The following is a 57671-nucleotide window of genomic DNA, read 5'->3' on the forward strand; positions in this document are numbered from 1 at the left end:
CTGCGCCGGACATCACCCGTCAGCAGTTCAACGTGTCGATACTCGTTAGACATAAGCATGTCCTCAAGCCTGTGCTTGAGCCTTTCTGCTTATGCCGACTGTCCGGTCAGAACGGGGTGCAGTTCACTGGATCCACGAGAGCGGCGAAGATACTCGATGCACCAATCGAGGAGATCTCCTGTCTCACGGTCGGCTCCTGCGGAATATCCTGCATTCTATCCTGCCAGGATGTTGTCACATTACCAGCGCTAGGTTCTCCATTGGTCTCGAGTACACGATCGGCACCAGAGGTCTTCGACGAACAAGCCGCTGATCTAGTAGTTCATCTGGGCCGTTTCCTATCCCGATCCAGCCTAACCGTTGGCAAAGCCACTTTATTGCTCCCGCTTAGCGAGGATGCCGTCAGCGGGACGGGCGCAATCGAAACCTTTATTGCGCCAGGCTCCGGCTGGTCGCTCCCGTTGAGTGTCATAGCGCGAGAAGTCGCACGTCATACGATGGCGGCTTAGCGCAAAGCCGAGAGTCAAAACTCGGATACTCCGCTGTGGAGCAGTTCCGCCACAGCCGTGAATTTCCGTCTGCGAAGCCACTCTTCAGCGGATCGCTGCGCCGCACGGTTTCCGGCGAAAATGGGAACCGAAAACACGCTATCACAGCATAAAAGAGGAATAAGAAATGACCCTGAAAGATATACTGCCGAGCAAACTAGGTTTTGGTGCGGCTCCTCTCGGAAATATGTTCCGCGACATTCCCGAGGCCGAGGCGTTAGCGACCGTCGAGGCCGCTTGGGACAACGGTATTCGCTACTACGATAATGCTCCATTTTACGGAGCGGGGCTCGCCGAGATCAGGCTTGGGGATGCCCTTCACGCTAAGCCGCGAGACCAGTACGTTATCAGCACCAAGGTCGGCCGACTGATCTTGGACGAAATCGAAGACGTCGGTGCACGGGATCTCGGCGAGAAGGGCGACGTCTTCAAATATGGCCGACCAAACAAGATCGTAAACGACTATTCGGCAGATGCCACGTTTCGTTCGATCGATGACAGCCTGAAACGCATGAAGACTGATCGTATCGAAATTGCCTGGGTTCACGATGTTGCCCAGGACTTCTACGGTGACGAATGGCTCAACATTTTCGAAACGGCAAGAAAAGGGGCTTTCAAGGCTCTCGACCGGCTTCGTGACGAAGGCGTCATCAAGGCATGGGGATTGGGTGTAAACCGCGTTCAACCAATTGAACTCATCATGGAGCTGGAAGAGCCGTGCCCCGATGGGTTCCTTCTCGCAGGCCGATATTCATTGTTGGATCACGATCTAGCCCTTCAACGCCTCATGCAGATGGTGACTGAAAAGGGCCTCGGTATTGTGGCTGGCGGCCCTTACAGTTCGGGCGCGCTCGTTGGCGGCCCCAATTTCGAATATGCGCCCGCTACGCCGCAGATCCTTGAAAAAGTGAAGCGGATCAAATCGATCGCAGACCGCTATAAGATCAGCATGAAGGCGGCTGGCCTGCAGTTTGTGCTTGCAAATCCTGCTGTCGCCGCGGTCATCCCGGGCGCGAGTAAACCTAGCCGCATCGCCGAAGATAGCGCCGCACTCGCCGAGGTCGTCCCCTCGGATTTCTGGCAAGAACTGCGAAAGGAGCATCTAGTCAACGCATCAGCTCCGCTTCCTGCCTAAGCACCCGCGAGCTCCGCTTGTCAGTCGGAGCGCCACAGGAGCAGAGCTACACGCTCGCTAACCGGCGTTCCGGCGGCAGGTCGGCTACTGCGACCAAGCAGACGGCGAGCACGCGACGAAGCACTTTCTGGAGACCTCTCATCCCATCATGGAAGGCTATGATCCGCCGGAAGGTTGGGGGGTCGCTATGCTCATGTGCATGTGGTCGACCTGCCCGATCAGACTAACCAAACGGGCTTATTTCCCGCTACTATTGAAATACCGGTTCAAAATTTGGCGTGATCGATGCTTGACCTTCCGGGTTCAAACGCTCTTGGAGGAAATCCATGAACCGAGATTCATATGCAGCTTACCAACTTGCTACCGACTTGGTACCGTAGCAACCTCCTCGGCGGGCATCCGGACTGTTTGCATCAAGAGACCCGCCGCTAAGAATGAGGCCGCGAGCACTGAAGCAGCAACGACGTACCGGCCGCCGCTCATGTCAAGCAAAGCTCCTCCCAGGCGCGGCCCGAGGAAGCCACCGAGATTGCCCACCGCATTGATTAAGCCACCCGCACCGCCCGCTACCAACAGCGTCACCGACCGAGACACCGTCGCCCAAAATGGCCCCTCGTACGATAGTGCGCCAGCGATTGCTAGGCAGATGAAGAATATCGACAATATCACCGAAGAACCGTCGATCAGGACCGATGCAATCAAGCTGACGGCAGCAATGACGAGGGAAAGCAGTACATGATGCTGGTAACGCCTATTACGATCGGCCAGAAAGCCGTTTACCCACATAAACGGGATTGCCGCGCAATACGGCAAAGCTGCAATCAATCCAACCGCGCCAAAGCCTTTCTCCGTTAACGCTTTTAGCAAAGATGGAAGCCACATGCTTAAGCCGTAGAAACCGATCTGAATGAAAAAGGAAGCCGCGACGAGCTGCCAAACTGCGAGCTCGGTGAAAATGCCTCGCAATGATGAGCCAATTGGCTTGTTGGCATCGTTTTCCGCTAGCGACGTTTCAATGAAATCACGTTCAGCTATCGAACACCATGGTGCGCTGCGCGGGGTGTCGGCTATCAAAAGCCACCAAATCGGCGCGGCGACGAAGAAAGGCAACGCTCCCTCCACCAAGAGCATCACGCGCCAGTTAGTCAGCTCGACGATTAGGCCAGAAAGCGGCTGTGTGATGATCGAAGCGATCGCCAGGTTCATCATCCAAAAACCGTAAGCACGCGCCCGCTCTGAGGCAGGAAACCAATTGTTGATCAGTACGAGGATAGCCGGCCATATCCCCCCTTCCGCGAGGCCCAGAGCGAACCGAGCGATTATCAGTTCATCGAAGCTACGGGAAAGACCGCACCAGATCGCCGCGCCGCCCCATAGCAAAATCATGACGCCAACGGTTTTCTTGACGCTCCAATGGGTGGCAAGCAAACCGCCGGGAATCTGAAACAGTGTGTAACCGATGAAGAAGATGCCACCTGCGAAGCCTTGATCCGCCTTACTGACGTGAAACTCGTTACCGATACCGGCGAAGGCGTAGCTGATATTGGTGCGGTCCATGAACGAGATAATGTAAACCACCATCGCCACCGGGATGACACGCTTCCATCGCATCGCGCCCATTGTTGTCGCCATTTTTGCGTCATGCTCTTCCATTGTGCTTCCCCTATCCTTCCTTAAGCCATGACGAACATATTAAGAGGGCACCCATATGTTTGGCGCACGCACTAAATGTGCGCGGTTTTGGATGCGAACAGTTCACCACGCGGGCACATTAGCCTTCATTTTTCTTTGACCCCCGATTGAGCAAAGGATCGAATGCGCTCGAACTAGCGTTGAAGTGGTGCGGCCCTCCGTGAAGCGACGATAGATCGGATCAAGCAACGCGCGTGCCTCTCTGTGTCGATCTTGCTTTTGCCAAAGTTCCGCCAGGCCAACCGCCGCGCGTAACTCCCAATACAGCGCCAGCTCCTGACGCGAGAGATCGATTGCGCGAAGGAAAAACTCCTCCGCAAATGGATCGTTGGGACGGTGAAGCGCGATTAGTCCGCCAAGTATGCACTGCAACTCCGGCACGTATTCCATGTAGCCCGTTTGCTCTGCCGTCTGCAGCGCCGCCTCTGCTTCAATGATGCCTGCCTCAACGTCACCTGTCGCAGCGAGCGCCTCCGCGAAATAGCCACGAAACGGCGGTATAAATGACTGGTATCCGGTTTCCTGGAATTGCTCTAAGCCGGACTTAAGCTCAATGACGCCCACAGTGGGTTTGCCGCGCATGGCAAGGACTCGTCCTCGTGCGCAATGCGCCACCGCACGGAAGGTCGGAAGTGCGTGGCGGTCGACCTGTTCCTGCATGAGAGCGATATAGCGCTCGGCCTGGTCAAGAGCACCGATCTCAGGCAACAGCAGGCCGGCGGGTCGCGCCAACGCTAAACAGAGAGCCACCGGCTGCCGATGCTCAGACGTCTCCTCAATTGATCGTTCAGCGACCCTTATGGATGCATCAATTTGTCCGCGTGCAAACAGACAGGGCGATAAATGTCCCAAGGCGGCGGCCCGAGCGTTGATCCCGAACGATTCTGATGCTTGGCGATAGCCAACCTCTAAGTACTCCTCGGCGGCCCGCTCCAACAAATGGGACGCGTTAAGGTACTCTGCCTGATAGACCAACGATATACCCGCCATCAGGTTCGCCATCCGAACAGGCGCTCCATTGATGTCGCTCCGCGCCAACTCGGTGTATCGTCGGCTAAGCTGCAATGCTCGCTGCAGGTCCAATGAGCGTAGACTAATCTGCCAAAGGCTGTGCAGCGCACGCCTTTGATGCTCGATATTGCCGAGAGCTTCGGCGAGTGACAGCGCTCGCGTCAAATTCATGTATGTCGCTGGCGTCATGCCCTCAGTGAACATTAACGATTGCCCCAGGCCACTGCGCAAGATCATCTCCTGCTCGGGACTACCCGAAAGCTCCAGATCAGCCAGCGCTTGGCAACTCCATTTTTTACATTCCTCGAGCAGTGACTCCGCCAACCAGAAGGTTACGGCGGCGGCAACCAGGGAAACCCCGATAGTTGCGTCACCGCCTGGCGAGAATGCCCAAGTAAGAGCCGCACGAAGATTGTCGATCTCACGGGCATAATTTAGCGAAAGATCTTCGCCGATCTTCTCATCGCTCTTTGAGCCACTTTTGTAGGCTGCAAAGAACTCCTTGAAATATTGAGCATGCCCGCGCGCCACCGTTGGAAGCTCGCCGCCAATAGCAAGCTTGTCCATCGCGTAGGCACGAACGGTTTCAAGCAAGCGCCAGCGCTCTGCGGACGTTGTACGATCCAGTGTTATGATCGATTTCTCAACAAGACTCGTGATGCTGTCGGCAATCTGGGACGACGAATAATCCGGCATCACGGCGCAAATCGCTTCGAAAGTGAACCCTCCCGAAAACACAGCGAGGCGATGGAGCAATAGCCGATCCACGTCCGGTAGAAGGGCATAACTCCAATCGAAGACAGCGCGAAGCGTCCTATGGCGCGGCAGCGCCGTGCGACGTCCCGTTGTCAAAAGTGCGAAACGGTCCTCTAGACCATCTGCAACTCGTACAAGCCCCAATGAGGCGGAGCGGGCGGCTGCGAACTCGATCGCTAAAGGTAATCCATCAAGCTGGCGGCAGATATTGGCGATTGAGTGCAGATTCCTGCCTTCGCGCCAGTCTGCGACCTGCAACGCCTCAGCCAAGCCCAAAAACATTTGGACGGCACTATTGCTAAGAATCTCGCCTGGCGAATCTGCTTCGTGACGCGGAACGTCAAGGGGCTGAACACGATAGACGTACTCACCGCTAATCTTCAAAGTCTCGCGGCTAGTGGCGAGAATGACCACATTCGGTGCCAAATTGACAAGAGTTTCTGCAAATTTAGCCGCTGAGCCGATGAGATGTTCACAATTGTCGAGGATCAAGAGCAGACTGTCGTCGCCAATCAGTCGGGCCAGGCCCTCGGCCGACGTCGGACGCCTCTCAGCCTGCAGGCCGATTGCATCTCCCGCGACTATCGGCATCAGGCTTGGATCCACAAGCGCGGCCAACTCCACAAGCCAAACGCCAGCATCAAATCGCGACAGGAGGCCGCGCGCCAATTCGATCGCGAGCGTCGTTTTGCCGATGCCACCCGAGCCCGTCAAGGTGACAATACGATAGGCAGAGCATGCTTCCCGGAGGAATTCGAAAGAGCCGGCACGGCCGACAATATCGTTTTTGGGCGCGGGCAAGTTTGTTAAGTTATTGCCGCGAGATAATGAAGAGCTGAGAGGCGCCGGATTAGTTGTCTGTTTGGACCACGCGCCCGCCAGCCGGAAGCCGCGCCCCGAAACTGTTTGCAGCATAGCGCGATGCGAACCGAGTGCCTTTCGGATTGCGGAAATATGCACATCTATAGCCGTTTCTCCGACAACGACACCCGGCCAGACGAGATCCAAGAGATTGCCTCTCGTCACAATTTGGTTTGCCTGTTGGACCATTACTGCCAAGATGTCGAAGGCGCGTCCGCTTATCGGTACGGCATTGGCGTGAATGCGTACCTGCCGCAGTGACAAATCGATTTCACACTCTTCTGATCGGTAGATTGATTGGCGTTGCCCTGAATTGGAACTCGGCGTTGGTAAGGGCTTCGGCGCAGCTGCTGTCGTAGACTTCCAGACGGCCCATTCACCAAGAAGACGATAGCCTCTGCCAGACACAGTTCTCAACAACGTTCGATTGAAGTTTAGCGCAGCGCGTATCGCGGAGATTTGCACCTGGAGAGCTGTGTCGCCGACCGGAGCATTAGGCCACGCTCGTGAAATTAGATCTGACTTCGATACGATCGCTCCGGACGCCTCGATCAGCATTTCCAAAACGGCTAACGCCCGACGCCCCATCGGGACAGTCGACCCATCCACGTATAGCTCACCACGTTGGATGTCTATTCCCCGCCGACCTTGCTGTCTCCCGGATATATCATCATGCATGACGTTCACAGCGAGGAACCCTGAGATGCTGAGTTTGGTAAACGTTATGAAGAACCGAGCATCGGTAGCGCAATCTTGTTATCCGGCGCTGACTCGTCGTCGACTACAAATTTCATTCCACCCGCTCTAATATCCGCCCCATCTAATGCTTGCGCGCCCGAGAGACTTTAAGGACTTTTAAGGACAATTGGAAGACTGCCGGCCTTTGTCAGTGGAAAGAACGTATGCGGAACGCGACGACTACACTGTAAATGCCTTCGTATAGTGACGCGCCATGTAGCGCCAACATCGCGCACAGGTTGTACATCTTGGTTGCCAGCCCCCTCTCTAAAACAAAAGAAATCTTAAAGATTCTTATGGACGGCCGTAAGGACAATACTTAGCGGCAGATTTAGGCTGTGTGAGTTGGAATTCGATTAAAAACTATCGGTAGCCTGCACTAAAACCATCATCCGCTTTCTAGCAGAAATAGGGACGCCTTATGGAGAAAACCGCATTCTCTCGAAGCTCCCTGAAGTCCAGTTGCCGATCAGGGCCTCTATCAGCCGGCATTGCATCTCGAGATTCAACCTCGCTCGATTCTGATCGAGCCAACGGTCGCTCTGGAAACTGTGGGCGAGGTATGGAAAGGCCTTTTGTGTGTTCGCGATCGGACCGCCCCTCAACACACTGCGAATTCGGCAAGGGGCGTCCCAATTGCGCGACGCTCGCGAAAATCTGCCCTTCTCCGAACGACAGCAAATGAAGTTGTCGGAATATCCGAAATTGCAGGGCGATGCGAACGTGACGAGCTACTCGTTTGGGCCTTTCACGCTCGTACCGCGCCGACGACTGCTTCTGCGGGACGGCTTGCCGATAAAGATAGGCACGCGTGCGTTCGACATTCTGACTCTACTCGTCGAGCGGGCTGGTTATGTCGTAAGCAAGAACGAATTGATGACTTTTTGCTGGCCAAGCACCTACGTGGGAGAGAGCAATCTCAAGGTTAACATTGCGGCACTGCGCCGGGTACTGCTTGCCAGTGCACCAGGGAACTACGTCGCGACCGTTTCGGGCCGCGGATATTCGTTCATCGCAGAGGTCCATCAACTCGAGGCACAATCGTTAATTCCAACCAATGGAATTGGCATACCGGCAAAACCGATAAGCCGACCATCCTTGCTTGTAGGCCGAACGAATGAAATCAGTGACTTAATTGCCATTTTGGTGAAGGCGAGGTGCTTGTCCGTCGTAGGTTCTGGGGGTATTGGGAAGACGACTCTCGCGCTTGAGGTAGTGCACAAGACGATGTCCCTCTTTCCGAATAGCGTCTTTTTTATCGATCTCTCTAAGTTGGAAGAGCCGCAATTCGTTCTCGCAGCAATTGCAGCAGCTCTGGGTGTGCAACAAAGTGCGGGAGATGTACTATCAGACATAATTGAACTGTTATATCGTCGAAAGTCTCTGTTGATTTTCGATAATTGCGAGCATGTCTCGACGACCGTCCAACCAATTATTGAGTGCTTGCTCAGAGCTTTGCCGAAGCTAACGATATTGGTAACCAGTCGGGAGCCACTGCGGCTCAGTTGCGAAAGAGTGTACCGGTTGCGAAGCCTTTCGTGCCCCAGCCCGCACCAGAAAATCACAGCATCGATGGCATTGCAATTTACGTCCGTAGAGTTGTTCGTTGCGTGTGCGAATAGCTATTCGAGTTTCACTTTTAGCGATGCGGATGTGCTTTTAGTCTCGACCATATGTCGCCGTCTTGATGGCATTCCGCTCGCAATCAAAGCAGTGGCTAGCAAGATTTTCGCTTATGGCTTGGAGTCTTTATACGCCATGAGCGAGCAGGAGCTCCTGCAAATAAGTAACAGTGAGAGGACCGCGCCGCTACGCCAGCAAAGCATGCTCGCAAATCTGGGCTGGAGCTATAGGTTGTTATCCGACGATGAGGCAGTCATGCTGATTCGTCTGTCAACTCTTGTTGGGCGTTTCCAATTGCGGGATGCTGCGCACGCGTGCGAAGTCATTGGATTCAGTATGACGCGGACAGTCGATAATCTCGGAAGGCTAACTGATAAGTCTCTAATCTGCGTCGACACGGCGCACGGGAAGTCAAGCTATCGGATGCCGGAAACGACACGCGCCTTCGCTAGTGTTCGTGGGCGAGATTCATGGGAGGAGGATCGCCGGTTGGTCAAGCATGCTGCTTTGCACAAACGGGCGTTGATCGACCCGGCGGCAAAGGCGTTTAATCATTGTGACGGGCTTTAGGAACAGACGGAACCGCGCGCGATGCTCAATTCCCGCGACGCCACTCGGATGGATTCCCAACACTTCCTGTAGCGCCAATAGCCTCGACCATCGTATTAGTACCCCAATGGAAATTGCGGCTTCGCCGGCGGATGCCTTCTTGCAATCCAGGCAGGCACATACCGCCAAAAATGATGGGTTGATATCGAGTTCAAATTTGACCACGCGGCAAGCGCATTGCCCGGAATGCATTTTCCGCCATTTTCAAACTCCATTGGCCCGATTTTCGCACCCCCAGACGCCAACACAATGTCCGCCTGTATGATGTTGAACGCGGCAAAGTGCGGTGAAATGGCTATTGTGTTGAGCCGACGGTCAAGCCAGCGGCCGACATCAATAGGCGAATTAATGTGGCGATCACCCCTAGAGCGAGTACCGACATCGTCCAAATGACTATCAGCCAACCAACTCGTTGCAGCACCACGAGGCTCTTCTCCCAGAGCATCATTCATATCCCCCGCCAACCTCAATCTTGCCCCTAAAGACATGATAAGACCAGGACGTGTAGACCATGATGATTGGAATGATGAAAAGCGTGCCGACTAGCGCGAACGCCATGCTTTGCGTTGGGGCTGCCGCGTCCCAGATAGAGATCGATGGCGGAATCACATTTGGCCACAGACTGATACCCAGCCCGGTATACCCTAAGAAAGTCAGTATGAGTGATAGACAGAAGGGCGATGCGTTCCCGATGGATCGTTTGAGAAGATATAACTGCAGCGCGGTGGAAAGGAGGACCAAAATAGGAACAGGGCAAAAGAAGATTATATTCGGCAACGAGAACCACCGCGTCGCTATCTCTGGATGCGCGAGCGGTGTCCAGATGCTCACGATGATTATCGCTAGGAGGAGCGCGATCGATACTCGTTGGGCAAGCTTTCGCATCCGTACCTGAAGGTCTCCTGCTGTCTTCATGACAAGCCAGGTCGCGCCCAGAAGGGTGTATGTAAACATTAGCGCAATGCCGGTGAAAATCGAGAATGGCGTGAAGCAGTCCAACGCGCCACCGACAAAGGTTGAGCCGTCGAGTTGAAAGCCGTTAATAAAAGCGCCTAGTGCCACTCCCTGTGCGAATGTGGCGACGTACGATCCGCTGGCAAACGCGAAATCCCAGAACGCCTTTCTATTCTCGCCCGCCTTGAACCGAAATTCAAAGGACACACCTCGCCAGATCAGACCCGCCAACATCAACATGAGCGGCAAATAAAGCGCACTCAGTATCAAACCGTATGCCAGTGGAAAGGCCGCGAACAATGCCGCTCCACCGAGAACCAACCAGGTCTCGTTGCCATCCCAGACCGGCGCAATCGTGTACACCATCGCATCTCGCTCTGAGCGATCGGGTATGAACGGGAACAGCATCCCGATCCCAAGATCAAACCCGTCCATGAAGACGTACATCATGACGCCGAAGACGATTATAGTGGCCCAGATAAGGGGAAGATCGATACCCATATTACACCTCTTCCGTTTCGCGTTCGGGCGCAGGATCGATATTATCGGGTGTGGCAGAGAGCGGTCGCGCGGGTCTTCGGATCTGATTGGCGTCTTGCGGCGACTTCTCTGTGCCGTATTCATCCGGTCCGCTACCGACCATCTTCAGCATAAAGATGATGCCCGTACCGAAGACAAAGAAGTAGATCACAACGAAGACCACGAGGGTGACGCTAAGCGATAACACCGAGTGATCGGAAACTGCATCCTTTGTTCGCAAAAGGCCGTAAACAACCCAAGGCTGGCGGCCAATTTCGGTTGTCAGCCAACCTGCAAGGAGTGCGATCAGCCCTGACGGCCCCATACAAAGTGCAAAAACCAACAGCGGCTTGGAATCATAAAGACGACCCTTCCAACGAAAGAATGCTCCCGCAACTCCGAGCAACGCCATCGCAAGCCCCAGACCCACCATAAGCCTGAATGTAAAGAAGATTATCGTGGAGTCCGGCCTGTCCTCCTGGGCAAACTCCTTCAGCCCCGGGATCTTGCCGTGTAGCGTGTGGGTGAGAATGAGGCTGCCGAGATACGGAATCTCGATCGCGTACTTTGTTTGCTCCGCCTTCATGTCCGGTATCCCGAACGCGATGAGTGGTAAGCTCGTCTGCGACGGATCGTTCTCCCAATGTCCTTCAATCGCCGCGATCTTCGCAGGCTGGTGCTCCAATGTATTAAGACCATGCGCGTCACCGGCGACGATCTGGATCGGAGCCACGAAGAGCAACAGCCATAGTGCCATGGAGAACATTTTTCTAACGGCAGGCGTGGATTTCCCGCGCAGCAGATGCCAAGCGGCAGCCGAGGCAACAAACAGTGCGGTCGATAAATACGCCGCGAGCGTCATGTGAACTAGACGAAAGGGGAAGGAAGGGTTGAAAATGACCGCTAACCAATCGGTCGGGACAATGCGACCGTTCTCGATCAGATATCCTTGTGGTGTCTGCATCCACGAGTTCGACGACAAAATCCAAGTCGTCGATATCAACGTACCTAAAGCTACCATTGCAGTAGCAAACATGTGAAGGCCTGGTCCGACCTTGTTCCAGCCAAAAAGCATAACCCCAAGGAACCCTGCCTCGAGGAAGAAAGCAGTCAAAACCTCATACGTTAGCAGCGGCCCGGTCACACCGCCGGCGAAGCGCGAGAAGCCGCTCCAGTTCGTCCCAAACTCATAAGCCATCACCAGCCCGGAGACGACACCCATACCGAAATTGACGGCAAATATCTTTGACCAGAAGTGATAGAGTTGCAGATACGCTTGTTCTCTTCGAGCGATCCAGAGCGCTTCTAGAACGGCTAGATAGCTGGCCAGCCCGATTGTTATCGTCGGGAAGAGAATGTGAAAAGAAACAGTAAATGCAAATTGCAGTCGTGCTAGATCGAAGGCGCTAATTGCAGACATCGACATGGTCCTTCTTCGATATTTGGACGCATTCCTCCGCTGAGAGAAACCGGGTAGAAAATCTATTGTTGGAGGACATGTGCCCTCCGCTGGCCTCGTTTAGCTATCTGGCGTTGGCCACGTCGTTCGGTGTCACTCTTCCTTGGCGACCCCCGAAATGTTCGATGACGTAGTTCGACAATGCCGCCAATTCAGTATCGGAATAAGCGTCGGCAAAAGCAGGCATTGCGGTCGTCGCCGATCCATCCGGATCCGAGCTCCCTTGCAGAATTATGCGGAGAAGGTTCGACGAAGTGGGGTCACTAATTGAATGGGATCCTATCAGAGCGGCACGCGAGGAATTTTGCCCACGACCGTCAAAACCGTGACAGCTCGCGCAGGCGCCTTCAAATATCCGCTCACCCAATTTCCCGCTGGTTTGCTGAGGCGACCAAGCCTGTGAGGCTTGCGCCGCCGGCACGACAGATATGATCGGCTCATTTTGGTAGCTGGCGGTATGTGGCGGAATATCTCGAAGATAGGTGACGATGGCATCGACGTCGGACTGAGGAAGTTTACTTAGGCTTAGATTGATAGCTTGGCGCATTGCACCTGCGGCGGGTCCGTGCCCCTGCGCGTGGCCCTTGGAAATGTAGGAGGCTATATCTGCATCAGACCATTTGCCGATGCCCGTTTCCTTGTCCTGTGTGATGTTCCAAGCAATCCACCCATCGACTGCTCCGCCCGACAGCGCCTTCCATTGTTCGCGTTGGAACATCAAGCCACGAGGGGTGTGACATTCGCCGCAGTGCGCGAGGGCTTCGACAAGATACGCCCCTTGATTCCAAGCCGCGCTTTTCGTCGGGTCGTTTTCGAACTGGTGCCACGGAACGAACAGGAGCTTCCAGCTGCGCATTACGTAGCGCTGATTGAACGGGAAGAGCAAATCGTTCACGGGCGGCGTGTATTCGATGGGCTTTAGTGTTTTCAGATATGCTCTGATCGCCAGTATGTCGTCTGTGGAAAGCAGTGCGTACGACGTATAGGGAAACGCGGGATAAAGGTCTTCACCGTGCTTGCCCACGCCCGATCGAACCGCTCTCACGAATTCCGCGTCTGTCCAGTCACCGATACCGGTCTTCTGGTCGGGGGTGATATTCGGCGAATAAATTGTGCCGAAAGGCAGCTTGAATGCCAATCCGCCGACAAACGGCTTGCCGCCCGGCGTTGTGTGGCAGGCCTCGCAGTCTGCGGCAATCGTCAGGTGTTTACCTCTTGCGACTAGATCCGCACCCTGAGGCTGACTGGGGCTGGCGGCGACCTCGGGTAGGCTGTGCGGCCAAAAGAAGAATACAGCCGCGCCCGCTAAAACCACGACCGCGAGCGAAATCGCGATAGTGACCAAGCATCTCCAATTGCTCACGAGGAACTTAGCAACAGAGCGAAGTCGATCAATCATGGAACTATACCCCCCTCGCTAACTTTCGACGGCAGTCCCCAGGCAAGCGTCTCAGGGACGCGGTTTCTATTGCCTTTGATTGCAAGGAGCGATCTGTTGACCGGTGTAGACCGAAGGCGCACGCCCGTCGCCGCAAATATGGCGTTGGTTAGCGCCGGCGTAGACGACGCCGTACCGACCTCACCCATCCCGCCGGGGCTCTCGGAACTTGGCATTACGAAGACCTCGAAAGGAGGCACTTCGTTCATACGGATTTGCCGATAATCGTGGAAATTGCTTTGTTGGGCACGACCGTCCTTGAACGTCATGCCGTTGTAAAGCGCTGCGGACAGGCCGAATAGCACGCCGCCTTGCATCTGCGCGATGATGCTGTCCGGATTAACAGGAACACCGCAATCAACCGCCGCGGTCAACCGCCGCAAGGCTACTTCGCCAAATTCGTCCACTTCGACCTCGACTACGAGTGCCGCGAACGAGCCGAAACATTGATGCAAAGAGACGCCACGTCCGTACCGAACCTTCAACGGCGATCTCCAATCGGAAGCCTCAGCGACTTTATCCAGGACGGCTTTAGCTCGCGGATTGGTTTCCACAAGCGCCCGTCGGTAGGCTATCGGATCCGAACCTCCGGCAAGTGCGAGCTCGTCGATGAAGCTCTCGACAACGAACACGTTGTGTCCTTCGCCGACACCGCGCCACCAATTCAATGCTATCGGACTGTCTTTCCGCAACCACTCCCATTTGCCTGCCGGGATGGCATAAGGATGGTTTATGCTGCCGGAAACGGCATCGGAGTCGACTTTGTCTTCTGGCCACGGCGCTCTCAAGAAGTACGGCAACACGCTGGAGCAAGTCGTATGGTGATAAAAAACCGATGGCAGTCCAGTTTTGGGATCAAGCGTCGCAGCCACTTTGTCGTAGTAAGCTGGCCGAAAGCGGTCATGCATGATGTCTTGCTCACGCGTCCAGATGATCTTCAAAGGATAATTCGCAATTTTCCCGAAGCGGGCTGCTTGTTGGATCGTATCGACCGCAAGCCTGCGCCCAAAACCGCCTCCGATCAGATGCGTATGGATATTTATCTTCTCTGGCGGCAGTCCGACTATTTCTGATGTCACGATCCGCGCGTCTTTTGGAACTTGTGTACTCACCCAAACGTCGCAGCCGTCCGGCCGGACGTGTATGGTTGTGTTGATCGGCTCGAGTGCCGCGTGTGCGAGATACGGCAACTCATATGTTGCTTCGATGCGGACACCGCTGGCTAAGGCCGTGTCCGGATCGCCGGTGACCTTGGCGACGAGCGGTTTTCCGGTTGCCGTTTTCAAGCCATTCCACAGCTCTTCGGACGAAAGATTTTCGTGAGGGCCGTAGTCCCAATCGATAGTAAGTTGCTGCAGGCCTTTTCTGGCCGCCCAGTAGTTTACACCCACAACGGCCACGGCGTCTTCGATCTGCAGTATATCGACGACGCCAGTACAAGCCCTCGCGGCCTTGTCATCAATCGCACGCACTCGCCCGCCCACCGTCGGACAGATGGCGATGGCGGCATATCGCATGCCGGGGACTATCGCATCGATTCCGAATTTCGCGGCCCCCGTTACCTTTTCGGGGGTGTCAATCCGCTTCAACGGCTTGCCAATAAGCTTGAAATCGGCAAGGGGTTTCAGGGGAACCTCAGGCGGGAGCTTCTGATCGCGCGCGGCAATAGCCAGATCCGCGTATTTCAGAGTGCGGCCGCTGGCCGGATGTGACACTACCGCCAGCGAGGCTTGACACTCCGCCGGCTTAACGCCCCACCGCTCCGCTGCAGCGCTGACCAGCATCAGGCGTGCCGCCGCGCCGGCTTGCCGCAGTGGTGTGAAGAACGCACGGACGGAAGTGGAGCCGCCGGTTATCTGGTTGTGCAAGATCGATTGATCATAAGCCTTTGCGTCGGCGGGAGCGAGCGCCACTTCCACCTGCTCCAGCGCGACCTCAAGCTCTTCGGCGAGCAGCATGGCCTCAGTGGTCGCGATCCCCTGCCCCATCTCGGAACCGGGAACCACCAACACAATCCGCCCGTCTGTCGAAATTCTTATGAAGCCGTCGGGAACGAAGCCCTCGAACCCAGAACCTATGGCATCAGCCGCACCAGCGCCTACCGCCGCGTCGGCAGGCACCATTGCCCGCGCCGGCCGATCAAACGCAAAGCCCATCACTAATGCGCTGGCACCCGCGATGAATTTTCTTCTACTCATGCGCGGTAGCGCCGCATCACCCACCAGACCAAAGGATCGCATCTAAGCCTCCTTGATAGCTTCGCGAATGCGAACGTAGGTGCAGCACCTGCAGATGTTCCCGGACATGGCGATGTCGATTGCTCTATCGTCCGGGTTGGGGTTTCTCGCCAACAACGCGCTCGCAGCCATGATCTGCCCACACTGACAGTATCCGCACTGGACGACTTCAAGCGAAAGCCAAGCCTTTTGTATTCGGCGCCCCTCTTCCGTTGCCGATATGCCTTCGATAGTTGTTACCGCGCCGTCAATTTCGCCGATCGGCACCATGCACGAACGAACCGGTCTCCCATCGATTAGGACAGTGCACGCTCCGCATTGCCCGATGCCGCAACCGAATTTCGTCCCTGTCATGCCGAGAAGATCGCGAAGTGCCCATAGCAGAGGCATGTCCGCCGAACCGTCGAATTCTACATCTCTGCCATTTACCACGGCTGGAATCCCCATCGTGTGATCCTCTCGCTTCATCGAGTACTAATTCCGCAACCAAAGCGAACTGCGAAGTAATGACGTTAGGGGAAGCCTACGCTCGAAATGTAGCTATACGATCGTATAGTCAGCCGGAGTTCGGCGGAGGTCCACCTACATTGCAAGATCGAATACGATCCGCCTTAGCTCACTAAAGCTTGCGGCACCCCTCGCTAAAGATGTTCGCTGGTGCGAAGTGGCTTTGGCAATGTGAGTATCGATAAAGGAATGCAGTGAAGCATGCTTCACCAACTCCGCCGCCGTCCGAACCTTCATCTTTCTCATGACATGGCCCCGGTGAACTTTGACGGTAATTTCAGAAATACCCAGTTCCGCAGCAATTTGTTTGTTCAGCAGTCCCTTGCAGATACCGTCCAAGACTTCTCGCTCACGGGTTGTCAACGACGACATCTTGTTCCGTATGCCTTCGGAGACCTGAGCGATTTCCCTTCGATGACGACTCTCGCCTTCCGCTCGCACTACGGCATCGAGAAGATCCTGCTCTCGAAACGGCTTTTGAAGAAAGTCGATCGCACCGCCCCTCATCGCGCGTACGCAGATATTGACGTCTGCATAGCCCGTTATGAAGACAATCGCAGTGGTAGAACCGAGTACGTTAAGACGATCTTGCAGTTCCAGTCCACTCATGCCTTGGAGCCGTACGTCCAGCAAAATGCAGACGAAATCTTCACCGACTCCCGCATCGAGGAACTCGGACGCGCTGGCGAACGTTGTCACGTCAAACCCCATGCTTTCGAGTAAGTCAGCAAGTGAGTTACGGATCGAAGAGGCGTCATCAATCACTGCGATGGCGCTCACCGCCTCGACAGGAACTGCTGGGGCCCCGCCTTTCGGAAAAGAAATCGTCATCGGGCTCTCCTTACGCTTTGTCGATAAGAAATCCGTGAGAATGACCTTACATTTCTCGGGCCGTCCTAGATCGTGAATTGTTGTCAAACGATGGGAAACCGTTGAGCAGCAACTTCGCGCCGAACGAAGAGACGCCGTCCCTGTGACGGCGATAGAAAAGATGAGCTAGCTGAACGCCCGTGATTGAAGGGAATTTTCGTTGGTTCTTCGCCGAACACTTCCGTCTCCGCAAGTGCAAACTCTGGTAACTCAGCGCCGGCCACCTGAATTCCTCGATATGCCTGGTGAACATTGACCGGATTTCACCACAATTAATTTCGCATCGAGAATGCGATGGGCTCTACTGCTCACGAACAAATGGTTGGCCAAAGTTAGGTTTCCCTGAGCGTTCGATGAGCCAATGGCGGTCGATCCAGCATTGGGAACTAATTGCTGATCGGAACGGAAGGCGCGGCAGACAAGAGGCCAGCTGCTTCAGACCGAATTAGCTTTTGGCTCTGTTACCTGCCTGAACCTGGCTCGCCGAACAAAGGCAAGCGCAGCTCGCGGCAGATGAACGGATCTTGGAAGCCGTTTGTTCAAACGCGACGCGACTACACAGGAAACCGTTAAGGAGCATGGTGATGAGAATGTTTGAAGCTGCTTTGCAGGTTGGAATCATGTTGTCTACTGTTACGGCGATGTCTGCGCCTGGCTATGGGGCAGAACTCAAGGCGAAGACCGCCGTTCTGGTTCACGGCGCATTCGCCGACGGAACATCGTGGTCGAAGGTGATCCCGATCCTGGAGAAAGCCGGACTTAAGGTTGTTGCCGTTCAAAACCCGCTTGATTCTCTCGAGAACGACGTCGCAGCGACGAAACGCGCGATCAAAAATGCCGAAGGTCCCGTCGTGCTTGTCGGTCACTCATGGGCAGGCACGGTGATTACCCAGGCCGGTGATAACGACAAGGTGAAGTCTCTGGTCTATGTCGCGGCATATGCTCCCGATAAAGGCGAGTCCGTCGAGGATATCTCCGCAAAGTATCCTGCCCCCGAGAGCCTGAAGTACTTCCAGAAGGACTCGGACGGTTATCTGACCATCAGCGATGAGGGAATTGAGAAATGTTTCGCGGCGGATCTGACGCCTACTGAACGGAAGGTCGTTGCAGCAGTGCAGGGTCCCTTCCATTCCCGCACTCTCACAGCGAAGGTTACCGAAGCGGCTTGGCGTGACAAACCGACCTTTATGGTCGTTGCCACCCACGACGCGATCATTCCGCCTCAAATGGAAAAGGATCAAGTCAAGGCGGCTAAAGCGATTTCCATCGAACTGCCGTCCAGTCACGTTGCGATGCTATCGCATCCCAAGGAAGTTGCCGAGCTGATCATCAAAGCTGCGGAATAGTTGGCTCGCCCATGCTGCGTCGGCAGCATGGGCAATTTGCAGACAACGATGTCATTGGCTGGCGCGATACTCCGAAAACTCTCAGATTTGGCCGATGGCCATCGATCGTCTCGGCGATTGGGGAGCCGTATCATATCGAAGAGTTCGCGCAGTCTTCCGACGAACGCAAGACATCGCAATCGCCACGCCGTTCAAGAGCCGGTTGACCGAGCTATGTGCACGTTCCCTAGCGCACCATCTTGCCGAGCGAAAGAATATTATGACCGCCATTGTCGACGGCTGCGACATTGCAGGCAATGCCGATACTGCATGCCATCCTCCAGCAGCTTAGCCGACTTCCTATGCCTCAGCGAGCGTTAAGGTCATGTGGGCTCTGCGCATGATCGTCCTCGACACGGCCAGGCGGCAAACCTTGTTGAGGCGTGCCGCGCCGCGCCAGCCCCTCGCAGTTCGCGACAGGTATCGCTGTCCGTTCTTCGATTACCATGAAAATGCAAGGCGCAGGCGTGAAAGATCGTTAATTGGAGGGAATTGAAACCCTTAGATTTCACCGCCCTTCACCATTTTTCTCGCATCGATTTTGCTGAATCCCGTAAATTCCTCAGTTACGGATCGAATGGTTGCCCAGTAGGGTCAAATGCCTCCAGGAGCACTGACGGAGATGTCACAGGTTTTGAACGACCCTTTGGCGCAGTTCTTCGCTCTCCTTGTCCTCCGCTCTCTAGCAAAGTTTACATTACCGGGAAGCACTCTAACGCGGTTCAGCTTGAACCTCGTTTTATTCGCCATCTTGACCGGCCTTCTCATTTACAACGGAATGCCGCCCTATATGCCGCTCGCGGCTGGGACCTCCGTTGTCGATCAGTTCAGCGATGGGATGCTGAAGACAATATGGTGGATCGGCGGCGCTGCTGTATTAGTAAGCGCTGTCCGGATGTTTCTTATCCTTGAAGAGAAACCCAACGAAGGACGCCTGCTACAGGATATCGTCATCGCGGTGATCTACACGGGAGCCGCGTTTTGCGTATTCGCATATGTCTTCAGACTTCCCGTTGGCACGGTTGTCGCAACATCCGGGGTATTCGCCATCGCTCTCGGTCTTGCGCTTCAAAGCACCTTAAATGACGTGTTTTCCGGAATAGCACTAAATCTCAACCGGCCACTCTCTGTTGGCGACTGGGTGGTGTTGGACGAAAATGTCCAGGGCAAAGTGCTGGAGACCAACTGGCGCTCAACGCAGTTCATTAATGGCACAGGGGACCTTGTCGTCGTGCCGAACAGCATTCTGGCTAAAAGCAGGATTACGAACCTGAGCGTGCCGAATGCCTCTCACGGAGCTTCGTTTAGAATTAAGCTCTCGCCAACGATATTGCCGTCTAAAATCATAGAGATTTTTGACAAGGTTCTTCTGAGCAGCAATGAAATACTACGAGCTCCCGCCCCTTCGGCCGCAATTGTTAGTTTGAACAGGGATGCCATCGAAGTTGAGGTGTCCTATCGCGTGCCAGATATATATTCTGTCGCTCGAGCTCGAACTGAATTGTTTGACCTCGTCTACAGACATACGACAGCCGTAGGTTTGGAATTGGCGACGGCGCCTCCCCGGGATGAAGCCGCACGCCAGGCCGATTTAACACTGCCTGCGCCAACTGCTCATCTCGCGAAATTCATGGGATTGTTCCCATTATTCGATGTACTGACGGCGAAAGAGAAGGTCGACCTGACGACAGATATGGCACATCACGTTTTCAAGAAAGATGAGGTGATTGCACACAAAGGTGCGGCATCGACATCACTTATGCTCTTGAAGAGTGGGGTGGCCGCCCTTGTCGATACCGACGGCAAGAAGCATGTCGAATACCGCAGGCTCGCTCCGGGGGATCTGTTTGGAGAACGAGGCGTTCTACTTGGCGCGCTTGAAAGCTGTGAGGTACGCGCTGTGTCTTCTGTGATCGTATGCGAAATAACAAAGAACCGCCTTGCAGCAGTGTTGCAGGAAAGACCAGCGATTGCTGAACAGCTGGCACTAATCCTTTCGGCCCGCACAAGGGCCGAAGAAGCCATACACGCGGCGGGGATCCATCAGACGCCGCACAGCATCGATACTTTAAGAACGAGAATACGGCATTTATTTTATCTCAAATGAATGTGGTCAATGTTACTGCCAGGGAGGCTCTGGCCGTCTGACTGGCCGGCGCTACGCGTGTACCGCCAACCTTGGTGAGGCGGTTGATTCCGATGAGGCAGTTCCGACGTAGTCAGCGAGGGCCCTTATCAATCCTTCCAGGGATCTTTCGAGATCGTCTTGCTCGGCTATTGCAATATTCGGTGGATCTATCGCCTTCGGGGAAGCAAGCCATTGCTGCACGTCGGTGGATATCTGCTCGTACATTGCTGCCCGAGCGTCGTCCGGCTCCTGCAAACCGGTTATCTCCAAAACTGCAGCTGCCCCGCATACCGCACGTAACGCGGCTGTTACCGACCCCAGCTGTTGAAGGCGTTGCGATCTCTTGCGGCCTTCCAGCCACAGCCGCTCTCTAGCGGTCTCGAGGCGAGCACTTGCAACACCAGCGCCTTGCTGCAGCTGATCAAGGTCGGCAGTTTCGTCGCCCTTTGATCTCAGTACTGCGGTTGCGAAAGCTAGATTGGCCTGGATTGCGCTGGCAATGAGACCAGAAAGACTTCGAATCTCGCGATCGGGCCATAGAGCGATACTGGCGACGAGGCCAAGACACGCCCCGAGCGATTCATTGATCACCCGGGCCAATATCAATCCGTCGGACGGCCGAAGATAATCCGACAGCAGCATGAACATGGGCGTCAGACAGATAACGAAGAGTCCATAGTTGACCAACCTCAACGCAATCACGACCGCCGAAAGGAGCACTATAACTATTGCCATCTCCACAACCCCGGAAAGCTGCCAGATAAGGAAGGCGGCGATCGATCCGCCAATGAAACTTCCCACTGCCCGCTCTAAAACACGGAGCCAGGTATTTCCAACAATAGGCTGCATCACGACGAGCGTGGTAATAGCGCCCCAATATGAAAAGCTCACATCGAAGCTTACACCGATCAAGTAACAACAAAGAACCGCCAGTGCTACGCGGAGCGAATGTCGCCAGACGATGGAGCTGATTTTATTTGGCGGTTGGTTTGCTGCGACGAGCGGCGGAATTTGGTTGGGCTCTGGATCTTCCCAGCTGCGTAGAAAATTCTCAAGCGCTTGCGCTGCAAAGCGGACAGATCGGCCGACAAGTCCGATCTCTTTTCCGGCGCGTGCCACCAATTCGAGCAGATCCTGTGGAGCGACAGGGGGAGACAAGTGCTTTCCATCAATCTGTTCGATGACAAGCCGGAGACTATCCCTAAGATCCAGGATCAAGCTTCTCTCGGTTGCATTGAACGGCCGCCCCTCCTGATTTCTATAGTGACCTAGAGCGATCAGCGCCGCAAAAGCTCGTCCAGCGGCGTCGATCGCTCTGCTATAACGAGATTGCTTGACTACCATCCTCGCAACGATGGCTCGACCGCGTTCGATTGATATCCGTGTGGCTCGTCGATAGACGATATTGAACTGATTCCATCGCTCGGGATTTGCATTTGTCGCGGTATCGAGATCGAGAAGTGACGAGAGCATCTGTTCCAACCGAGAAAAGATGGCAATCAACATCTGCCGACCCGGTGACGGCGATCGTCTCGGCCAAACGGGCAACGCAAGAGCAATAGCTCCCAGGCACCCAGCAGCAAAATAAACGCCGAGATAGACTGTACCGGTCAAATCTCGTGGCGAGGAGATGCCGATGACCACGGCCACTGCCGCGATCAATCCGCCTTGGGCGGGAGTGGGACCAAAGGCAACGTTGTATGACCGCGTCATGCCACAGGCGAAGACCAAGGCAAAGAGCGTCAGTCCGGCTGTCAAGGTCCCCATGTGCGCACCAAATACGCCTAACGTGATCGCCGCTGTGCCCAGCAGCGTGAACTGCAAGAGGGTTTTCAAGCGTTGCTTCGTCTCCCCTAAAGGATCAACCAAGAAGGTCCAAAACACCGCAACAGCCGCGAACGCGAGGTCGTGAATGTTGAAATATATCGCCGCACCAATCGCCAATGCCATACCCGCGGCTGTCCGGAGGCCGTCGGCCACATTCATCTGTTCCGGCGCGATCGTGAACACGTGCCCTTCCGACCACGCGGTCCGTCGGCTCACAAAGGAAACTAATCTCGATGTGATTCGCATTTTGATAGAGCTTTCTAAAGTGATGGTGCGATCAGGCACTCGGTCTCGACCTACGATCGAGCGTCAGATACGAAACACGACCATCTTCTCTGCCGTCATCTCATGCATTGTATAGGGGATACCGCCGGTGCCATGCCCGGAGATATGGCGACCTGCAAACGGCATCCAGTCCGTCCGGAAGGCGGTATGATCGTTCACCATCACCGTAGATGCGTCGAATTCCTCGGCCGCCCGAAGTGCTGCTGAGAGATCCTGTGTGAACACTGCCGATTGGAACGCCACCGGCAGCGAATTCGCTTCTTTGATGCCTTCGTCCAAGGAACCGATGGGATATACGCAGGTCAGCGGACCGAAAACCTCGAATGTCGATACCTTGGCATCTTTGGGCGGGTTGATGAGGATGGTGGGCTTAAGCGTGGTTGAAGATAAACGACCGCCTCCCCGCTGCTCACTCCCGGCGGCCACCGCCTCCTCGATCCATGCTGCGACTCTGTTAGCTTCCCCGGGATTGATTAGGGGGCCGACTTCCGTTTCTGACAACAACGGGTCGCCGACGTTGAGTTTGTTGACCCGTTCCGCGAACAACTCAACGAACTCGGTCATGACTTCACGATGGACATAGATGCGCTGGACGGACACGCAGACTTGCCCCGCGTGATAATATCCTCCCTTTGCGATGGGCTCGATAACCTTGTCGATGTCAGCCGATTTGTCGACGATTACCGGGGCTACACCACCGTGTTCCAGAGCGCAGCGAGCGCCTGAAGCCAGTTTCGACCGTAACGACCAGCCGACCTTTGCGGAACCGATGAAGCTGAGAAACGCCACGCGGGGGTCAGTTGCAAAAGCTTCAGAAAGAGCCCGATTTTCTGGCAGAAACGTCTGCACCCATCCTTCGGGCATCCCAGCCTCATGGACCAATTTGACGAGTTCTATACAATTCAATGGTGTTGCCATCGCCGGCTTGACGATAACGGGGCAACCTGTAGCGATAGCCGGAGCAACTTGGTGAACAATCAGATTCAGCGGATGGTTGAAGGCGGAAATAGCCGCGACAACACCAATCGGCTCTTTTAAAGTCCACGCGCGACGATCCACGCTCGCTTCGGTCAAGCCCATGGGGATTTCCCTACCTCCCCAGGTTCGAAGTTCGTCCGCGGCGATCCGCACGCCATCAATAGCCCTGTCTGTCTCAATCAGGGCATCGGTAAGCGGTTTTCCGCCTTCAGAAGCGATCAGTCGGCCGAACACCTCTCGCTTTGCTTCCATCAGCGCCGCGAGCTTATGAAGGATAGAAATGCGCCGGTAGACTTTCAACCATGAACCGCGGTCCTTGAACAGCTTTTGAGCAGTGGCTAATTTGCGTTCCAATGCCGCAGCGTCGTCAGCTTCAAGTTCTGCGAGCGGGCTCCGGTCAAAGGCTTTGACGACAGATATCATTGGACTCTCCAATACGATTTGAATGACATAGCGTCCTGTCACCGACAATCGGGCGACGGCTGATGGCGTTGAATTGCCCAGCCTGCCGGGAAGAGGGCAATCGCTAGTCAAGCGATATGAGACGCTATGGGAGCAAGAGACGAGAGACGAGTTAAGTGTCGTTATTTCGCGTGAATTGCGCTGAAGGGGTCCGCGAGACAGAAGTCGTACAGCGGCTGTTCTATCATATTTGCCATCTCGAAATCCTGGACGTCATGCCCTGATCCAAATCGGTTCAAGTAAGCGCGCAGATGTCCTACAGCCTGTTCTTCCGCTTGATGACCTGCAAGAAGTCGCATCCGGGTAATGCTGAGCACTATTCGCGATTCCCAGGCGATAGCTCCTTGATCCCGGGCAGCCTGCAGGGCGTTCCCGAGCACTACGTCCGCCAGGTTCAGGCGAGGCCGCGGAAAACTCATCAAGACTTCTGCTTTAAGTCTCATCAACTCTGGCGTTCTAAAAGTCCCCCCACACCACTCGTCAAGCCCGAGCGCGGAATCAAGCACCGTTAGGGCCTCCTCCCGCCTACCAAGCTTCGCCAGCCCCTGGGCCAGGGACGCGAGAGCTCCCAACGTCACGCAGGCAAACCTGATACTTCTCACTGTTTCCAAATATGGACGAAGCCCTTCGACGCCTCTGCCGATATCGTCTCTGACCAGCGAAACTTGCTCCCGCATCATCAAGCCCGCGTCTTGGAGTCCTTGGAGAGAATGCTTCGCGGTGAGGTAATTGAGTTCGTGTACCAATGTGTGGGCGCGTTCGTACCTTCCACATAGCGAGAATATCTCAGTCGCAACCAACAGAGTTATGCAGAGGGGTCCGACGCTAGTCCTGGCGTCACCGATCGCTTCCTCCGCAGCTTGCACCGAGGCTTCGGGCAAGCCTTGCAGCCATAGCAGCCTGGCAGCCAAAACCTTTGCAAGTGAACGATGAGCATATTCGAAGTAGCTCGTTGGCTTGTATCCGGTTCTCGCGACTATCTCAGCTGCTGTCACATATGCCCTAGAAGCCGCGCTTTGATCGCCCAGCATGTGATAACTTGTACCGAGCGACCATTCGGTTGCTGCCTGCTCCTCCTGTGACGATCGGGCGACTAAGATCGAAGCTCGCCGTTTGGCAACATCGGAGGCGTGTCGAAAGTCGCCCGACTTGATAAGCGAAAGGTTGAGACCAAGCAAGAACCGGGACTCGGTGCTGATGTCCTGCAGCTCCTTGCTTATCTCGATGCCGCGCCAAAGAGCGCTTTCCAGCTCTGACACGTTGTTACTTGCGTAAAAGGATGAGACCGAAAATGCCTCGACTAAGTGCAACTCCGTCCGACTGCCTCTGATGGTATCCGGCAAAGCTGAAAGAGCCCGTTTGCTCCAGCGAGCGCAGTCCTCGTACTTCGATAGCTGCATTAATACGGGCATGGCAAGATCTGCAAGTTCCACTCCAGTTGCAGGGTCGCCATCGTCGGAGAAGGCCCATTCGAGGCCTGCGTGAATGTTTGCAAGATAAAGTTCTGCCTCGACTTGCCTGGTAACGTCGTTACCGGCGGCAATGTTGTCGAAATTCCTGAGCTGATCCATGCAGTAGCGCGCGTGCCGGAGATGTATCGCTCGGCATTCTGGACGATCCGCCAGTTTCATGCGCGCGTACGCGTGGGTCATATCAAGCAACTTAAAGCGAGATCCACCGCTTCCCGCATCGAATAGGAGTAACGACTTGTCAACGAGGGAGCTTATGCCGGCGGCGATATAGCTGGACTCTATGTCACTATCGCATGCCACACTGGCCGCCGCATCCAAAGCGAAGTCGCTAACAAAAACCGAGAGCCTTTCAAAGATCCGTTTTTCGACTTCAGGCAACAGATCAAAACTCCAGTCAAGCATCGACTCGACTGTCTGATGCCTGATCGGGCCATGGCGATTGCCTCTCCAATGCAGCGCAAGACGGCTATCCAACAGATCAGCGAGCTGACTCAGACCGTATGCGCCAGCACGGCTAGCCACGAGACCGATCGCAAGCGGGTTCCCGTCTAGTCGCCTGCATATCGCTGCTACCAACGCCGCGTGATCGTCTTCCAGCGCCTGCTGGTAGCCACCCCCCGCGGCTCGTTCCATAAAGAGCTCTATCGCGGGCCAGGACAGCACCTTCTCGGCGGTCAGCCGGCCAGTGTTGGGTGGGAACGCCAAAGCTCGAAGGAGATATACGGTCTCGCCACTTGCTCGGAGCGCCTCCCGGCTAGTTATAAGCAAGCTCGTGGTCTCAGACGCCTCCGAAAACACATTAACCACGTCCGCCACTGCATCGAGCAGATGCTCGCTGTTGTCAAGAATGATCAAGTTTCGCTTCGAGGACAAAAACAAGGAGAGTTCGTCTTTTGATAGCCTGTCTGCCTTCAACGGGAGGCCGAGGGTCCCGGCGACTGCGCCCCAAATCGATCCGGGATTTTGAACGACGGTCAGGTCGACAAAATAAACGGCATCAAAGCAATCGGGTTCCTTAGCAACCATCAACGCGAGCGTCGTTTTCCCCACACCACCAGGACCGACAACACTCACAAAGCGACGTGTCTTTATCAGGCTAAGGAGATCTTGGAGATTTTCATCCCGCCCGAAAATGCGCTCGCTGCGTGATGGCAAAAACATCTGCATGTTTCTATTCATCCCCTCGGCGGGGGCCATTTTGTTGTCAGCGGAAAGCATCGTTTCGTCGGTGCCATGCTCGGCTTTCGTAGCCGCTAGTTCGGACCATTCGACAGGCGCGACAAAGCAATAGCCTCTACCGGCGACGCTCAGAACGTATCTGGCACCATCGACGCCGCATCCAATCTCCCGCCGAAGGTGTGCCATCTGCACCCTGACGTTCGAGTCTTCAACGCTAAGCTTGTTCCAGGCGAACGCCATCAGCTCCCTGTGAGATAGTACCTCGCCGGGCCGCTGTATGAGCGCGACCAAGAGGTCGAAGGCACGACTTCCAATCGGAATTCTGACGTCATCCTTCTCGAGCGTACGAGCGACCACATTGAGCCGGAAGGGGCCAAACAGAAAGACGCCTGTTGCATGGAACTCCGCCATAGGTAACCTCGACAACTGTCTTTGGATGCGATCGGCGGGAGTTTACAGCGAGTCTGAAGCGGGAGCGGTTAAATGAAGTTAATATCCCCCCGGCACACTTTTAAAGCGTGTCGTTTGCGCGCTACGGTGCGATCCTCCCATTAAGAGGTGGTCGCCCAAACCATCTCTTAACGGAAACTTGCGGATTTTAACGAGCACCGAAGCTACGATCGGGTTATTGGTTGGTCTCCACTGGCTCGGGCAAACAAACGGCCGGCACTTGATCGAGACAATACCGGAGCACCGACAACCGTCTAAGCTCGCCAGGAGGACCATGGCACAGCAGATCAAAGTTTACGCTGTCTTAACCGCCAAGCTTGGATGCCACGAAAGGCTGCTGGTGTTGTTGAAAGGTATGGTCGCACCCTCTCGGGCTGAAGCCGGAAACCTTCAATACGACCTGTGGCAAGAAGATGAAAATCCCGGACGCTTTGTTCTCGAGGAATGCTATCGGGACGAACTGTCGGCTGCAGCCCACAAAAGCAGCCCGCATTTTCAGAATTATCTCTCGATCATCAATGATCTGGCAGAGCGTCTGGTGGTTGCGGTTTCGCCAGTGGATGCCTTGGAAGGGGCATTCCCCTGGTCGACCGACAGTCCAGAGAGACTCAGCTGAGCGCGTTTATGTGATCGGCTGACATTTTGCGGCAGATCAAAAAGGATTCGTCTTATGATCGGTGGACGCCTCAAGTTAGGGCAGCTCGGAAGAATATGGTGTCTCGAAAAGTTGCGCCGTCGGCACCGGATGCACCTGTCGTTTTCCGCATTGACCGTGATTGCAGCTACCGCGACTGCTTTAGCTGGTATGGTCAACGCTGAAGAGCGTCACTCTCCAGCGTTCGCCTCGCGACGGGAGAGACATTGATGGCGAAGCCGGCATTATTCGCGTCAATCGACATTCGGGGTCTTCGCCTGGAAAACCGGATCGTTATCGCTCCCATGTGCCAATACTCCGCCGAGGAAGGCTGTATGAACGAGTGGCATCTCATTCATCTGGGCAAACTGGCGCTCTCTGGAGCTGCGCTACTCACCATCGAAGCGACTGCTGTCACGCCCGAGGGCCGTATCACCTACGCCGATCTCGGGCTGTGGAACGATCAAACCTACGCTGCGATGTGCCTGACTGTGGAAAGTATCCGTCGGTGGTCGGACATGCCCATAGGGATACAGCTAAGCCATGCGGGCCGAAAAGCGTCAACAGATGTTCCGTGGAACGGTGGAAAACAATTTCCGCCTACGGACGCTCTTGGGTGGCAGACGTTTGCGCCGTCGTCGATTCCTTATAGCGACAGTTGTGTCGCTCCGACCGAGCTCGATAGAGAGGCCCTAAAGCGGGTGAGGGATGCATTCGCAGCTGCCGCAAGGCGAGCAGACAAGGTTGGCCTGGACATGGTGCAGCTTCACGTCGCGCACGGTTACCTTTTACATCAATTTCTGTCGCCGCTGACAAACCACCGATCGGACGGCTATGGAGGATCTCTGGAAAACAGGATGAGATATCCCCTCGAAGTTTTCGATGCCGTGAGAGATGCCTTTTCCTCCGAGAAGCCGGTTTCCGCGCGACTATCAGCCACGGATTGGGTCAAAGGTGGCCTGGAGATCGGGCAAACCGTCGTATTTGCCCAGGAGCTTGAAAGGCGAGGATGTGACGTTATTCATGCTTCAAGTGGCGGACTTCATCCGTCACAGCGAATCGCGGTCGGACCGAGCTACCAAGTGCCGTTCGCGCGAACCCTAAAGCAAAACTTGCATGTCCCTGTCGTGGCCGCCGGCCTGATTAGCGCCTACGAGCAGGCGGAAGCCATCGTCGGCACGAACGATGCAGATATGGTAGCCGTTGCAAGAACGGCTCTATTTGATCCCAACTGGCCTTGGCATGCTGCCGCTCATCTCGGAGGAAAGGTCCGAGCGCCGAAACAATATTTGCGTTCGCAGCCGAGCCGCTATCGCGACCTCTTTGATACTGAATAGTAATAGGGTCACCATCGCGGCCTTTCATTCCGATAGCTTGTTGTATACCTTGGATGACGGCTTTTGTTTTCGCGCCTGCTCCAGCTGATTTGTCAAACCGACCGCCCTACAGGCGAGTGACGAATTCTCACCGACCCAACGCTATTGCGAGCGATTTCGTGTACGAGGCAAGTTCTCCCGGAATCGTGCGTCGTTGAAGGCTGGTTCTGCTTCGGAATGCGTCCGACCCTAAACGACGCTGTTCGGCGAAAAGCAGAAATGAAGTACGCCCGACCCGATACATAAGCGGCGCTGTAATTTATGAAAATCATCGCCTTATAGCCCCAGAATGCTTACGCCTCTTTTATTTATATTTTGGCGCACGCTGAAAATTTATTCTGCGGATTATACGAGTGTATAGGTGCGCTTATACCCTAATTTCCTCGCCTGCCGCGAATTGCTCTCGTACGTTTGCCCTGTGCATAAGTACACTGGACCTCAATTGGAGACAGCCATGATAAGTGCCGTCAAAAGCCGGGAGGCTTCCCTTGCAACGCCGTCGGACCTCAGCGAGCTAGCGACCAAGGAGATTTCCGCGTCGCTAACGGGTCTTCTTGCCGATGTTTTCACGCTCTATATAAAGACGAAGAATTTTCATTGGCACATGTCCGGCCCCAATTTCAGAGACTATCATCTGATGTTGGACGACCACGGCGATCAGCTTTTTGCTATGACGGACATCCTTGCCGAACGCGCTCGGAAGATCGGTGGCACCACGTTGCGTTCAATCGGGCATATCGCACGGCTTAAGCGACTTGACGATAACGATGCGGACTATGTCACACCTGAAGATATGCTAGCGGAGTTGCGGGAGGACAATAAGCGACTTGTCGTCGAAATGCGTCAACTGCACGCGACAACAAGCGAACACGATGACTTTGCCACGACCAGCATCCTGGAAAACTGGATCGACGAGACCGAAAGGCGCGTGTGGTTTCTATTTGAATCGTCTCGTCGGGGCTGACACGTTCTCTGACAGCACAGGAGGCGCGATGTGGGCCATCCTGCCACACAAGGCATCGGCAGCGAATATAGAAGCCCGCAACGAGCAGATGCGAGATGCACGGGCGGACGGTGGTGCACCGTACAACGTTCGCGCCACGCTAGACTTAAAAGTGCACTCCAGCTAATCGCCAGACCTTCTTGCGTTGGCGTTCTGCGAACGGATGTCGGGATTTCGGAGGATACCCGAGCCATCCATTAATGGGCGACACGATCCCGCGAGCGAAACCGATGAAAGGAGCCGTTCGAGTAGAACAACATCCTCGAGTCTGAGCTGCCAAGTATATGTTGGCAAAGCAATTTCGGGCAAATCGAAGGAAGCGCCGATACGAAGCATCATCGGAAGCGTTCCAACAAAATTTGCTTCCCGACCGAAGAGGATTCACCCGCATTCAGTGTCGCCCCTTGATGTGTGCCGGTGGAACTCGTCTGCGGCACGTACACCCAGCACTAGGCCGCGAAACCGATGTTTGTTTCGGTCGCTCGTAAGGCCGCGGGGCTGGCGCTGCCCCTACTCATCGCCCCGCTGCCCCTCGTTTCTGCCCCTCATGCTCGCACAAGTTCCCCGAGCGCTGGATAGTCGGTGTAGCCTTCCGCTCCGCCCCCGTAGTACGTTGCCTTGTCAGGAGCGGCCAAGGGAGCGTTATCTCGCAAGCGCTGCACTAGATCTGGATTGCTGATATATGGTTGTCCAAAGGATACCATGTCCGCGTTGCCGGATTGAACTGCATCAAGCGCCATCTGACGGGTATAGCCATTATTTGCAATGTACTTCCCCCCGAAAGCAGCGTGCAAAGCTTTGAAGTCAAATAATCCCGCCCCGTTCGGCCCCCTCGTCTGTCCTTCCACACAATGCAGATAACCGAGACGCAGAGCTCCTAGCTGTTCCACAAGCGAACCATAAGTCGCCTGTGGGTCGCTATCGAGTGGCGTGTCACCCGCAGAACGTGTTAAAGGCGACAGCCTCACTCCAACCCTATCAGGGTCCCAGATTTCCGAAATGGCGGTAATGACCTCGACGGGAAACCGTGTTCTGTTTTCGATAGACCCACCGTACTCGTCATTGCGTTTATTGGTGCTATCCCGAAGAAACTGATCCAGAAGATAGCAGTTAGCGGCATGGACTTCGACTCCATCGAAGCCCGCCTCCTTCGCTTTACGCGCGGCGTTGCGGTAGTCATCGATGATTCCCGGGATTTCTCCTGTCTCCAAAGCTCTCGGTATTGATGGACGCGCCTGGGTGCGGCTTTCGAGGAAGATAAGTTCGCCGGCTTGAATGGCAGATGGAGCCACCGGCGCAACTCCGTTCTCTTGAAGATCAGAGTGAGACATTCGGCCCACGTGCCATAACTGGCAAACTATTTTACCGCCCGCTTCGTGCACCGCATCGGTGACCGGCCGCCAGGCGGCTACGTGCTGATCATTATAAATGCCAGGCGTAAAAGCGTAACCTCTGCCCTGTCGAGAGATATTCGTGGCCTCGGTGATTATAAGTCCCGCGCTGGCGCGCTGCTTGTAATACTCGATCGCCAATGGACTCTGGACCCCATCCATGTCCGCACGGGAACGCGTTAGAGGGGCCATTGCGACGTGGTTGGCGAGTTCGATAGCTCCGAGTTTGAACGGTTTGAAAAGCTTAGGCCCATCGGTGTTTGGCATGGATTTGATCCTGCTTCGTGCGATTGCAATTCACTTGTGTACGTCTCGCGAAATTTAGTCCGCTTCCCTCGAAAATAGGGCCGTCGCTGGCAATTCAGGACGGCCCTAAATGCGGGCGCGCAGCCCGCGGGGCCTGACAAAGGGGGAAGCCGGGACCTACTGCCATCACAGCTTGGGAGGAGGAATGCGATGACCGGTATAAGCTACCATCAATGACGCACGGTAAAAGTTGTACATAGGTATATTGGTGCCATAGCCACGGCGCGCTGCAACTAAGATACGCGCTCCGCAAAGCGGGTAAAAATCTTGGTGGCCGGGGTCCGTCTGACAATCGCTGCAACATCGAGCGACACAGGATTTTCTAGGGGCTGATCTATGGCAAAGGAACCTGCAAAAGTCCCGGAGCGCTACGCCCGAGACACCGAGACAACTTTGCGTGTTTACGGGATTTCACAGCTTTTAACTCCTCGATGACAGGCCATTCGGCTAAGCTGGCCTGAGATTTTGGCGGCACCGAAATATAGACAATTTGGCACTACAGACCGGCAGCGACACGGCCAAAAGTCGCCGGCAACGCCCTGAGGGTGCACAAAGTAGACTTCGAATTTCCAACAGGATCGACCGATGCCAAAGATGTTTGTGCATTCCTCAAAAGGTACCTTTTCACCCGAAGCACGCTCGAAGGTTGCCAACTCGCTAACCAATTTAGGAATTGAGTGCGAGAGGCTGCTAGATTCTGAAAAAATAAAAAGGGGCGTCTGGGTTTTCTTCAGCGAACACGACTCCGACAGTATCTTCAGCGGCGGTGAAGCGGTTTCAACACCGCAGATTGCGCTGGTGACATATGCTATTCGCGGAGGCTTGGACGAGGAAACCCGGAAGGTTTTCATAACGGAAGCAACCGCCATTCTGAGTCAGCATGCGGACCCAGCCCAAACGTCAACACCGACCTATGTTGTCATCCAAGAAACGCCCGAAGTTGATTGGGGCATGTATGGCAAACAAGTGGATCTCGCGACCATGCAAAAGTCGGCGTGAGCGTTAACCGTGGATGTTTCCGGTCGAAGTTGATCTTTGTCCGGTATTGACGTCTGTTCGCAATGGTCGGCATCCAGGGCAACAAGATAAGCGTGGTAATCGCGTGGAGCCGACCGCGGCTGTGTCCTCCCCTACGTTCGCTCGATGTTATGTGGCTTGAGAATTTAGATCCGCTTTTCGCAGAGGAATCCGATTTGAACAAACCCAACGAGCAAAACCTGAAGCCGGAAGAAACAATAGAAGCAATGGCGTGGGCTGACCTCTACGCTGCTGCCCCCGCTGACTTTGTCGACAAAAGTGGACTCAGCGCGTTTCGGATAGGCCAAGGATGCGCCATTGCGCTTCCCTCGTTGCCTGAAGCCGTCTTCAATCGGACAATAGGCGTGCGCGAAATACAGTCACTGCGGAAAGCATATGTCGGGACACAACCCGCCGGCAGCGCTGCGATGTTCGCCTCCGATCACTCTGCCTGGCTCGGTATTGACTCGGCTGTTCCGGAACACAGGAAGAACGGCGTACAAACCGCCCTGATCAGAGCACGGATCGAAAAAGGTCGCGAGAGAGGAGTGTCACTGTTTACGGTGGAGACGGGACAGCCGGAGGCCGGGAGGGAACGGGATTGTCCGTCATTCTCCAATATGCTGAGAGCCGGCTTCGTACAGACCGAGACGAGGCTCAACTTCGGTCCTGCTTGAAGAAAGCGTTGAAAGACTGCGTCCGGATATGCAGTTTTTCCCATACGTGCCATTGGCTCGCTCGACCTCCCGTCGGGGAGCCGCTTTTCTCGCCCCCAAAGCAGGTAGGCTGCTATGATGAGTATTCATGAGAAAAGCGTTCGAACCAGTTGGGACTATCATTTGTAGTTGCCTCAGCTGACACCCCAATAAAGGTCCTGACTAGCTGATCGAGGTTTTGTAAAAACCGGCATCAGATAACGAGCCCACCTCGCCAAAGTAAATCAATTCGACAACATCTCTTCTCGATCAAGCAAGGCCTTCGCAGCGACCAGATCAGGAAGCTCAAGGGCTGGGTTGAACCACTCATATATGGGGCCAAGCACCGAATAGGCCTGTGCAAACGAGCCGAGCTCAAGGTATAGTTCGGCGAGGTTTGTTGCAGCACGAAGCTCGAAACCGCGACCCTTTTGAGCTCGTGCGATCCGGAGGGCATTTTCGAAATGGCCTATGGCGGCGCTCGCATTCGCTTTTGAAGACATCCACTCTATTTCACCCATAATGCGGTGCATGTCCGCCTCCCACCAGCGCTCGCCCGTGGCATTTATCAGAGCGGCCGCCTCTTTAAGACACTCTCGTGCGATCTCGAATTCTCCGATGTGGCCATGGGATCTCGCTTTCATGATAAGGAGGGTTGAAACTTCTACCGTCGAAGCTAATGCCTTGTCCGCTGCAATTGCCCTGTCAAACAGGATGATGGCTGCCTCGGCCATTCCGCGGCAGGCAAGCTCGCAAGCCTGATCAGCCAATCCGTGTGCCGCAAATGCTGCAGCGCCTGTTTCTTCGGCTAATGACACCAGTTCCTCGGCTTGCGCTTTCGCGGTGAGGTAATTTCCAAGTCGAAGCTGAATAGAACTGGTGCGATGGAGCACGGCCATCAAGGTAGGTATGTGCCCGATCCTCCGTGCATTTGCCAAGGATCTTTCGACATCAAGACGGGCCGCATCAGGGCGGCCGAGTATCCAGTGCGCGTTTGCCCTGAAGGCGAGAAAGCCGGTTCCGAAATCCATCCCGAAATGATCGATCAAGAATTCGCTGTGCTTTTCGGCATCATAGATTTCGGCGGCATTGTTGAGTTGCGTGAGCCCGTTCGAAAAGTCTCCTGACACCACCAAGGCGGCTCCAAGAAGAGAATGACTAAGAACGCGAGGCACCTCATCCGCCTGCTTTTCGGCGAGCGCCAGCGATTGGCCGGCCAATTCCCTTACCGCTTGACCATCGAAAGCGACATAGTTCGCCATCCAGAAGCCAAATAGAACCGAGAATGTTACGAATGGATCCTCAAGCCTTTCACCGGCGGCCTCTATCTCCTCGACAAAGATACGCGCTTGGTCGAAAGCCGACCTTGTAGCTTCCGAGGTGTAACTCTTGGTGTACATGAAGGCATTGGCCAGGCCGAGCTGTGCTTTGAGCCTTTCCCTGCGTTTCAACGCACTGTCAGGTAGTCCGGAGACAACCGACAACGCTCGATGGAAGTGCGCTTCGGCTTCGACGTACGCCGATTTCGCGATCGCGCGTTCGCCTGCTTTCAGCCAGAGACCTGCGGCTTTCTGTTGCTTCCCGGCTTCGGCGAAATGGCGCGCCAGCAGCTCGGGTTGGTTTTTCGCGACATCGGGGAGTTCGGATTCAATAACTTCGGCAATGCGAGCATGCAAAGCGTGACGAGGGTCGCGCAAAAGCGTGCCGTACGCGGCATCCTGAAGAAGTGCGTGCGTAAAAGTGTAGACTGTATCCGGTGGAGCCCCTTGTACATTCATCAGTCCGGCTTGAACAAGGCGATCAAGCGCTACCTGCAATTCGGCCTTCGACAGGTGCGCTACCAAGGAGAGGATAGTCATCGGGACTTCGCGCCCTATCGCGGCGCCGATCTGCGCAATGGCTTTGGCGTTTCCCAGCCTATCGAGCCTTGACATCAAAGACGCATGGAGGCTGGCTGGGACTGCAAGACGAGGCGGCGGTAACGAAGCGATAGCACGGGCCACAGAACTGTCATCACCGGCTTCCAGCACCGCTTTCGTCATCTCCTCGATAAACAAGGGAATGCCGTCTGCACGCTCGATTATATCCTGGCGGACATGCGCGGCCAAAAGGCTGCCCTGTGCAACATGATCGACCAGCCTCCCGACTTCGGCATCTCCAAGTCGATGGAGCATGATTGATTTGACATTCGAACTTTCGCGCCAGAGCGATTTGAATTCCGAGCGGAATGTCAGAAGCAGCAATGTCCGAAGCGGCGAAATTCTGCGAATCAGTTGACCGATTAACTCCAAGCTTGATGCGTCGGCCCAGTGGATATCTTCGAAGACCATCAGAACGGGAGCGTGTCTGGACGCGGCTTCCACCTGCCAAATCAATGCATCCATGGTCTTCTGCCGCTGCAAAGCAGGCGGCATATTAATCTCCGGATAACGGCCGTCGCTCGCCAGGGACAAAAATGCTGCAATGAGTGCCGCATGCTCGGGCGTAGTACCTGTCATGGCTAGCTTGGCGTCAAGTTTCTCGAGCTTGGTCGGCAGGTCGTCTTCGCGTCTGAAGCCAGCCGCCCGTTCCATGTGGCCGCTGAAGGGCGAAAGCACGCTATCTGCCCGTTGAGGTGAGCAGAAGAAGCGCTTCAGAACGAGTTTTTCTTTTGCGAGGCGTTCGACGAACGTTGCGGTCATTCGCGATTTCCCGATACCCGCTTCGCCCATGAGCAGAACCACCTGACCATCGCCAGCGCTCGCTTTGGTCCAGCTCTCAAACATCGCGTCCAATTCGGATCGTCGACCTACCAGCTCTGTGAGCTTGCCTTGGTGGAGTGCTTCGAAACGGTTCTCGCGAATTCCCCGGGGCAGGACCTCCCAGGCGGGAATTAAACCAGTAATACCTTTCAGATTCTGAGGGCCGAGATCGGACACTTCGAACAGGTCGCCCAGGAGTTTGCGAGTTCCTTCAGCAATAACCACCGTATCGGATGAGGCGATGCTTTGCAGACGTGCTGCCAGATTTGGCGTGTCTCCGACAACGCTCCTTTCCTGCGATTCGCCCGAACCAACGAGATCGCCGACAACCACAATACCGGTCGCGATGCCGATGCGAACGTGAAGAACCGATCCGGCGGTCTCCAACTTCGGCACCGCATCGGCGATCGCCAGCCCCGCCCGGACGGAAAGCTCGGCATCGTGCTCATGGGCAACGGGGTAGCCGAAGTACGCCAAAATGCCGTCACCCATGTACTTGGCGACAAATCCCCCGTTCGCCTCGATCAGACTCGTGCAGCACCTATGATAGGCGCTAATAATGGTGCGCATATCCTCTGGGTCGAGTTGCGTCGACATCGCCGTCGAACCCACGATATCGCAGAACATTACTGTCAATTGACGGCGTTCAGCAGCGTCTACTGCATGAGTGGATATCTTGCCCGCTTCCGTCACGGACTTGGAAACGAGGGCGGCGATCGCTTTGATCAGCCGTTTTCGATGCCCGAAGGGAATTCCAAACTTTTCCAGGTCGAGTTCCGTTACCTCAAGCAGAACATCGCCGTCTATCTCGTTTTCACGAAAAAGGCGCTCGTATTGACCTAGTCCGATAGCCCGCAGCCAGTCACCGATCTCGTCTACAGTCAAAGCTGGCGGCACCATCAGCTTAACGCCTCTATAAGGTTGATGTGATGCGATGAAGACAATTCGGAGGGGAAACGATCCTTCTCCGGAACAATATCGCGACCCCTAGTAGTCATCCCCGAGCCACGGTAGCTCGCCCATACCGACGCTTACAACAGTCCACTTCGGTCTACATCTGGGCACGCAAAAGGTATGCCTAGACTTTGGTATATTTCTCAAGAGCGCACCGCGAGGGAGGGAATGCAACGCTAGACAGCACCGAACTTCGGCTCCATCGCCGGATCGTTTCTTAGGAGATGGCATGGAAGAGGCCGCGCCTACTGACAGAACGGATGACTGCCTCTTATGATGCGGCGTGATCTTGCCCCAAGGGCTTTGTCCACTGTTGAGTTCGATCCAGCGGTCTGACCGACGAAAGCCCGGCGGTATATGCGTTCGAGGCTTTGTCTGAAGGGCCGATTGCCCTTTGAGCGTCTGCTACACTTGCACGATCAGGCTTTTATGCTGGAACTGGTTGCGGGGGCAGGATTTGAACCTGCGGCCGCAACGAAAACTGTTGAGCTAAAAAGGGCAGCGAAAGAAATAGTCAAAAGTGGAACCGTGGGCGCAAAATCGATCAGATCGGAGAAGGCGCAGGAGGCGTGAGTAGTCCCCGATTTCCATCTCCCAGTCCCCTGCCCCGAACTCTTCGATCTGGAACCTCCGCGTAATGCCTCTTTGAAACTCAAAGCCCAGAGATGCTCCACCGTGCACCACGATGATCCATCGTGACCGAGAGTGACTGAACGTAATGCATAATCTTCCATCCGGCCAGCTTTGCTGAGACGGATGAGACAACTCCGCAGCGAGCATCTTCTGCATAGGTATTGCGAGAAAACTCAATGATGAGCAGCGACGGCACGCCTGAGGCGGTCGCGGATGTCACCACCATCGGCATTCTTCATCCGTGCACATTGAAAAATCGGTCGACGGCTGTGCAGATCTCGGTGCCTTTTGTGAAAGATCCAAAGGCCGACAAGGCGTCAGGCCTCGTCGGAAGCCTGGACGCGGGCATTCGGCCATGAAAATTGAGTCGTCACGTCGCGGAGGAAACCCCGGAGAGATGCAACACGCGACGAGTTGGCGGATTTTGCATATTCGAGGGAGAACCGACTGGTGGAAGAGGGCCTAAAGTCTTCGATGGGCTCAAGGCTAATCGCGGCGCACGCGGGCGCCGACGTTTGACCACGACAGTCGGGTTACATTTTGACATTATTTCATCCTCTGATTGTCGTTAGAAATCAAAAGCCATTGCCCTTTGTCGGGGGAATATAGGGATCCGGGTAACCGAGCTTAGGTTTGTCGGTTGTGCTACCCGTATTCGTCGACGACTGTTGCTTTGGTTCTTTTGATTTGTCGGAGCCACTGGATTGGTAGGCATAGGCACCGAAGATAAGGCCGACTATCGCGGCGACCAGCAAAGCTGCACGCATGTTCTTCTCCTTCTCACGGATCTGCCGACCCGAAGTCAAAGCGAACAACGAAAATGTCCACTTTGCATTCGTGATCAATTGGTAGCTTCTCTGGCGATATTGGACCTTGATCTGCATCAATAGGCTGAGGTGGTTGCGCAAAGGGAGCGCACGCCCTGTGCGAACCCAACGTCATCCGATGACCGAAATATAGAGGATACGCTCTTCAGCAGCGGCACGGATAAGAGCCTCTCTGGCCGCTTCCGGAGGGATGACGTCGTTCAGAGCATCAAGGCATGCCCTGATCGCCATGACATATTCCTCGCCATCGTCGCTCGGCCAATCCGAGATCAATGTTACTGCCGCATCCCGGACGGTCTTGATGACCCTGTACTTCTCGCCGGAGCGCACGACGAGCCTCACCGCGGGAAACTGATGCGATGTATGCCATTTCATAGAGCGTGATCCCCCGGGCGCAAGAATATCAGCAACCCGCACAGGCAAACTTCGCTGAAAAGGTTGCGAATACTACGTTTATCAAGGCACTTGGATGGCAACTTTGACATGCCTCAATTGAGGTTACAGACCAGCGGCGGCATCACAGACGGGTCGACACGCCTTCGTTACCAGGAAAATAGCTTCGGCAATTCATGCGTGAGGGTATCCGGGCCTCGGATTTGGACCTTCACTGTGCGGTACGGTCCTGATTTCGATGTTCTTACAAGATCCTAGTCGAACCGCGTGGTTCATTCGTCTAGAGTGGGCTCTGGCACGGCGGGAAGCGTTACCAGCAAATTGTCGTCGTGGTCCGCAACCACCGTGACCACAAATCGGGGTCTGTATGCGTTTGTTACTGGTCGAAGATAGTGCCCGCCTGCGCGATTTGCTGACCGAAAGTGTCCATCAGGCGGGGTGGCGCCTTGATAGTGCGGCAACGGTAGGCGCCGCGCTGCTGGCAACACAAACTGTCAGCTACGACTTGGCCTTGGTGGACTTAGGCTTACCGGACGGCGACGGCTTGAATCTCATCGGGGAACTGCGTCGTGAAGGTTTTGCCGCACCGATCCTCGTGATCACGGCGCGCGGTTCGATTGAAGATCGCGTAGCGGCCCTCGACGGCGGTGCCGATGACTATCTCGTCAAACCGTTCAATCACATCGAATTGCTCGCGCGCTGTCGCGCCCTTCTGCGCCGCAGAGCGCCGCATTACATCGAATCCATCATCGTTGGGGGCCTGTCCTTCGATCCCGCAAACGGTGTCGTGACAGTCGGCGGTGAATCGCTCGCAGTCGCACCACGCGAGCGGTCCGTCCTGGAACTGCTTATTCGCAACGCGGGCCGGGTCACTCCCAAGCAACTGATCGAAAGCAAACTCTCCGAATTTGGCGACGATATCTCGACCAACGCGGTGGAATTGGCGATCTCACGCCTGCGCCGCCGCCTCGCCCCGTTCGATTTGCCCATCAGCATCGAAACAATACGCGGTATCGGCTATTTGCTGCGGGAAAAGCGCCAAAATGGTTGATCGATCTGCTCGGCCGCCAACGCTGATCCGCATCATCACGCTGCGCATCGCGCTCTTTGCAGCGCTGGCCATGGCGGTGCAGGCCGCACTCGTCTTTGCCGATTATTATTTCGACAACGAGCAGTTGGCGGCGTTGATGATCGAACGTGAAACCGGAAAGCTGTCGAAGGGTTTCGAACGCCGTCATGACGAAGCGCCCTACAAGTTGCCGCACGACCTCGACCGTTACGGCGTCCAGGGTGGCTTCTACATCACCCGCATCCGCACACCGACCGGTCAGATTCTCTATACGAACTGCGACGCGCGCTGCGACAATCACCTTCTGCCGCACGAGGTCAATCCGCCGGACCTCTGGTCTCGCATGCTGAGCGACGGTAAACCGCTCGCCGTCGCCGGCGGCAAGACCTATGAAATCCATGGGGACAAGATTTTTATCGAGATCGCGATCCTGCACGACAGCGACGGCATCATGTGGGCGGTGATCGGGCGTGAGTTTGCGGATCATCTCGCCACCCCGATGGCCATCATGCTGCTCTTCGTCCTCGGTGGCACGTTATTGTCAATCCGCCAGGCCCTGCGCCCGGTTGCAAAAGCAGCGCGAGAGGCCGGCCATCTCGATCCGCTGGACCCCAGCCATCTGATCAACCAGACCGGCATGCCGCGGGAAATCGCCGATCTTGCCGCTGCCGTCAATAGGAGCCTTGCGCGCATCGGCACGCTCATGAAATCGCAGCGTCTGTTCACCACCGCTGTTGCGCATGAGATCCGCACGCCGCTGGCTATGATGAAGCTGGAACTTGGCAATATCGAGCATCCCCGTGCGCGCAAGATCGAGACAGATCTCGACGCGCTGGCGGGTTTTGTCGGCCAGATCACGGCGCTGGGGCGGCTCGAAAGTGCTGACCGTGCCGTGTTCCGGCCGGTCGATCTGGCAAAGCTGGCTGATTGGGTGGTCACCGATATCGCACCCCTGGTCTATGACCTCAATCACACCATTGCCTACAGCAATCTTGGCGCTGGCTCTGTTGAAGGTCATGCGCCACTGCTTGAGGACGCATTGCGAAACCTCATCGAAAACGCCGTAAAACATACCCCGGAAGGTGCGGCCATCGACGTTGTTGCAGGCCCTGGTCTGCGCTTGACAGTCAACGATGACGCAGGTGTTTTTGACGCTCCGGCGAAGATCCCCTTTGGCGATCTCAAAGCCGATCACATGGGTATCGGCCTTGAGATCGTGCGCCGGATCATGGCCCTGCATAGGGGGCGGCTGGAGATCGAAGTGGAGCCCGGCCATCTGACAGCCGTGACGCTCCTGTTTGATTAGGCCAAGCCCTAGATTGAAGCGAAGAAGCTGCCGCCAAACAGCGTGACGGTACCATAAACCAGACCAAAGGCGACCAGAAGACAGAGGGCTGCAACAGGCAGCGTGCCACCGGTCGCCTCTTTATGGTCGACATAGGCTTCGCGCCGTTTGCGGCCGGTGATCATGGCGCCGATGAGATTTTCACGCTTGATGAACTGATAATAGAAGTTCGCAACGACGTGCAACGCGACCAAGGCAAGGATGGCGAAATAGAACCAAGCAGAATGGATAGAAGCGGCCCAACTCGAAACGCTGTCACCCACCAGCCCAGCAAAAGGCCCTGAGGCGGTCACTCCGTCGCTGGAGAACATACCAAGCAGGACTTGAACGCCACAAGCGACGATGAGACCGATGACCATCAGACCGCCAGCGGGGTTGTGGCCAAGATAGCGCTCTGCTCTGTTGCGCCGTAACGCCTTGAGATAGGTCCACACGGCGGCGGGAGAGCGTACGAAACCAGAAAAGCGAGCCGTTGAACTCCCGAACACACCCCAAAGAACGCGATAAACCACCAGTACGAGAACGCCGTAGCCTGCCGCTTTGTGAACCGTCATGTCCGGATCGTTGAAACCGCTCGAGACCCAGGCCGTGATGATCAAGGCGACGAGCGACCATTTGAACAGACGCGTGGGAAGGTCCCAGGCACGAACGACATCGCTCTTGGTAGATGAAATCTTGCCGCCATTTTCGGCGGGTGGTTCGCAATAGGGTTCGTAGGCGGATCTTTGTTCGCTCATGGGGAGTTTCCTATTCTGGAAGATTTGCAGCAGCTATTTGTAAGCCGTGTGGCAGGACTTGCATTCGGCTGCCACAGCCACGAATGCCTTGCGAAACGAGGCTTTGTCTTGCGCCTGCTGGCTCGCGGTATTGGCAATCATCGCCATCCTGCTGAAGCGGGCATGGAGATCCTTCTCCTTGGTGCTGCTCTGGTTGGCAAACATGGCGTCAGCAGCTGCGGCATCCGCCGCGTAGCGCTGCAGGACCTGCTCGGCGGCCTTGCTGTCGAAGTTGGCAAGCACGGCCTTGGCTGAAGTGGTGTTATCGCCCATGCTGCCCATGATACTTTTGAGCGAGGCAGCAACGGCCGGCCCCGCCAGCACGGCAAGGACAAGGCCGGCTCCGATAGAGCGATTAAGCTTGGAGGATGATTTTCGCGGATCTGTCATGGCGCTCAATTTTCGTTGATTTCCAAAAAGGGGTTACTTTTGGCTGCAACCACATAATTGACGGCGACGACCAAACAGCAGCTCCTGAGAGCCCTGACATCTAGGGGAGCAATTGCGGCGAAATGCACGGCCACATCTTCTCGGGAGACTGCTTTCGTCTTCCCATGACAGGCTTTTGACAGGTTCGTCGATCGCGATCCTGTTGATTGGAAGGTCTGAGGTCAAACCATATGTCTTGAGATCGATGGCCGTGAACGGCCGCAACATACGCCCTCTAGCCTACGCTTGTACGATCGGGCCTCCAATGCGAGGACGCAATCCAGCCTTTTAATAAGTTGGATATCTATTGTTTCGGCGGCGAGGGAATCCGATCGATGTGAACGGAGCATTTCGCATGGTGGACAATGTGGTCGACGGTGGATCCAAATACCCGATCGAAAACATCGATGGTATGAGCCGCCACCACGATCAGATCGGCCTTTGTTTCGATCGCAATGGCGAGCACCGTGTCGGCGGCGCGACCGGTGCGAACATGGACAAGCGCTGGCACTGAAAGCTCCCTGCAAAGCAGCGACAGCTTTTCTTCCGCCTCGCCGATGACGGAGACCGCCCATTCATCCGGCCCCTGCCGGACAAGGGAGGGAAAGCGCTCGACAGTATGAGCGACATGTAGGGTTCCATCGGCATCGAGAAGCGCGCAAGCCGTATGCATCAGATGCTCGGCTTTCTCCTTCGATCCGAGGCCAACTGCACAGACAATCGACTTATACATAGCTCCACCTCAGAACAGATCTTTGCCGCCGGTGCCGACAAATTCGGTTCGAAACCCCAAGGCATGTACCTGCTTCAGAAAGCGATCCGCACCCAATATATCTACCTTGAGGCTATCGCTCAGACACTGGCAGAGGGGATTGCACAATTCATCATGAACCCACGCCTGAGCGCGGGACGACACAATTGTAATTTCCCATTTGTCCCTGTCTGCTCTGTCGAGGCGAAAGTCACAGTCCTGGTGGTGCGGGAGGGGATATCCGGCACCGGCAAGCAGAGCTTCTTCCGTTCGTGTGAAATCCGTGCTCATGATTTTACATCCTCTCTTATGTCATTGCGCACAGATCAGGCTACGGTCAGCTGATCGTCGAGCGCGTAGACGCCCGGTGCCGACCACGCGGCACGTTCCGCTGCGCGCCGCTCGGACCATGTTCTGACCTTGCCCTTCAAGGTGACCTTGCCGCCGGAGACATCGACCTGAATCGCCTGCGCCTCCAATTCCGCATCCCGTTCCAGTGCATTTTCGATGCGCTTCTTGACGTCATCGGCGCTGATGCCGGGAACGACTTCTATAAGATTGGAGACGCCAACGACACCGGCGAGATCCCTGACAGCGGCAGCGGCAGCATTCTTTTGGTACTGCCATTCCACGTTACCGGTAAGCGTAACGACGCCCTTGCATACACGGATCTGCACCATTTGCTTTGGAATGGAGATATTCCAGTCCAATATTTTGACTGCCCGTCGGGCGATGTCGTCGTCGTCTGTCCGCCGCGGGCCAAGGATTCGAACGTCTATTTCCTGGGCTATTGCGCGGACGCCTTTGACGCGTCTCGCGGCTTTCTCGGCAGCGTCCTTCTCCGCATATGTGCCAACATGTCCGGTGAGAGTGATGACGCCGTCGCGCGCGGTCACACCAATTTCGGCTGCATCCACTTTCGGCTCAAATTCCAGTTCATCCAGAATATTCTGTCTGAGAGTAATGTCGTCCATGACCGTCTCCTTGAGATTCCGTTAGCGGGAAAAGGATAGGACCAGCCAAAGGTCGCAACATTGATCGAGGTCAAGGAACTGGTGGCCATTCTAAAGAAGGGCAGAGCTCGATAAGCCCGGGCAAAGGAGCTGCATCAGCAGGTCCGACAACTGCCAAGCCTCAGCTTTCTGCCAAGATAATCTTTGCAGAACATGAAGGCTCCATTCTCAGATCGCTTTCCGATGGATTGGAAATTCCATTGTCGCGGATGCTCCGCCCTCCGGCAAATTGGTGAGTTTGAGATCGCCTCCGTGAGCAATCATCGTCTCCTTCACGATCGACAGGCCAAGGCCGAGACCGCTCGCTCCGCTGTCGGGTTTGCCGACAACCGCAATCGGCTCGAGCCATCGAGCGGGATATCCTGGGCCGGAATCAGAGACCGTGATGCCACATCGAAAGATCGTCACCGTAATCGTCGTGCCCGGAGGCGTGTGGTTCAGTGCATTCTCAATAAGATTGCGCAGGGCTCGAAAGATAAAATCGAACGCGCCGCTAATCACGACGGGCTCCAAGGGTGACTGCAATTCGATGTCGCGGCCCTTGGAAAGAATGACCGGCGCAAGGAATGCCGCTGCCCGCTGTCCGATATCACCAAGATCCACCCGGTCGCTTGCCTCAAAATGCAGGCCACCGATCCTGACGCGATCGACCAATTGACTGACCAGCCGCTCTACACCCTCGAAATCCTCCTCGACTTTCCGTGCGATTGCATCTTGCGAGAGCGCAAGACGAGCCTTGATAATCGCGAGCGGCGTCCGAAGCTCATGGGCAAGATGGCTCGAAAACTGCTCAAGTGACAGAAAGCCCGCCTGCAAGCGATCAAGCGCCTCGTTGACCGCGCTCACCAATGCCAGCACATCCTCCGGCATCTTGGTTTCCGTCAGTCGCGTAGCTATGCTGGAGGGCCCGATTTGCCGTGCCTCTTCCGCCGCCTGGCTCAATGGCTTCAGCGCGAATTTCAGCACGAGGATGTTGACCAGCAGAAGAAGACAGACGAATGGAATCCATATCCACGCGATGTCAGTGACGAACTCCTCCAATACGGTATCGAAAATGACGTGCTCCCGCGGGAAGGCGATTTGCACGAAACGCGCGGGATCAGTGGCATCAAGCTGCATTGAGATGCCAAAAAGGGCTCTGACTTTGTCGTGACTCGGGAGCAAAAAGTACCGAACCTTCTGGTTTGAGACAGGAACCAGCGGCTGATCCGACGTCTCCGAACTGGCAAGAACTTTCCCTGTATCGGTCACTATGGCGAATTGTCCGCGCAGTTCCTCGATTCGCGTTTTCAAGGCAGCTGCCGGCCCACCGATGAGTTGCGGATCCGAGGCGAACTGGCGCTGCATGTCTTGCGCGAAAGTCGAGAGCGTCTCTTCACGAAAAGCATCGTTGGCCGCTTGAAAACGGACGTACAAGAAAAGAACGCTCGCACAGACTGCAACCAGTGCGACGATAGACATAGCAACGACGAGGCGCCTGAATAGCGTCAGTCGGCGAAATGTCATGAACGTCCCTCCGTCAGCATATAGCCGACACCTCGCATGTTATGGATATCGATCGCAGCACCCGCGGCCTGGAGCTTTTTACGCAATCGGTGGATGAGAACCTCGACGGCGTTGGAGCTCAGTTCCTCGCCGAAGCCATAGATCGACTCCTCGACCTCACCCTTGGAGAGGACCCTGTTGAATCTCCGAAGAAACAACTCCAGCGCGGCGAACTCGCGGCGACTGAGCTGCAGTTCAACCTCTCCGACTTTGGCAATATGCTGTGAAAGATCAAGATGGACGTTGCGCTCCCTGAGGATCGTATCGTGGCGCAGGGCTGGGCGACGCATCAAGGCACGAACGCGCGAGATCAGCACGCCCATAACGAAGGGCTTGACGAGATAGTCATCGGCACCGCTGTCGAGCGCATCGATAATCGAACTTGCGGCATCGCGTGCCGTCAGGATGAGAATAGGCGTTGAGGGCGCCCGGCGACGCACAGGTTCGAGCAAAGACAGGCCGTCGCGATCTGGCAAGCCGAGATCGAGAATGACCGCCTCATAGCTGATCGTGGAGATAGCCTCCTCGGCATCGCTGGCTGAACCGACCCAATCGACAGCAAAGCCATGCGAACGCATTGCCTCGCTTGTCAGCGATGCGAGCTTGGCATTGTCTTCAACGAGCAGCACGCGCATGAGCCAGTCCAAAACTTTGGCGTTGATCCGTAGGGTGACTTAAGCGCAAAAGCCTCTTTGTTCTTGGCGAATTCGAGGCACGCCTCTTGGCATCCGTTTTGCGGCACCCGCCTCGATCCCGCGGCATCGCGGGTCGCGATGTCCAATTCGATATCCCGGCGGCAGGCGAACGAGAAAAGCCTCCGCATTACTCCCGCCTGGGCGATGGGCTGGGCGCTCCAGCTAAACTTGCGCCGGAAATCCAACCTGAGGGCTATTTTCACTTTTTTGACAAGTTTCTGTAAGCCGCCCGTAAGCCAGGCCAAACAATGTCCGCTCCGACAAACACAATCGCCACCATTCCTGTCGGAACGAGCGCCCAGCATGAATGACAAAGATCTTAGCGATCTTCCCATGAAGACTTACCTCATCAATCTCGACCGTGCTGCTGATCGGCTGTCCGCCATGCGGGATAAGCTCGATAGTATACAACTGCCGTTCGAACGAGTTGCCGCCGTCGACGGACAAGCGCTTGAATTGCCCATCAAGGACTTCCGCGAGGGAGCCTACAGGCTTCTGCATGGAAGAATGGGCAATCTCGCGGAGGTCGGCTGCTACCTCAGCCATATTGAATGCGCAAAGCGCCTGCTTGCCTCGGAGTCAGAATTCGCCCTGATACTGGAGGATGATCTCGAATTTCCCGCCGACTTGAAACAACTCTTGAGGGCCGCAATCGAGGCGAACGCCGATTGGGACATCCTGCGGCTTTCGACGGTCAATCGCGGTCGCAAATACCCGTTTGCCGACTTGACGTCCCAACGCTCCCTTGCCGTGGCGCTTACTCGCGAGAAAGGATCGGGCGCCTATCTGCTCAACCGGCGAGCCGCCACGTGGTTTGTCGAAAAGCTCGTTCCGATGCGTTTGCCGTTCGATCTTGCCTTCGACCTTGAATATCTGGCGGGCCTGAAGGCCGCTTTTGTCTTTCCCGTGCCGATCAACCAGGATACCGGATTGCCGTCCCAGATCCAGGCCAAACGCCGAACCTATCATTTGCGGCGATGGCGCCACGTGACTGTTCAGCCCTATCGCGCATGGCTGGAAGCGTCGCGCTTTATATGTCGTCTTCGGCAATTGACGTGGCTTTTGCTGAAGCATGCCTTCTTACGAAGAATGGACAGCCTTTCCTCAGGAACCCGCACAAAACCCTTGTCATTGACGGATGGGAGCAGGGGTGACTGATCAATGGTTGTTTTACCCGAGAGCCTCGGTGTCTATGTCATTAACCTGGCCAGATGTGTTGACAGGTGGAAAGCTATCCGCTCGCAGGCACTCGCCCATGGTATTCATATCATACGGGTTCCCGCCATTGACGGGCATAGTGTCGCTCCCACGGGCTATGTCGACGTCGATCACGCCAGTTTTTTCAGACATGGCGGTAGACAATTACTGCCGGGCGAGTACGGCTGCTACCGAAGCCACCTGCGCGCCGTGGACATGTTCCTATCCAGCACATTCGAGGCATCCATCGTTATCGAGGACGACGTGGAAATCGTCGGCGATTTGCTGGAGCGGACCTCGCAGATACTTGCCGCGGCGCCGACCGCTGACATCGTCAAGCTGTTCAACCACAGGATCCGCGGGTTCCGGCTGCTCACCACGACGATTTCTGGAGATGAGATCGGCCGTTGTTTGCACGGTCCCCAGGGATCCGCCGCATGCTACATCGTCACCCGCAACGGTGCGCGGGCGATTGCCTCAGCAATGCGGACCATGATCCTCCCCTTTGATGTCGCCTTGGAACGTGGGTGGGACCACGGCGCCAATATTCTTACGGTGAGAGAAAACATCGTCGAACTCGGCAATCATAGCCAAAACACGCAGATCGGAACCAGAGCCGACTACAGGGCGATAAAATTCTCGGAAGCACGACGATTACCGACGCATGTTCTACGTGCGCTGGACTATTCACGACGGATTAAATATGCGCTCGAGATTTGACCAACACACCATGAATCGCACTGCGGAGCGGAAGAAGCGATCTATTCGCGGCTTTTCATAAAATTCGCATCTCTCGGACGGGTCGCATTGAGGCGGATCAATGTCTGATCGAAGGAAACGGTTCTAATCGGCCGATCGAGTGCAACGTCATATCGGATACAAACTCAGCCACCGGAGCCAAGGATGACATTCTCCAGCGTGACTAGCACGGTAGTTTTCCTGCTAAAAACCAGTGGGTCATCTTTGGTGCTGATTGCGGCATTCGGGCTTTTGGCAGGCTTTACCCTCATATTGATCGACAACGTCGCGCTTGCCTCTCTTGTCTGGGCACTCGCCACCTTGCCGATCCTGGGCGCGTTGTTGCTGCAGACCTTCCGTTCCTTGCATCACGGCGATTTCGGGTTGGATATCGTCGCCGCCCTGTCGATGGCGTTCGCCCTCTACTTTGGCGAAAGCCTTGCAGCCAACGTCGTCGCGCTGATGTATGCAGGTGGACAGATGCTGGAGGGATATGCGTCCGGCCGCGCAGCCCGTGAGATGACGTTACTGATGGGACGAGTGGCACGAACTGCATTTCGCTATGTTGGCGATCGGTTGGAACCAACTCCTATCGAGAAGATTGTTGCCGGCGACCACATCATGATCCGTCAAGGCGAAGTGCTGCCCGTCGATGGTATTCTTCTGTCTCCCCGCGCCATTCTTGACGAGTCTGCGTTAACGGGAGAGCCACTCCCTGTGGATCATCGAGCTGGTGAAGAGGTTCTCAGCGGCAGCGCATCGGTAGGTCCTGTCTTTACCCTCAAGGCACTCCGCCCCGCCTCTGAAAGCACATATGCTGCGGTTGTGCGCCTCGTCGAGACGGCCCAGAAAAGCAAGGCGCCGATGGCGCGCCTTGCGGATCGCTATGGCCTGGCATTTTTGCTTATGACGGTAGCGATAGCGTTGACGGCCTGGCCGCTGTCCGACGATCCGCGACGTGCTCTTGCCGTTCTCGTCATCGCCACGCCCTGCCCGCTTATCCTGGCCGTACCGGTCGCGCTCATGTCGGGCATCTCGCGCTGTGCCACGATAGGCTGCCTAGTCAAAGACGGTGGCGCCCTTGAAGCCTTAAGCCGCGTACGGGTTGCTGTCCTGGACAAGACCGGCACACTCACGCACGGCAAGGCGCAAATCGTGGCGGTCGGCTGCAACGCTTGGATCGATAAGGACGAGTTGTTGCGTCTTGCCGCCTCCTTGGATCAAGCATCGAGCCACGTCATGGCTGCCGCTTTGATCACGGGAGCGCAGGAGCGCAATCTGCGGCTCTCGCCGCCGACCAATGTCGAGGAAGTCGGCGGACTGGGGCTTGAAGGAATGGTCGACGGACGCCGCGTCGTGATCGGTGGTAGCCGCTTTGTGAAAAGCCGAAGTGTTCGGGGCACTTCCCAAGACCTTGAAGATCATCATCGATCCGGTGAAGCGACGGTGACAGTCGCAATCGACGGCGTTGTCGCGGGAAATATCATCATGGCCGATCCGGTGCGCGCGGAGGCTATCAGCGTTCTGCAGCGATTGCGCAGCGCCGGAATCGCGAAAATCGTTCTTGCCTCCGGCGATCGCCTGGATGTTGCCTCGCATGTCGGCAACATCCTCGGCATCGAACAGGTGCTCGGCGAGCAGACACCGGCTTCAAAAGTGGAGGCCGTTATTGCGGCTAAAAGCTTCGGTCCGGTGATGATGGTGGGTGACGGCGTCAACGATGCGCCGGCACTTGCGGCGGCCGACGTAGGTGTTGCATTAGGCGGGCGCGGGGCGGCGGCCTCTTCGGAGGCGGCAAGCATCGTACTGCTCGTGGACCGGCTTGATCCCTTGGCAGCCGCCCTTGTTGTCGCCCGCCGGACTGTTGCGATCGCCCGCCAGAGCGTGGTTGTGGGACTTGGCCTTTCGGTTGCCGGCATGATCGCCGCGGCATTCGGCTATTTACCGCCGCTGCACGGCGCTTTGCTTCAGGAAGTCATCGATGTCGCCGTTATCCTGAATGCATTGCGTGCGCTTGGCCCTTCCAAATCGGAGGATGGTCCATACAGCCAGTTCGCGAATATACCGACCAGCCCTGCCTCCAAGACGCAATTATCCTGAAGCACAGATCGCCGGATCACATCACCACGCCGCTCCGCGTCTCGTCGGGAAGATCCTTCCCCTCATTGATTCTGATCAATGCCGCAGCGGCGAATATCCGCAGACTGCTTTCTGCAACCAAACCCATGAAGGAACAAACCAATGCTGAGAGCCAAACGCGACAGCCTGGGCGGTGCAGCCTCTAAAGCCATTCCCTCCCTCGGCGAGGTGGAGGGCCGCATGATGGTTCTTGAACTCATCGCGCAGACGGCGCTCACCCGTCTGATACGTCTTCACGATATCGAAGAGAGAGCAGATCTCATCAAAGCAATGCGGCACGCCATCGATCGCAAATGCCATGACGCCAGACTGTGCGGAACCGACACGAAATCCGCTGAGGAATATGCGGAAGAATTGCTGGCCTCGGCCCAAGAGCAGGCGATCGTTCTGGAATCAATCCGAAACGATGCCTGAGGATGGCATCGAGCGGCTTCTGGCGTGCCTGCGATTCCGTGGGCGTCACTATAGCGGGAATCCCTAACGTAAGTGAAGATGGAGAGTCGTCGTGCAAGCCAAGGACATCATGACACGGAATGTCATCACAGCCACTCCAACGATGAGCGTCCGAAACGCGGCGCTGCTCTTGCGCGCCAATGATATCAGCGGTCTTCCCGTGATTGACGACAATGGCGAGGTCTGCGGCATCCTGACCGAAGGGGATCTCATGCGACGCGTCGGCGACAATTGGGCGTCGTCGGCCAAAGACGGACCAGAGCAATACGATCGGCATGGTTTGAACAGTTATATTCAAATTTACGGCTGGTCGGTTGGCGAGGCGATGAACCGTGAGGTTATCAGCGTTACCCCCGAGACGGATGTCGGGCGGATCGGCAACCTGATGCTGTCTCACAAAATCAAGCGAGTTCCTGTTATCAGCAACCATCGTCTTGTCGGTATCGTCAGTCGATGCGATTTGATCAATCTAGTCATCGACGCGCCTGGTCGACACATCGCTAAGGGCGATGACGCCATAAAGCTCGCCATCAAGACCAGGCTGGCCGCGGATCTTGGGATTGATAGCAACAAGATCGACGTCGCCGTCAAAGACGGCCAGGTACAAGTCCAGGGAATCGTCGAGTCCAATATCCAACAAAAGGCGATCCGAACGCTTATCGAGGGAATTCGAGGAATCAATGGATATGTCGATCGCACGACGCTCCTGCCTTCGGACGCCGTCAGCGTTTCAACGACGCGAGATAGCGGCCAATGAGTCAGGAACTCGTCACCGTTGGACGATCCTCGTGGCGATCGCGATTGTCGGGTCGTCTTGCTCGCCTACGAGAGCACCCACTCGCGAGTTTGGGTCCAGGCCTGATCACCGGTGTCGCCGACGATGATCCGAGCGGCATCGCCACGTACTCCCAGGCCGGAGCGCAATTCGGTCTGAACATGCTATGGACCATGCCGGTGTCATTTCCGATGATGGCGGTCGTCCAGGCGACGTGCGCAAGGATCGGTCGTGTGACCGGGCAGGGCCTGGCGGCGAACATAAAGACCGCATTTCCACCGATGGTCCTCTATGCCGTCGTTTTCTCGCTCCTGATCGCCAATATTCTGAATATCGCCGCCGATGTTGCCGCCATGGGCGAGGTCGCGGAGCTGGTGACAGGCTTCAACCGGCACCTGATGACAATGTTCTTCGTTTTCGGAACGCTCGCGCTTCAGGTCTTCATCCCATATCACCGCTATGTCGCGTTCTTGAAGTGGCTGACAATTTCGCTCCTGGCCTATGCGGCGGTCCTTTTCACCGTCCACATCGACTGGCAGCAAGTCGCCTTGAGGACGATTTGGCCAAGGATCACTCCGACGTCGACCTATGCCGCGGTCGTCGTCGGCGTCTTCGGTACGACGATCAGTCCTTACCTCTTTTTCTGGCAGGCATCGGAAGAGGTGGAGGAGATGAATGCCGCTCCCGGTTCAGTGCCTTTGTCCAGAGACAGTGCGACAGCTCCCAAGGAACTTCGTCGTATTGGCTGGGATACATGGAGTGGCATGCTCTACTCCAATCTCACGGCTTTCTTCATCATATTGGCGACCGCCGTGACGCTCAATGTCGCCGGCATCACGCAGATCGACACCGCCGCGCAAGCAGCAAGCGCGCTGCGGCCGCTAGCCGGACCCTTTGCCGCACTTATCTTCGCGCTCGGAATACTGGGCGTCGGTCTCATCGGCGTGCCCGTTCTCGCGGGCTCGGCCGGCTATGCACTTGCCGAGGCCATGGGATGGAAATTCGGCCTGGAACGCAGTCCAAATGACGCTCGGGGCTTTTACGGCGTGATCGCCATAAGTGTGCTGCTGGCGCTGATCATTCAGTATTCGCCGATCACTCCGATGAACGCATTGTTCTGGAGCGCTGTGATCAATGGTCTGCTCGCCGTCCCGCTCATTGCCGTCATTCTGCTGCTGGCGGCAAACCGCAAGATCATGGGTCCATACACAATCGGGAAAGGGGCCGTATGCATCGGCTGGGGCACGGTCGCCTTGATGGCGGTCGCAGCCGGGATGATGCTCGTTCCACAATAGGCTTCTAGTGGAGCTCTCCAGCCTTGGTCAATCGAAGTTACCGGGTATCTCTCAAACAGGCGCTTCAATGTCGCACAAAACGGCTTGCCGATGATCGCTACTAGCGTCGCTCGTTTGATGTCGATCAAAGCGTGGCAATCGTGCGCTGTGTAACCTTGTCGGCATGGAACAACCCAACCCCTATCGGCACCGCAAACCAAATCCATCGCCGGAGAAGACCATGCTCATTCAAGAAATCATGAACGCACCAGCTATCACCGTAAGCCCCAAAACATCCGTTGTGGATGCGGCGACGATCATGCTCGACCGTCACATCAGCGGTCTTCCAGTCGTTGATGCCGGCGGAAATATTGTCGGCATTGTCAGCGAGGGCGATTTCCTTCGCCGCTCGGAATTGCAGACGGAGCGCAAGCGACCCTGGCTGCTCGAGTTTCTAACCAGCCCCGGCAAGCTCGCTGACGAATATGTTCTTTCGCATGGCCGCAGCATTGAGGAAGTGATGACGTCGGAAGTTGTCACTATTGCTCCCAATGCCTCGCTCTCGGTTGCCGTCGACCTGATGGAAAAGCATGGGGTCAAGCGCTTGCCCGTCGTCGTACAAGGCAAAGTAATCGGAATGGCCTGCCGATCAGACCTCTTGCGCGCGCTGGCCAACATGCTGCCAAAGGAGAAGGGACAAGCCAGCGACGATCAGATCGCCGAGGCCGTCATTGCCGAGCTGTCCCATCAGGACTGGAGCCAGAATGGCTTCATAAAAGTCAGTGTTCACAACGGCGTCGTCGAATTGTCGGGTACAATCTTCGACGAAAGAGAGCGACTGGCCGCCAAGGTGGCGGCGGAGAACGTGCCAGGCGTCAAGTCCGTTACCGACCAGATCACATGGATCGATCCCTATCTCGGCGTTGCCATGCCGGCGGTCTGAACAACGCAATCTCTATAGGCGCAAGAAAGACGACATGGAGGGGCGGCGAACGAATAGCTCGACGCCCTACCTTGGCCGCCGTCTGGATTCCTCGGTCACCCAAAATCGGCTGCTGATGACGACCAAACGTTTCCCGCACCGACGGAGACCGTGCCTAGCAAGACCCGTCTGTCATAGTTTCTCGAAGTTGACCTAGGTCAAAGCTGAAGCGTCACGGGCAGGTTACTAAACGTCAAGTTCACCGTGCAGACGGTCAGACAACCCAAAAATCTCGCACCGGATGAAGTGCGTTTTAGAATCGTCTAAAGGCACTAAAGCGACGGAAATCACCATGAGCCCTGCGCCTCTCGTCCAATCCTTTCCCAGTCATCTCGGGCTTGTCGAGGCAGCTAAGACGCCCGCCGTTTACTCGAGGGCACGCGCATGAGCGCCAACCCCATCGACAAGAGGCAGGCACGATGACCACCGCATTCTTCAATACGGGATCGCAAGTCAGACGAGAGGCGGAGACCGACCGCACCTACAGCTCAATCCCACCGTCTTCCACAAAAGACCGGTCGCCAAGGACAATGCGTGCCAAATTGTCACGGGCCGCTCTCGTGCAAACGCTGGCGTCACTCCTCTGGATTCCTCAAGCAGCCTTGCTTGCCAGTGGAATAGGCGTGATCGCTGACAGGCATAGCATGATGGCAACGGCGGTAAGTGTGCTGCTCGTCTTTCTTCTTGGCACCTTGCGTGCCGGACTCGATGCCTTGGGCGGACGTTTGGCTTTTCGAGCCGCGCGCGCAGAACTGAGCCGGCGGCGCGATATTGCAGTTGCGGCACTCGCCGCCCGATCGCCACTGGACAGCGATCGTCCAGCGTCCGGTCTCGCAGCCAGCCTGATCGCCGAGCAGGCTGAAGCCATCGTGCCCTATCTTGCTCGCTTCCGGCCGGCGCGACTGAAAGCAAGTGCCGTCCCACCGGCCATCCTCATCTGTGTTGCGTTGGTCTCCTGGATAGCGGCCCTCGCTCTGCTCCTTACGGCACCACTGATCCCCGTGTTCATGGCCCTGATCGGCTGGCGAGCCAAGGCGTCAAGCGAACAGCAACTGGCCGAGACCGGCGGACTCAATGCTTTTCTCCTCGACCGGCTGCGCGGCCTTGCCACTATTCGCGCGCTCGGCGCCGTCGATCTCACCGCCTTGCGATTGCGGACCGATGCAGAACAGCTCAAGATGCGCACCATGGCGGTGCTGAGGATCGCCTTCCTATCTTCCGCGGTGCTTGAGCTGTTCGCCGCGCTGGGCGTTGCCGCAATGGCCGTCTATGTCGGCTTCAATATGCTCGGCGCGCTCGATGTCGGCACCTGGTTCGGCAGATTGAGCCTGACCCAAGGTCTGTTCATTCTCCTGCTGGCTCCGAGCTTCTTCGAACCTCTGCGAGAGCTGTCGGCGGTCTGGCACGACCGGGCGGCCGGAGAGGCAGCCCTGGAAGCTCTAGACGCCCTATCCGGCGCTGGCACGAGGTTGCCGGGCCGGCGCGATGAAAAGGTGGAGGAAACCAGCCGCGAGCATACATTGCCTTCAATCAATATCAGTCGGCTCTGTTTCCGGCACCGGCCCGAACAAACGCCTGTTTTCCATGATTTCGGCCTAACGATCGCAGCCGGTGAGCATGTGGCTCTCCTGGGAGAAAGCGGTGCTGGCAAGACGACCATGCTGTCGATGATTGCCGGTCTCGTTCCTTCGCAGAGTGGAATGATCCACGTCGGCGGGCGGCGGCTTGATGATATTTCCGCGTCCGCGGTCCGACGGCGCATGGCCTGGATCGGGCAGCGGCCGCATATTTTTGCCGGCACGATGACCGGCAACATCACGCTCGGCCGCCCCGAAGTCAGCCCGCGCGCGGTACAACAAGCGATTGACCTTGCCCATCTACGGCGAATTGTGACCCAGCGCGGCGCCACGTCCATCGGCGAAGGTGGGGCGGGTCTGTCCGGCGGCGAGGCCCTCCGGCTAGCGATTGCCCGTGCCGCCGCGGCCCCGCATGTTGACATCATTCTCGCGGACGAGCCGACCGCACATCTCGATACCGAAACCGCACGTGAAGTCACCGATGCGTTATTGGCAATTGCTCGCGGGCGGACACTCGTTGTCGCCACACATGACCCCGTTCTGGCCGCAAGAATGGGTCGGGTAATCCATATCGACGCATCGGTCCGGGAGGAAGCCGCATGACGTCGACATTCTCCACTCTTTATCCCATCTGTCGGCTTTTCCTGGCAGCGCGGGGACGCGTATTGTTGCTCGGCGCGCTGCTGTCGGCCCTCACCGTGCTCGCTGGCATCGCCCTGCTCGGGCTCTCGGGTTGGTTCATCACGGCGACGTCGCTTGCCGGCCTGACGGCGACGGCCATTACCTTTGATGTCTTTGCCCCGTCCGCCGGCATCAGGCTGTTGGCGATCCTTCGCACTGGCGCGCGCTACGGCGAGCGGCTGACGACCCATGACGCGACGCTCGGCGTTCTTGCCGCTCTTCGCGAAAATCTGTTTCGCGGTTGGGCAGCACCTGGGGCGGCAACGATTTTGATGCAGAGGCCTGCCAAGCTGCTTTTCCGGCTGACGGCGGACATCGATGCGCTCGACTCCCTCTATTTGCGCGTTCTGGTGCCGGCTACCGTCGCCATCGTCTCCGCCCTGGCGGTCAGCATCGCGTTGATGCTGCTCTCGGTCCCGTTCGGGCTGCTCGTTGGCCTATGGCTTGTCGCTGCCGGTCTTGGCATTCCGGCCCTTGCGGGACGCCTGGCGCTGAAACCGGCGCGACAGCGGGCGCGCGCCATAGAAGCACTGCGCTCGCGTGCCATCGATCTCGTCGCCGGACAGACCGAACTCCTCATGGCCGGGAGATTGGAGACACAATGCGCGGCGCTCGCTGTCGCCGATTATCGTTTACGAAAGGCAGATGATACGCTGAACCGGATCGAAAGCGGTGTTGTCGCCGGCTTCGGCTTCGCCTCGGCCGCGTTGCTGTCCGGCACTTTGCTGGCGCTCACCGCCCTGGCAGAACGCGGCCTTATCGGTGCGCCGATTGCCGCTCTCGGCCTGCTGGTGGCCCTTGCAGCGCTCGAACCCTTTGCAGCGCTGCGCCGTGGGGCGCTGGAACTCGGCCGCACCATGCTTGCTGCCCGTCGCATTTCACCGCGTCTGGAACAGGTTGCCCGGGCCACCGCGCATCAGATGCCGCCCGCGGGCTTGGCCGTTCGGCTCTCCGGCATATCCGCACGGTATGACGCAGCGGCGGTGGCTTCGCTTGAAGATCTCGCGCTTTCCCTGACACTGGGCGAGCATCTCGCGGTGATAGGCCCGAGCGGAGCCGGAAAGTCGACGCTGCTTGCCATCCTAGCCGGCGAACTCGCCATCGAACGCGGCGTGGTCGAAACCGTTCCGGCGACAATG

Annotated in this window: 45 protein-coding genes and 1 pseudogene (1 of these 46 running past the window's edge); 22 read left to right on the forward strand and 24 right to left on the reverse strand. The window is 56.1% G+C overall.

The window, feature by feature from the left end; genetic code table 11:
• Positions 1–675 precede the first annotated feature (675 nt).
• Both JJQ51_RS32015 and JJQ51_RS32020 read left to right on the forward strand, forming a co-directional pair.
• Entirely contained in the window at positions 676–1683 is a 1008-nt protein-coding gene (locus JJQ51_RS32015; RefSeq protein WP_269245802.1) for an aldo/keto reductase, read from the forward strand.
• 79 nt (positions 1684–1762) lie between these two features.
• Positions 1763–1965: pseudogene (locus JJQ51_RS32020) on the forward strand (hypothetical protein); the annotation flags it as partial.
• Between the two features lie 78 nt (positions 1966–2043).
• Here JJQ51_RS32020 and JJQ51_RS32025 read toward each other — a convergent pair.
• The gene (locus tag JJQ51_RS32025; RefSeq protein ID WP_269245803.1) at positions 2044–3336 is read right to left on the reverse strand and encodes an MFS transporter; all 1293 of its coding nucleotides are present in this window, start codon (positions 3334–3336) and stop codon (positions 2044–2046) included.
• Positions 3337–3438: 102 nt separating this feature from the next.
• Positions 3439–6612 carry a winged helix-turn-helix domain-containing protein gene (locus tag JJQ51_RS32030; protein ID WP_269245804.1) on the reverse strand — a complete coding sequence of 1058 codons (3174 nt, stop codon included), beginning with the start codon at positions 6610–6612 and terminating at the stop codon, positions 3439–3441.
• Between the two features lie 765 nt (positions 6613–7377).
• Between JJQ51_RS32030 and JJQ51_RS32035 the strand changes: the two genes are divergently transcribed.
• Positions 7378–8934, forward strand: coding sequence for a winged helix-turn-helix domain-containing protein (locus JJQ51_RS32035; protein ID WP_269245805.1), 1557 nt, complete (start codon positions 7378–7380; stop codon positions 8932–8934).
• Here JJQ51_RS32035 and JJQ51_RS33015 read toward each other — a convergent pair.
• From JJQ51_RS33015 to JJQ51_RS32070, 8 genes are all read right to left on the reverse strand, one after another.
• Positions 8833–9165 (reverse strand): GFA family protein, encoded by a 333-nt coding sequence (locus JJQ51_RS33015; RefSeq protein WP_442967358.1) that lies wholly within the window; start codon positions 9163–9165, stop codon positions 8833–8835. The two genes, JJQ51_RS32035 and JJQ51_RS33015, sit on opposite strands and share 102 nt — an antisense overlap.
• Positions 9166–9268: 103 nt before the next feature.
• The gene (locus JJQ51_RS32860) at positions 9269–9421 is read right to left on the reverse strand and encodes a DUF2474 domain-containing protein (protein WP_331275836.1); all 153 of its coding nucleotides are present in this window, start codon (positions 9419–9421) and stop codon (positions 9269–9271) included.
• Positions 9418–10428: a cytochrome d ubiquinol oxidase subunit II gene (gene cydB, locus JJQ51_RS32045; RefSeq protein WP_269245806.1), complete on the reverse strand. Its 1011-nt coding sequence runs from the start codon at positions 10426–10428 to the stop codon at positions 9418–9420. The genes JJQ51_RS32860 and cydB overlap by 4 nt, the downstream gene beginning before the upstream one ends.
• Position 10429: 1 nt before the next feature.
• Entirely contained in the window at positions 10430–11866 is a 1437-nt protein-coding gene (locus tag JJQ51_RS32050; protein WP_269245836.1) for a cytochrome ubiquinol oxidase subunit I, read from the reverse strand.
• Positions 11867–11969: 103 nt separating this feature from the next.
• Positions 11970–13304: a c-type cytochrome gene (locus JJQ51_RS32055; RefSeq protein ID WP_269245807.1), complete on the reverse strand. Its 1335-nt coding sequence runs from the start codon at positions 13302–13304 to the stop codon at positions 11970–11972.
• Complete coding sequence (locus JJQ51_RS32060; protein ID WP_269245808.1) at positions 13301–15583, reverse strand: xanthine dehydrogenase family protein molybdopterin-binding subunit; 2283 nt, start codon at positions 15581–15583, stop codon at positions 13301–13303. Before JJQ51_RS32060 ends, JJQ51_RS32055 begins: the two co-directional genes overlap by 4 nt.
• Positions 15584–16027, reverse strand: coding sequence for a (2Fe-2S)-binding protein (locus JJQ51_RS32065; RefSeq protein ID WP_269245837.1), 444 nt, complete (start codon positions 16025–16027; stop codon positions 15584–15586).
• Between the two features lie 135 nt (positions 16028–16162).
• Entirely contained in the window at positions 16163–16918 is a 756-nt protein-coding gene (locus tag JJQ51_RS32070) for a response regulator transcription factor (RefSeq protein ID WP_269245809.1), read from the reverse strand.
• Positions 16919–17547: 629 nt separating this feature from the next.
• Here JJQ51_RS32070 and JJQ51_RS32075 point away from each other — a divergent pair.
• A complete protein-coding gene (locus JJQ51_RS32075; protein WP_269245810.1) occupies positions 17548–18303 on the forward strand; it encodes an alpha/beta fold hydrolase in 756 nt (251 codons plus the stop codon).
• 661 nt (positions 18304–18964) lie between these two features.
• Positions 18965–20449: a mechanosensitive ion channel family protein gene (locus tag JJQ51_RS32080; RefSeq protein ID WP_269245811.1), complete on the forward strand. Its 1485-nt coding sequence runs from the start codon at positions 18965–18967 to the stop codon at positions 20447–20449.
• A gap of 51 nt (positions 20450–20500) precedes the next feature.
• Here JJQ51_RS32080 and JJQ51_RS32085 read toward each other — a convergent pair whose 3' ends face one another.
• From JJQ51_RS32085 to JJQ51_RS32095, 3 genes are all read right to left on the reverse strand, one after another.
• Positions 20501–22582, reverse strand: coding sequence for an FUSC family protein (locus JJQ51_RS32085; protein ID WP_269245812.1), 2082 nt, complete (start codon positions 22580–22582; stop codon positions 20501–20503).
• 24 nt (positions 22583–22606) lie between these two features.
• On the reverse strand, positions 22607–23983 hold the full coding sequence (locus tag JJQ51_RS32090; RefSeq protein WP_269245813.1) for an aldehyde dehydrogenase family protein: 1377 nt from the start codon (positions 23981–23983) through the stop codon (positions 22607–22609).
• 161 nt (positions 23984–24144) lie between these two features.
• Complete coding sequence (locus JJQ51_RS32095; protein WP_269245814.1) at positions 24145–27084, reverse strand: winged helix-turn-helix domain-containing protein; 2940 nt, start codon at positions 27082–27084, stop codon at positions 24145–24147.
• Positions 27085–27397: 313 nt separating this feature from the next.
• Here JJQ51_RS32095 and JJQ51_RS32100 point away from each other — a divergent pair, with 313 nt between their 5' ends.
• The 3 genes from JJQ51_RS32100 to JJQ51_RS32110 all read left to right on the forward strand — a co-directional run bounded on the left by JJQ51_RS32100 (position 27398) and on the right by JJQ51_RS32110 (position 30097).
• Positions 27398–27739, forward strand: a complete 342-nt coding sequence (locus JJQ51_RS32100; RefSeq protein WP_269245815.1) for a putative quinol monooxygenase — start codon at positions 27398–27400, stop codon at positions 27737–27739.
• Between the two features lie 248 nt (positions 27740–27987).
• Positions 27988–29094, forward strand: coding sequence for an NADH:flavin oxidoreductase/NADH oxidase (locus JJQ51_RS32105; protein WP_269245816.1), 1107 nt, complete (start codon positions 27988–27990; stop codon positions 29092–29094).
• A gap of 493 nt (positions 29095–29587) precedes the next feature.
• Positions 29588–30097, forward strand: coding sequence for a Dps family protein (locus tag JJQ51_RS32110; protein ID WP_269245817.1), 510 nt, complete (start codon positions 29588–29590; stop codon positions 30095–30097).
• A 584-nt stretch (positions 30098–30681) separates the two neighbouring features.
• Here JJQ51_RS32110 and JJQ51_RS32115 read toward each other — a convergent pair.
• Positions 30682–31794, reverse strand: a complete 1113-nt coding sequence (locus JJQ51_RS32115) for an alkene reductase (protein WP_269245818.1) — start codon at positions 31792–31794, stop codon at positions 30682–30684.
• Between the two features lie 624 nt (positions 31795–32418).
• Here JJQ51_RS32115 and JJQ51_RS32120 point away from each other — a divergent pair.
• Both JJQ51_RS32120 and JJQ51_RS32125 read left to right on the forward strand, forming a co-directional pair.
• Positions 32419–32832 carry a tautomerase family protein gene (locus JJQ51_RS32120; protein ID WP_269245819.1) on the forward strand — a complete coding sequence of 138 codons (414 nt, stop codon included), beginning with the start codon at positions 32419–32421 and terminating at the stop codon, positions 32830–32832.
• Positions 32833–33026: 194 nt separating this feature from the next.
• Positions 33027–33527 (forward strand): hypothetical protein, encoded by a 501-nt coding sequence (locus JJQ51_RS32125; protein ID WP_269245820.1) that lies wholly within the window; start codon positions 33027–33029, stop codon positions 33525–33527.
• Positions 33528–33790: 263 nt separating this feature from the next.
• Here JJQ51_RS32125 and JJQ51_RS32130 read toward each other — a convergent pair whose 3' ends face one another.
• Positions 33791–37186 carry an ATP-binding protein gene (locus tag JJQ51_RS32130; RefSeq protein ID WP_269245821.1) on the reverse strand — a complete coding sequence of 1132 codons (3396 nt, stop codon included), beginning with the start codon at positions 37184–37186 and terminating at the stop codon, positions 33791–33793.
• An 866-nt stretch (positions 37187–38052) separates the two neighbouring features.
• On the opposite strand from JJQ51_RS32130, the gene JJQ51_RS32135 reads away from it, so the two are divergent.
• Positions 38053–38232, forward strand: coding sequence for a hypothetical protein (locus JJQ51_RS32135; RefSeq protein ID WP_269245822.1), 180 nt, complete (start codon positions 38053–38055; stop codon positions 38230–38232).
• 216 nt (positions 38233–38448) lie between these two features.
• Here the strand turns inward: JJQ51_RS32135 and JJQ51_RS32140 are convergent, their stop codons facing one another.
• Complete coding sequence (locus JJQ51_RS32140; RefSeq protein WP_269245823.1) at positions 38449–38640, reverse strand: hypothetical protein; 192 nt, start codon at positions 38638–38640, stop codon at positions 38449–38451.
• Positions 38641–38811: 171 nt separating this feature from the next.
• Complete coding sequence (locus tag JJQ51_RS32145) at positions 38812–39075, reverse strand: DUF982 domain-containing protein (RefSeq protein WP_269245824.1); 264 nt, start codon at positions 39073–39075, stop codon at positions 38812–38814.
• Between the two features lie 385 nt (positions 39076–39460).
• Here JJQ51_RS32145 and JJQ51_RS32150 point away from each other — a divergent pair, with 385 nt between their 5' ends.
• Together JJQ51_RS32150 and JJQ51_RS32155 are read left to right on the forward strand one after the other, a co-directional pair.
• The gene (locus JJQ51_RS32150; protein WP_269245825.1) at positions 39461–40144 is read left to right on the forward strand and encodes a response regulator; all 684 of its coding nucleotides are present in this window, start codon (positions 39461–39463) and stop codon (positions 40142–40144) included.
• A complete protein-coding gene (locus JJQ51_RS32155) occupies positions 40137–41468 on the forward strand; it encodes a sensor histidine kinase (protein ID WP_269245826.1) in 1332 nt (443 codons plus the stop codon). Before JJQ51_RS32150 ends, JJQ51_RS32155 begins: the two co-directional genes overlap by 8 nt.
• Before the next feature lie 8 nt (positions 41469–41476).
• Here JJQ51_RS32155 and JJQ51_RS32160 read toward each other — a convergent pair whose 3' ends face one another.
• From JJQ51_RS32160 to JJQ51_RS32190, 7 genes are all read right to left on the reverse strand, one after another.
• Complete coding sequence (locus JJQ51_RS32160; RefSeq protein WP_269245827.1) at positions 41477–42244, reverse strand: cytochrome b/b6 domain-containing protein; 768 nt, start codon at positions 42242–42244, stop codon at positions 41477–41479.
• Between the two features lie 33 nt (positions 42245–42277).
• Positions 42278–42682 (reverse strand): hypothetical protein, encoded by a 405-nt coding sequence (locus tag JJQ51_RS32165; protein WP_331275838.1) that lies wholly within the window; start codon positions 42680–42682, stop codon positions 42278–42280.
• A gap of 334 nt (positions 42683–43016) precedes the next feature.
• Positions 43017–43445, reverse strand: coding sequence for a universal stress protein (locus tag JJQ51_RS32170; protein WP_269245828.1), 429 nt, complete (start codon positions 43443–43445; stop codon positions 43017–43019).
• 9 nt (positions 43446–43454) lie between these two features.
• On the reverse strand, positions 43455–43754 hold the full coding sequence (locus tag JJQ51_RS32175) for a hypothetical protein (protein WP_095437868.1): 300 nt from the start codon (positions 43752–43754) through the stop codon (positions 43455–43457).
• Positions 43755–43789: 35 nt separating this feature from the next.
• The gene (locus JJQ51_RS32180; RefSeq protein WP_269245829.1) at positions 43790–44437 is read right to left on the reverse strand and encodes a BON domain-containing protein; all 648 of its coding nucleotides are present in this window, start codon (positions 44435–44437) and stop codon (positions 43790–43792) included.
• A gap of 207 nt (positions 44438–44644) precedes the next feature.
• Positions 44645–45595, reverse strand: a complete 951-nt coding sequence (locus JJQ51_RS32185) for a sensor histidine kinase (protein WP_269245830.1) — start codon at positions 45593–45595, stop codon at positions 44645–44647.
• A 383-nt stretch (positions 45596–45978) separates the two neighbouring features.
• Positions 45979–46656 (reverse strand): response regulator, encoded by a 678-nt coding sequence (locus JJQ51_RS32190; RefSeq protein ID WP_269245831.1) that lies wholly within the window; start codon positions 46654–46656, stop codon positions 45979–45981.
• A 138-nt stretch (positions 46657–46794) separates the two neighbouring features.
• Between JJQ51_RS32190 and JJQ51_RS32195 the strand changes: the two genes are divergently transcribed.
• The 9 genes from JJQ51_RS32195 to cydC form a co-directional block, all read left to right on the forward strand.
• Entirely contained in the window at positions 46795–47874 is a 1080-nt protein-coding gene (locus JJQ51_RS32195; protein WP_442967360.1) for a glycosyltransferase family 25 protein, read from the forward strand.
• 3 nt (positions 47875–47877) lie between these two features.
• The gene (locus tag JJQ51_RS32200) at positions 47878–48633 is read left to right on the forward strand and encodes a glycosyltransferase family 25 protein (protein ID WP_113353521.1); all 756 of its coding nucleotides are present in this window, start codon (positions 47878–47880) and stop codon (positions 48631–48633) included.
• A 183-nt stretch (positions 48634–48816) separates the two neighbouring features.
• Positions 48817–50751 (forward strand): heavy metal translocating P-type ATPase, encoded by a 1935-nt coding sequence (locus tag JJQ51_RS32205; RefSeq protein ID WP_269245832.1) that lies wholly within the window; start codon positions 48817–48819, stop codon positions 50749–50751.
• A 141-nt stretch (positions 50752–50892) separates the two neighbouring features.
• The gene (locus JJQ51_RS32210) at positions 50893–51204 is read left to right on the forward strand and encodes a hypothetical protein (protein ID WP_113388846.1); all 312 of its coding nucleotides are present in this window, start codon (positions 50893–50895) and stop codon (positions 51202–51204) included.
• Between the two features lie 91 nt (positions 51205–51295).
• On the forward strand, positions 51296–52000 hold the full coding sequence (locus JJQ51_RS32215; RefSeq protein WP_152093893.1) for a CBS domain-containing protein: 705 nt from the start codon (positions 51296–51298) through the stop codon (positions 51998–52000).
• Positions 51997–53313: an NRAMP family divalent metal transporter gene (locus JJQ51_RS32220; protein ID WP_113353525.1), complete on the forward strand. Its 1317-nt coding sequence runs from the start codon at positions 51997–51999 to the stop codon at positions 53311–53313. The genes JJQ51_RS32215 and JJQ51_RS32220 overlap by 4 nt, the downstream gene beginning before the upstream one ends.
• 220 nt (positions 53314–53533) lie before the next feature.
• Positions 53534–54235 carry a CBS domain-containing protein gene (locus JJQ51_RS32225; RefSeq protein ID WP_152093892.1) on the forward strand — a complete coding sequence of 234 codons (702 nt, stop codon included), beginning with the start codon at positions 53534–53536 and terminating at the stop codon, positions 54233–54235.
• A gap of 458 nt (positions 54236–54693) precedes the next feature.
• Positions 54694–56454 carry a thiol reductant ABC exporter subunit CydD gene (gene cydD, locus JJQ51_RS32230; RefSeq protein ID WP_269245833.1) on the forward strand — a complete coding sequence of 587 codons (1761 nt, stop codon included), beginning with the start codon at positions 54694–54696 and terminating at the stop codon, positions 56452–56454.
• Positions 56451–57671 carry the 5' portion of a thiol reductant ABC exporter subunit CydC gene (gene cydC / locus JJQ51_RS32235; RefSeq protein ID WP_269245834.1) on the forward strand. Its footprint extends 468 nt past the window's final position, so only the first 1221 of its 1689 coding nucleotides appear in the window; the start codon lies at positions 56451–56453; its stop codon lies off the right edge, out of view. The genes cydD and cydC overlap by 4 nt, the downstream gene beginning before the upstream one ends.

The organism is Rhizobium sp. AG207R, from assembly GCF_027109195.1.
Lineage (GTDB): Bacteria > Pseudomonadota > Alphaproteobacteria > Rhizobiales > Rhizobiaceae > Rhizobium > Rhizobium dioscoreae.

Bases quoted from the DNA above. Each gene is read 5' to 3' on its own strand.
- JJQ51_RS32225 (WP_152093892.1), top strand. From the start codon at position 53,534: ATGCTCATTCAAGAAATCATGAACGCACCAGCTATCACCGTAAGCCCC.
- JJQ51_RS32210 (WP_113388846.1), top strand. From the start codon at position 50,893: ATGCTGAGAGCCAAACGCGACAGCCTGGGCGGTGCAGCCTCTAAAGCC.
- JJQ51_RS32145 (WP_269245824.1), bottom strand. From the start codon at position 39,075: ATGAAATGGCATACATCGCATCAGTTTCCCGCGGTGAGGCTCGTCGTG.
- JJQ51_RS32170 (WP_269245828.1), bottom strand. From the start codon at position 43,445: ATGTATAAGTCGATTGTCTGTGCAGTTGGCCTCGGATCGAAGGAGAAA.
- JJQ51_RS32095 (WP_269245814.1), bottom strand. From the start codon at position 27,084: ATGGCGGAGTTCCATGCAACAGGCGTCTTTCTGTTTGGCCCCTTCCGG.
- JJQ51_RS32015 (WP_269245802.1), top strand. From the start codon at position 676: ATGACCCTGAAAGATATACTGCCGAGCAAACTAGGTTTTGGTGCGGCT.
- JJQ51_RS32120 (WP_269245819.1), top strand. From the start codon at position 32,419: ATGCCAAAGATGTTTGTGCATTCCTCAAAAGGTACCTTTTCACCCGAA.
- JJQ51_RS32185 (WP_269245830.1), bottom strand. From the start codon at position 45,595: ATGCAGCTTGATGCCACTGATCCCGCGCGTTTCGTGCAAATCGCCTTC.
- JJQ51_RS32135 (WP_269245822.1), top strand. From the start codon at position 38,053: ATGAGCAGCGACGGCACGCCTGAGGCGGTCGCGGATGTCACCACCATC.
- JJQ51_RS32205 (WP_269245832.1), top strand. From the start codon at position 48,817: ATGACATTCTCCAGCGTGACTAGCACGGTAGTTTTCCTGCTAAAAACC.
- JJQ51_RS32075 (WP_269245810.1), top strand. From the start codon at position 17,548: ATGTTTGAAGCTGCTTTGCAGGTTGGAATCATGTTGTCTACTGTTACG.
- JJQ51_RS32155 (WP_269245826.1), top strand. From the start codon at position 40,137: ATGGTTGATCGATCTGCTCGGCCGCCAACGCTGATCCGCATCATCACG.
- JJQ51_RS32195 (WP_442967360.1), top strand. From the start codon at position 46,795: ATGTCCAATTCGATATCCCGGCGGCAGGCGAACGAGAAAAGCCTCCGC.
- JJQ51_RS32180 (WP_269245829.1), bottom strand. From the start codon at position 44,437: ATGGACGACATTACTCTCAGACAGAATATTCTGGATGAACTGGAATTT.
- JJQ51_RS32065 (WP_269245837.1), bottom strand. From the start codon at position 16,027: ATGGGGATTCCAGCCGTGGTAAATGGCAGAGATGTAGAATTCGACGGT.
- cydB (WP_269245806.1), bottom strand. From the start codon at position 10,428: ATGGGTATCGATCTTCCCCTTATCTGGGCCACTATAATCGTCTTCGGC.
- JJQ51_RS33015 (WP_442967358.1), bottom strand. From the start codon at position 9,165: ATGCATTCCGGGCAATGCGCTTGCCGCGTGGTCAAATTTGAACTCGAT.
- JJQ51_RS32080 (WP_269245811.1), top strand. From the start codon at position 18,965: ATGTCACAGGTTTTGAACGACCCTTTGGCGCAGTTCTTCGCTCTCCTT.
- JJQ51_RS32140 (WP_269245823.1), bottom strand. From the start codon at position 38,640: ATGCGTGCAGCTTTGCTGGTCGCCGCGATAGTCGGCCTTATCTTCGGT.
- JJQ51_RS32025 (WP_269245803.1), bottom strand. From the start codon at position 3,336: ATGGAAGAGCATGACGCAAAAATGGCGACAACAATGGGCGCGATGCGA.
- JJQ51_RS32160 (WP_269245827.1), bottom strand. From the start codon at position 42,244: ATGAGCGAACAAAGATCCGCCTACGAACCCTATTGCGAACCACCCGCC.
- JJQ51_RS32090 (WP_269245813.1), bottom strand. From the start codon at position 23,983: ATGATATCTGTCGTCAAAGCCTTTGACCGGAGCCCGCTCGCAGAACTT.
- JJQ51_RS32060 (WP_269245808.1), bottom strand. From the start codon at position 15,583: ATGCGATCCTTTGGTCTGGTGGGTGATGCGGCGCTACCGCGCATGAGT.
- JJQ51_RS32115 (WP_269245818.1), bottom strand. From the start codon at position 31,794: ATGCCAAACACCGATGGGCCTAAGCTTTTCAAACCGTTCAAACTCGGA.
- JJQ51_RS32110 (WP_269245817.1), top strand. From the start codon at position 29,588: ATGATAAGTGCCGTCAAAAGCCGGGAGGCTTCCCTTGCAACGCCGTCG.
- JJQ51_RS32220 (WP_113353525.1), top strand. From the start codon at position 51,997: ATGAGTCAGGAACTCGTCACCGTTGGACGATCCTCGTGGCGATCGCGA.
- JJQ51_RS32190 (WP_269245831.1), bottom strand. From the start codon at position 46,656: ATGCGCGTGCTGCTCGTTGAAGACAATGCCAAGCTCGCATCGCTGACA.
- cydD (WP_269245833.1), top strand. From the start codon at position 54,694: ATGACCACCGCATTCTTCAATACGGGATCGCAAGTCAGACGAGAGGCG.
- JJQ51_RS32200 (WP_113353521.1), top strand. From the start codon at position 47,878: ATGGTTGTTTTACCCGAGAGCCTCGGTGTCTATGTCATTAACCTGGCC.
- JJQ51_RS32055 (WP_269245807.1), bottom strand. From the start codon at position 13,304: ATGATTGATCGACTTCGCTCTGTTGCTAAGTTCCTCGTGAGCAATTGG.
- JJQ51_RS32150 (WP_269245825.1), top strand. From the start codon at position 39,461: ATGCGTTTGTTACTGGTCGAAGATAGTGCCCGCCTGCGCGATTTGCTG.
- JJQ51_RS32130 (WP_269245821.1), bottom strand. From the start codon at position 37,186: ATGGTGCCGCCAGCTTTGACTGTAGACGAGATCGGTGACTGGCTGCGG.
- JJQ51_RS32050 (WP_269245836.1), bottom strand. From the start codon at position 11,866: ATGTCTGCAATTAGCGCCTTCGATCTAGCACGACTGCAATTTGCATTT.
- JJQ51_RS32070 (WP_269245809.1), bottom strand. From the start codon at position 16,918: ATGACGATTTCTTTTCCGAAAGGCGGGGCCCCAGCAGTTCCTGTCGAG.
- JJQ51_RS32100 (WP_269245815.1), top strand. From the start codon at position 27,398: ATGGCACAGCAGATCAAAGTTTACGCTGTCTTAACCGCCAAGCTTGGA.
- JJQ51_RS32860 (WP_331275836.1), bottom strand. From the start codon at position 9,421: ATGATGCTCTGGGAGAAGAGCCTCGTGGTGCTGCAACGAGTTGGTTGG.
- JJQ51_RS32105 (WP_269245816.1), top strand. From the start codon at position 27,988: ATGGCGAAGCCGGCATTATTCGCGTCAATCGACATTCGGGGTCTTCGC.
- JJQ51_RS32175 (WP_095437868.1), bottom strand. From the start codon at position 43,754: ATGAGCACGGATTTCACACGAACGGAAGAAGCTCTGCTTGCCGGTGCC.